This window comes from Streptomyces sp. NPDC006872 (assembly GCF_040635845.1).
GTDB lineage: Bacteria > Actinomycetota > Actinomycetes > Streptomycetales > Streptomycetaceae > Streptomyces.
The window spans coordinates 57,672-101,053 of sequence record NZ_JBEYIL010000018.1; the positions used below are offsets into that span (position 1 = coordinate 57,672).

At 69.6% G+C, this 43,382-nt stretch carries 29 protein-coding genes (1 of these 29 only partly in view); 15 read left to right on the plus strand and 14 right to left on the minus strand.

Annotation, left to right across the window (positions count from 1 at the left end):
- Both pglW and pglX read left to right on the plus strand, forming a co-directional pair.
- On the plus strand, positions 1-1,195 hold the 3' portion of the coding sequence (gene pglW / locus ABZ725_RS39755; RefSeq protein ID WP_358807252.1) for a BREX system serine/threonine kinase PglW. The gene continues 3,527 nt to the left of window position 1, outside the view; the window shows 1,195 of its 4,722 coding nt (coding positions 3,528-4,722); its start codon lies off the left edge, out of view; its stop codon occupies positions 1,193-1,195.
- The gene (pglX, locus tag ABZ725_RS39760) at positions 1,192-4,818 is read left to right on the plus strand and encodes a BREX-2 system adenine-specific DNA-methyltransferase PglX (RefSeq protein ID WP_358807253.1); all 3,627 of its coding nucleotides are present in this window, start codon (positions 1,192-1,194) and stop codon (positions 4,816-4,818) included. The genes pglW and pglX overlap by 4 nt, the downstream gene beginning before the upstream one ends.
- On the opposite strand, the gene ABZ725_RS39765 is transcribed toward pglX, so the two are convergent.
- A complete protein-coding gene (locus ABZ725_RS39765) occupies positions 4,745-5,359 on the minus strand; it encodes an ATP-binding protein (RefSeq protein ID WP_358807254.1) in 615 nt (204 codons plus the stop codon). The two genes, pglX and ABZ725_RS39765, sit on opposite strands and share 74 nt — an antisense overlap.
- Positions 5,360-5,520: 161 nt before the next feature.
- Here ABZ725_RS39765 and ABZ725_RS39770 point away from each other — a divergent pair, with 161 nt between their 5' ends.
- The 3 genes from ABZ725_RS39770 (at position 5,521) to ABZ725_RS39780 (ending at position 7,591) form a co-directional block, all read left to right on the plus strand.
- Positions 5,521-6,351, plus strand: coding sequence for a helix-turn-helix transcriptional regulator (locus ABZ725_RS39770; RefSeq protein ID WP_358807255.1), 831 nt, complete (start codon positions 5,521-5,523; stop codon positions 6,349-6,351).
- Positions 6,348-6,551: a DUF397 domain-containing protein gene (locus ABZ725_RS39775; RefSeq protein ID WP_358807256.1), complete on the plus strand. Its 204-nt coding sequence runs from the start codon at positions 6,348-6,350 to the stop codon at positions 6,549-6,551. Before ABZ725_RS39770 ends, ABZ725_RS39775 begins: the two co-directional genes overlap by 4 nt.
- Positions 6,552-6,742: 191 nt before the next feature.
- Positions 6,743-7,591: a hypothetical protein gene (locus tag ABZ725_RS39780; RefSeq protein ID WP_358807257.1), complete on the plus strand. Its 849-nt coding sequence runs from the start codon at positions 6,743-6,745 to the stop codon at positions 7,589-7,591.
- Between the two features lie 35 nt (positions 7,592-7,626).
- On the opposite strand, the gene ABZ725_RS39785 is transcribed toward ABZ725_RS39780, so the two are convergent.
- Together ABZ725_RS39785 and ABZ725_RS39790 are read right to left on the minus strand one after the other, a co-directional pair.
- The gene (locus ABZ725_RS39785) at positions 7,627-8,265 is read right to left on the minus strand and encodes a DUF6879 family protein (RefSeq protein WP_358807258.1); all 639 of its coding nucleotides are present in this window, start codon (positions 8,263-8,265) and stop codon (positions 7,627-7,629) included.
- A complete protein-coding gene (locus ABZ725_RS39790) occupies positions 8,258-8,527 on the minus strand; it encodes a hypothetical protein (RefSeq protein WP_358807259.1) in 270 nt (89 codons plus the stop codon). Before ABZ725_RS39790 ends, ABZ725_RS39785 begins: the two co-directional genes overlap by 8 nt.
- 228 nt (positions 8,528-8,755) lie before the next feature.
- Here ABZ725_RS39790 and ABZ725_RS39795 point away from each other — a divergent pair, with 228 nt between their 5' ends.
- Together ABZ725_RS39795 and ABZ725_RS39800 are read left to right on the plus strand one after the other, a co-directional pair.
- Positions 8,756-9,166, plus strand: coding sequence for a hypothetical protein (locus ABZ725_RS39795; protein ID WP_358807260.1), 411 nt, complete (start codon positions 8,756-8,758; stop codon positions 9,164-9,166).
- Positions 9,163-11,292 carry a tetratricopeptide repeat protein gene (locus ABZ725_RS39800; RefSeq protein WP_358807261.1) on the plus strand — a complete coding sequence of 710 codons (2,130 nt, stop codon included), beginning with the start codon at positions 9,163-9,165 and terminating at the stop codon, positions 11,290-11,292. Before ABZ725_RS39795 ends, ABZ725_RS39800 begins: the two co-directional genes overlap by 4 nt.
- Before the next feature lie 35 nt (positions 11,293-11,327).
- On the opposite strand, the gene ABZ725_RS39805 is transcribed toward ABZ725_RS39800, so the two are convergent.
- Entirely contained in the window at positions 11,328-11,585 is a 258-nt protein-coding gene (locus tag ABZ725_RS39805; protein ID WP_093774786.1) for a Txe/YoeB family addiction module toxin, read from the minus strand.
- A complete protein-coding gene (locus tag ABZ725_RS39810; protein WP_093774788.1) occupies positions 11,582-11,854 on the minus strand; it encodes a type II toxin-antitoxin system Phd/YefM family antitoxin in 273 nt (90 codons plus the stop codon). Before ABZ725_RS39810 ends, ABZ725_RS39805 begins: the two co-directional genes overlap by 4 nt.
- A 346-nt stretch (positions 11,855-12,200) precedes the next feature.
- Here ABZ725_RS39810 and ABZ725_RS39815 point away from each other — a divergent pair, with 346 nt between their 5' ends.
- A complete protein-coding gene (locus ABZ725_RS39815) occupies positions 12,201-16,088 on the plus strand; it encodes a phage resistance protein (RefSeq protein ID WP_358807262.1) in 3,888 nt (1,295 codons plus the stop codon).
- Positions 16,085-19,000: a BREX-2 system phosphatase PglZ gene (pglZ, locus tag ABZ725_RS39820; protein ID WP_358807263.1), complete on the plus strand. Its 2,916-nt coding sequence runs from the start codon at positions 16,085-16,087 to the stop codon at positions 18,998-19,000. Before ABZ725_RS39815 ends, pglZ begins: the two co-directional genes overlap by 4 nt.
- Positions 19,001-19,048: 48 nt before the next feature.
- On the opposite strand, the gene ABZ725_RS39825 is transcribed toward pglZ, so the two are convergent.
- Both ABZ725_RS39825 and ABZ725_RS39830 read right to left on the minus strand, forming a co-directional pair.
- The gene (locus ABZ725_RS39825; protein WP_358807264.1) at positions 19,049-20,095 is read right to left on the minus strand and encodes a CBS domain-containing protein; all 1,047 of its coding nucleotides are present in this window, start codon (positions 20,093-20,095) and stop codon (positions 19,049-19,051) included.
- Positions 20,092-21,909 carry a DUF262 domain-containing protein gene (locus tag ABZ725_RS39830; RefSeq protein WP_358807265.1) on the minus strand — a complete coding sequence of 606 codons (1,818 nt, stop codon included), beginning with the start codon at positions 21,907-21,909 and terminating at the stop codon, positions 20,092-20,094. The genes ABZ725_RS39825 and ABZ725_RS39830 overlap by 4 nt, the downstream gene beginning before the upstream one ends.
- Positions 21,910-22,091: 182 nt before the next feature.
- Between ABZ725_RS39830 and brxD the strand changes: the two genes are divergently transcribed.
- The gene (gene brxD / locus ABZ725_RS39835) at positions 22,092-23,441 is read left to right on the plus strand and encodes a BREX system ATP-binding protein BrxD (protein WP_358807266.1); all 1,350 of its coding nucleotides are present in this window, start codon (positions 22,092-22,094) and stop codon (positions 23,439-23,441) included.
- Positions 23,441-25,639: a DEAD/DEAH box helicase gene (locus tag ABZ725_RS39840; RefSeq protein WP_358807267.1), complete on the plus strand. Its 2,199-nt coding sequence runs from the start codon at positions 23,441-23,443 to the stop codon at positions 25,637-25,639. The genes brxD and ABZ725_RS39840 overlap by 1 nt, the downstream gene beginning before the upstream one ends.
- Positions 25,640-26,404: 765 nt before the next feature.
- On the opposite strand, the gene ABZ725_RS39845 is transcribed toward ABZ725_RS39840, so the two are convergent.
- Complete coding sequence (locus tag ABZ725_RS39845) at positions 26,405-27,103, minus strand: glycoside hydrolase family 75 protein (RefSeq protein WP_358807268.1); 699 nt, start codon at positions 27,101-27,103, stop codon at positions 26,405-26,407.
- A 370-nt stretch (positions 27,104-27,473) separates the two neighbouring features.
- On the opposite strand from ABZ725_RS39845, the gene ABZ725_RS39850 reads away from it, so the two are divergent.
- The 4 genes from ABZ725_RS39850 to ABZ725_RS39865 all read left to right on the plus strand — a co-directional run bounded on the left by ABZ725_RS39850 (position 27,474) and on the right by ABZ725_RS39865 (position 33,043).
- Positions 27,474-28,709 (plus strand): glycoside hydrolase family 88 protein, encoded by a 1,236-nt coding sequence (locus ABZ725_RS39850; protein ID WP_358807269.1) that lies wholly within the window; start codon positions 27,474-27,476, stop codon positions 28,707-28,709.
- Positions 28,710-28,729: 20 nt separating this feature from the next.
- The gene (locus ABZ725_RS39855; RefSeq protein WP_358807270.1) at positions 28,730-30,793 is read left to right on the plus strand and encodes a PQQ-dependent sugar dehydrogenase; all 2,064 of its coding nucleotides are present in this window, start codon (positions 28,730-28,732) and stop codon (positions 30,791-30,793) included.
- A gap of 113 nt (positions 30,794-30,906) precedes the next feature.
- Complete coding sequence (locus ABZ725_RS39860) at positions 30,907-32,109, plus strand: FAD-dependent oxidoreductase (RefSeq protein ID WP_358807271.1); 1,203 nt, start codon at positions 30,907-30,909, stop codon at positions 32,107-32,109.
- A 37-nt stretch (positions 32,110-32,146) separates the two neighbouring features.
- Positions 32,147-33,043, plus strand: a complete 897-nt coding sequence (locus ABZ725_RS39865) for an RNA polymerase sigma-70 factor (protein WP_351919285.1) — start codon at positions 32,147-32,149, stop codon at positions 33,041-33,043.
- A 37-nt stretch (positions 33,044-33,080) separates the two neighbouring features.
- Here ABZ725_RS39865 and ABZ725_RS39870 read toward each other — a convergent pair whose 3' ends face one another.
- The 6 genes from ABZ725_RS39870 to ABZ725_RS39895 form a co-directional block, all read right to left on the minus strand.
- Positions 33,081-35,309 carry a bifunctional serine/threonine-protein kinase/ABC transporter substrate-binding protein gene (locus ABZ725_RS39870; RefSeq protein WP_358807272.1) on the minus strand — a complete coding sequence of 743 codons (2,229 nt, stop codon included), beginning with the start codon at positions 35,307-35,309 and terminating at the stop codon, positions 33,081-33,083.
- Entirely contained in the window at positions 35,309-37,621 is a 2,313-nt protein-coding gene (locus ABZ725_RS39875) for a bifunctional serine/threonine-protein kinase/ABC transporter substrate-binding protein (RefSeq protein WP_358807273.1), read from the minus strand. Before ABZ725_RS39875 ends, ABZ725_RS39870 begins: the two co-directional genes overlap by 1 nt.
- Complete coding sequence (locus tag ABZ725_RS39880; RefSeq protein ID WP_358807274.1) at positions 37,621-38,481, minus strand: hypothetical protein; 861 nt, start codon at positions 38,479-38,481, stop codon at positions 37,621-37,623. Before ABZ725_RS39880 ends, ABZ725_RS39875 begins: the two co-directional genes overlap by 1 nt.
- A gap of 323 nt (positions 38,482-38,804) precedes the next feature.
- On the minus strand, positions 38,805-39,542 hold the full coding sequence (locus tag ABZ725_RS39885) for a helix-turn-helix transcriptional regulator (protein ID WP_358807275.1): 738 nt from the start codon (positions 39,540-39,542) through the stop codon (positions 38,805-38,807).
- A gap of 606 nt (positions 39,543-40,148) precedes the next feature.
- A complete protein-coding gene (locus ABZ725_RS39890; protein WP_358807276.1) occupies positions 40,149-41,528 on the minus strand; it encodes a hypothetical protein in 1,380 nt (459 codons plus the stop codon).
- An 88-nt stretch (positions 41,529-41,616) separates the two neighbouring features.
- The gene (locus ABZ725_RS39895; protein WP_358807277.1) at positions 41,617-42,879 is read right to left on the minus strand and encodes an MFS transporter; all 1,263 of its coding nucleotides are present in this window, start codon (positions 42,877-42,879) and stop codon (positions 41,617-41,619) included.
- Positions 42,880-43,382 lie beyond the last annotated feature (503 nt).

Consider the following 43,382-nt stretch of genomic DNA (forward strand, 5'->3'; position numbering starts at 1 on the left):
GGCCGACCGGCTCGCGAAGCTGGACACCCTGCCGACGGCCGCGACCGTTCTGGCCGAGCTGGGCGCGCTGACGGCGCCGCCGGGCACGGTGGACTGGGACGAGCGGCGCATGGTGGAGCTGGCGGCTGCGGCGTCCGTGAACGCCGCCGCCACGCCGCGCCTGGAGATCTACCCGCGCGACCTGTCGCTCGTCAGGGCGTTGCGCCTCACGCAGGCGGGGCTCGTGCGCTGGATTCAGGGCCAGTCCGAGGGCCAGCAGCCCGGTCTGACGGTCGAGGCCGTCCATGAGCGGGTCCGCTCCCGCTTTCCCGAGCTGGCTATCCCCGACGGGCGTGGCGGCGCGACCCACGAACTGCCCACCGGAGGCCCGCTCACCAAGGCGCTGCGCGACGCCGGCTTCGAACTGTCGCTGAGCATGCACGAACGCGACGGCGTGCTGCGCTACCTGCCGACGCGGGTGGACGACGCGTCGAGCTACCTGACGACGGGTGCGTGGCGGCAGTCGACGCGTACGGGGGCGGTGACGCGGTACGCCGACGATCCGCAGCTTGCGGGAGCGGTACGCGCGGAGGAACGGCTCCTCGCGTCGGCCCGCCGGGATGGGTACCGGGTGCTGACCGTACGGCAGCAGCTGGTGCGGGACGCGGTGCGGGAGCTGGGCGCCGGGCGGCTTGGCACGGATGCGGTGTCGGTGACGGAGCTGTTCTTGGAGGCCCTGCACGCGCAGGTCACGCCGGGCACCAAGCCGACCTGGGAGACCTTGCTCAAGGCGGACGCCGCCGAGCCGGGTTCGAGGGGCGCGGTGCGGTTCGCGGAGTACGCGCGGACGGCGTGGGGCGCGGTGGAGCCCCGGATCGCGGAGCTGCTGGGCAACGGTGGCGGGGGCGGGGCCGGTCCTGTTGGTCCCGTCGGTCCTGTTCTGCTGACGGAGGCCGGGGTGTTCGCACGCTACGACGCGATGGGCGTCCTGGACCGGTTGGCGTCGGCGGCCCGGCGGGGCGGGCGGGGGCTGTGGCTCCTGGTCCCGCAGAGCGACCCCTCGCGCGAGCCCCGGCTCGGGCAGGTGGCCGTGCCGTACCAGGCCGGCCTGGGGGAGTGGATTCAGCTTCCGGACACGTGGGTGGGCAACGCCCATCGTGGGTCCGGCGAGGTTGTGGCAAGTGCTGCCAGTGGTGTCGAGGGAGACGTCAAGTGATCGACCGCAAGGCTCTGTTGAACGACCTGAAGCAGCAGGTCAAGGCGGTCGAGACCGACCTCGGGCGCCAGGTGAAGGCGCTGGGGGATGTCGGCACGCGCCTGAGGGCCGAGTACGACCAGGCGCGCAAGCTGGGGCGTACGGCGGCGACGTGGACCTCGTGGCTGGACGAGCGGGTCACGCAGGTCGCGGTGGCGTGGGTGTTGGGGACTGTGTTTGTGCGGTTCTGTGAGGACAACCGGCTGATTCCGGAGCCGTACTTGACGGGGCCTGATGGTGACCGGCGGGAGCTGGCGGAGTCTCGGTACGACGCGTATGTGGAGTCGGACGAGGATCCGACGTACCGGGGGTGGCTGCGGCGGGCTTTCGAGGAATTGGGTGACGGTCCAGCGGGTCAGTTGTTGTTCGACAGCAACCACAACCCGCTCTACCAAATCCCGCTCTCGCATGATGGTGCGCGGGAGTTGGTTGAGTTCTGGCGGCAGAGGGATGAGGCAGGTGTGCTCGTCCACGACTTCACCGACCCGCTGAGCGAAGACGGCATGGAAGGGTGGGATACGCGCTTCCTGGGAGACCTGTACCAGGACCTGAGCGAGGCGGCGCGAAAGACGTATGCGCTACTCCAGACGCCGGAGTTCGTGGAGGAGTTCATCCTCGACCGGACGATGAGTCCGGCGGTGCGAGAGTTCGGGTACAAGGAACTAAAGATGATCGACCCTACGTGCGGGTCGGGGCACTTTGTGTTGGGAGCGTTTCGGCGGTTGGTGCGGCTGTGGGCTGAGGGCCAGCCGGGCAAGGACGTGCACGAGCGGGTGTCGCTCGCGCTGAAATCGGTGCACGGGGTGGATGTCAACCCGTTCGCGGTGGCTATTGCTCGGTTCCGGTTGCTCGTTGCGGCGATGGCTGCGGGTCGTGTGCGGACACTGGCGGAGGCGGCGAAGTACGACTGGCCGGTTTATCTGGCGGTAGGAGACTCGCTGATCAAGTCTCGCGGCTCCCAGCAGGGCAACCTGTTCGGAGGAGTGGACAACGACTTTGTAGACGAGTTGGCCGATTTCAAGTACGCCACGGAGGACGTGCACGAGTACCCGGACATCTTGCGGCAGGGGCGGTATCACGTCGTGGTAGGGAACCCGCCGTACATCACGGTCAAGGACAAGACGCTCAATGCTCTTTACCGGGAGTTGTATCCGGCGTGTGCGGGCAAGTACGCGCTTTCGGTGCCGTTCGCCCAGCGCTTCTTCGAGCTGGCCAAGCGTGGGGACACTGAGGGGCGCGGCTACGGCATGGTTGGGCAGATCACCGCCAACTCTTTCATGAAGCGGGAGTTCGGTACGAGGCTCATCGAGGGGTACTTCGGGCACGCGGTGGAGTTGACTGAAGTCATCGACACTTCGGGTGCTTACATTCCGGGGCATGGAACGCCGACGGTCATCTTGATTGGCAAACAGCAGGGCGGTGACAAGAGGTCACCGCAAATCCGGACCGTCCGCAGTGTGCAGGGGGAGCCTGCCGCGCCAGAGAACGCCGAGGAGGGTTTGGTTTGGCAGGCGATCGTTGAGCAGATCGACAAGCCCGGTTCAATGAGCCAGTGGGTGTCGGTAGATGACCTGGACCGTGAGAAGTACTTCGGCAAGCAACCGTGGGTTCTTGCCGATGGCGGTCAGGAGATGCTGGAGCAGATCAACACGGCGCGACAAGCAACCCTGAAGCGCGAGCTGCACCGGATCGGGTTCTACGGGATCATGGGGGCGGATGACGCCATGAGTGCTGTTCCCCGCACCTACAAAAGGGTTGGTGCCGAGTCCGAGTATGTCCGGCGCCTTGTCGTGGGCGACGAAGTGCGCGATTTTCAGTTCGCGGATGGGGATGACGCCTTTCACCCCTATGACAGCCGACGGGAGTTGGTTCACCCGGATGCCTTTCCCGGCATGGCCGATTGGCTGTGGCCGTATCGGACCGAATTGGGAAGCCGCGCTACGTTCTCAGGCGGAACGTATTTCACGGATGGCCGGTCTTGGTGGGAGTGGCATCAGCTTCCCAAGGATCAAGGGGCGCATCGGTGGGCCATCCCATTCGCGTTTGTTGCGACGCATAACCACTTCGTGCTGGATCGGGGTGGGAAGGTATTTAAGCAGTCCGCTCCAGTGATCAAGTTGCGGGAGGGCGCGAGTGAGGAGGAGCACCTGCGGTTGCTTGGGCTGCTCAACAGCTCCACGGCTGGGTTTTGGCTGAAGCAAGTCAGCCACGACAAGGGCATCCGTGGAGAAGGTGGTGGCTTCACCAGCGATGACTGGGAGCGCTTCTTCGAGTTCACGGGCACGAAGCTCCAGGAGTTCCCTCTCCCGACCGAGTACCCCACCATCCTCGCTACCGCTCTCGATGCCCTCGCGCAGCTGCTCAATAACGACAGCCCAGCTGCTAACGCTGAGGAGAGCACTCCTGCTGTTGGCGTCCTCCGCGAAGCTAAAGCCTGCTGGGAGTCCACACGGGCCCGCATGATTGCCCTCCAAGAAGAGCTGGACTGGCAGGTCTACTTCCTCTACAAACTCCACTCCGAAGACCTTCGCGTCTCCGAGGACCCCGACGACCCCCAAATCCCCGAACTCTCCCTCGGCGAGCGCGCCTTCGAGATCGTCCTCGCCCGCCGCGTAGCCGCAGGTGAAGCCAGCGACGAGTGGTTCAAGCGGCACAACTCCACCCCCATCACGGAGATCCCCGCCCGCTGGCCCGCCCCCTACCGCGAGATCGTCCAGAAGCGCATCGACACCATTGAGTCGAACCGTGCCATCGGCATGGTCGAGCGCCCCGAGTACAAGCGGCGCTGGGCCACTGAGGGCTGGGACGCGCTCCAGGAGAAGGCCCTGCGCTCCTGGCTGCTCGACCGCATCGAGAACCGTGACCACTGGTTCGACGAGAACGGTCAGCCCACCATCCTCACCCTGGCCCGCCTCACCGATGCGCTCTCCCGTGACGAGGACTTCGTGTCCGTCGCCAAGATCTACGCGCCCCGCAAGGAACTCGCGAAGGTCGTCTACGAGCTGATCACCGATGAGCACGTGCCGTTCCTCTCCGCCCTGCGCTACAAGCCCTCCGGCATGAAGAAGCGTGCCGACTGGGAAGAGGTGTGGGACCTCCAGCGCAAGGAGGATGCCGCGCCCGACGAGCCCGCCAAGCGGAAGATCCGGGACTCCATCCCCGTTCCGCCGAAGTACACCTCGGCCGACTTCCTCCGCCCCTCCTACTGGAGGGCGCGCGGCAAGCTCGACGTGCCCAAGGAGCGGTTCATCTCGTACGGGCAGACCAACGCCGCCACCCCCGAGCTGTACGGGTGGGCCGGCTGGGACCAGCTGGAGCAGGCACAGGCCCTCGCCACGTACTTCACCAACACCGCGCTGTCCACCGAGGAGATCACACCGTTCCTCGCCGGTCTGCTGGAACTCCAGCCGTGGCTGACTCAGTGGCACAACGAGTTCGACATGCTCTACAGCGGCTCCCCGGCGGACTTCTTCGCCGGTTACCGCCAGCAGAAGCAGGGCGAGCACGGGCTCACCGACGACGATCTCCGTAACTGGCAGCCCCCGGCCGCAACCCGAGGTCGTCGCGCCGCTGTGAAGAAGTAGCCGGAAACGACTCGGCGTCGTGCCCGTACGCCGATGCCGAGTCTGCCGGACGAGGGGCCGCCCGGTGCGGGTGCGTGCGGACTTCGGTTGGTACACGCAGCTCCGCCCAGACCGTTTTGCCGGGGGCGGCCAGGCGAGGGGTGACGCCCCAGTCGTCCGCGAGGGCGGCCACGAGCAGCAGGCCCCGACCGGACTCGGATGCGGAGAAGGGGGTCGGGGGAGTGGACGGGGGCTGTCGCTCGGCGCGGGTGTCCGTTACCTCGATGCGGAAGGTGTCATCGCCCAGGGTGAGTTGGACGTGGAAGTCTCGGCCCTGTACGTGGCCATGGCGTACCGCGTTGGCGGTGAGTTCCGCCGTGATGAGGGTGAGCGTTTCGTTGACTGGGGTCGTGTACGGGTGGCCCCAGTCGTTCAGGCGGTGCGAGACGAGTCGGCGGGCGAGGCGGGCACCGCGTGGGGTTGAGGTGAAGCACATGGCGAACTCGCGTTCGGGTGCGAGGCGCTGCGGCATATGCCCGTTCGGGGGAGTTGCTGACTTCATGGGGTCAACGGTCGCGGACTCTGCGTAGCGTTGAACAGGAGTGATGCGCTGACGGGTACGGGCTGTACACGCGGGCGGCGCGCTTGTACGTGGTGTCGGGCGTGACCGGTTCCCGGGCCCCGAGTCGGCTGACTGGGCGGTTGTACGAGAGGAGCTGCGGCGTGGACGACGAGGTTCAACAGCCGGAGTACGAGTTCGGGACGGGCATCCTGTGCGTCTTCGGGCGGCAGTTGAAGCTGTTCCGGGAGCGGGCGGGGATGGACCGCGCGAGGCTCGGGTCGCTGACCGGGTACTCGGCCTCGACGATCGCGTCGTTCGAGCAAGCGAGACGTATTCCGCCGCCGAAGTTCATCGACCAGGCGGATGAAGTGCTGGAAGCAGTTGGTGTGTTGAGCGCGAGCAAGGAGGAGGTGGCTCGGGCTCAGTATCCGGCGTTCTTCCGGGATGCGGCCAAGTTGGAGGCCGAGGCGCTTGTACTGCACGTGTACGCCACCCAGGCGGTGCCAGGCCTCTTGCAAAGCGAGGAGTATGCGCGGGCGGTCTTCGCCATGTGGCGACCGGAGTTGGACGAGGAAGTGGTTGAGCAGAGGTTGACCGCTCGACTGGCACGGCAGGGGATCTTCTCCCGACGCCCAGCGCCGCATCTGAGCTTCGTGATCGAGGAGGCCGTACTTCTGCGTCCGCTCGGCGGAGAGGCTGTCTGGCGAGGCCAGTTGGAGCACCTCATGCTGATCACGGAGAAGCGGAACGTGGAGATCCAGGTGATGCCGCTCTCCCGTCAGGAACATGCTGGATTGGCTGGTCCGTTCACCTTGATGGAGATGAAGGATGGGCGCAGGATCGGCTACGCGGAGGTGCAAGGCGACAGCCGTGTACACACGGAGCGTCAGAGGGTCCGGGAGCTTGAACGTACGTACGGGACTCTGCGCGCTCAGGCCCACACTCCGGCAGAATCACGTGCATTGATCGAGAAGCTGTTGGGAGAGAGATGAGCGGGGACAACGCCAGGCTCGGCCTGGACGGACTGGCCTGGTACAAGAGCACTTACAGCGCTGGCAACGGCGGCGAATGCGTCGAGGTCGCCACCCGCCCCGCCAGGGTCCACGTCCGCGACTCGAAGGACACAACCCGCGCCGCCCTAGCTGTACAACCCACGGCGTGGGCCGCCTTCGTGGAGTTCGCGGCACTCTGACAGAGGTGGCACCGAGGGCAGGGCCTTCCGGTGGGCACATGCGTACCGAGGGCCCTGCGCCGGCCGCCACCGCGATCAACGTCCGCCCAGAGAAACCCAGCCCGCACGCCACCGTCACTCGCATCACAAAGGCCCCAACGGAGCTGACGCAGTGCGGCCCTTGGGGCGTGGAGCCGCTGTAGGTTCCTGTTATGAAACAGGGCAAAGACATAGAGAACCCCGAGTCGCGCTTCTCTGCGGTGCTGCTGGCGGCAGCGAAGCTTCCGGGTGTGCGTATCAACAGGGAGACGTACCTCCGAAGTGCGTTGGCTCGCCACTGCTCCGAGGATGACATCCGAAGAGCGATAGAAGAGACGCCCGCTGCGGCGGGCATCACCGTCGAGGTTCTCGACAAGGTGGCCAACGACTCCATCCGTTACGAAACCGCCAAGGTCAGCGCTCTCTCCGCCGCTGCCGGGATACCCGGCATCTTCGCCCTTCCCGCCACTGTGCCCGCCGACCTGGCCCAGTACTTCGGCCACATGGTGCGTATCGCGCAGAAACTCGCGTACCTCTACAGCTGGCCCGACCTGTTCTCCGACGAGGGCGATGACCCCGATGACGCGACCATGGGGGTCCTCACCCTGTTCTTCGGCGTGATGTTCGGCACCCAGACGGCGAACGCCGCTGTGGGGAAGGTCGCCGGGATGATGGCGGAGCAGGTCGCCAAGAAGCTGCCCCAGAAGGCTCTCACCAAGGGTGTCATCTACCCGATAGTGAAGAAGGTCGCGGCCTACCTCGGTGTCCAGATGACAAAGCAGTCCTTCGCGAAGAGCGTCTCGAAGGCCATCCCTGTCGTCGGGGCCGTTGTCTCCGGCGGGCTCACTCTTGCGACCTACCTTCCGATGGCCAAGAGGCTCAAGAAGCACCTCTCCAGCCTGCCACTGGCGGAACCGTCGCACCGAGTGATGGATGGGGAGGTCGTGGACGCCGAAGTCGTGGAAGACCACGGGCCTTTCGCCACAGGCCACGTCGAACCGCGCGGTGCAGACGCCACTTGACGCATGAGGGCTGGCTCGTCACCTCGCCCTGCTGATCACCGCGAGCCGCGACCGCCTGTCGGAGCACCGGACACCCCGGGTGGGGCCAGGGTGAGGATCTCCCGGTCGAAGAAATCGCGGAATCCCTCACCCCGCTCATACAGCGCATCGAATCCGGCATTGGTTTCCCGGATCAGTGTGCGGTCGGTGTAGCGGTTGGCTCCGGCCGCATTTCCGTCCTCGTCGTAAACGACCTCATACATGACCACATCGCCGAGAATCACTACTTCCGGAACCCGGCGAGTCCGCTCGATGTTCGAAATATCGTGCGCGTCGAGAACCTTGATGTCGTCGCCCAGGTCCACGCGTACACGCAGGACGAACAACTCCCATTGCACATACGGCGTGATCGGGAATTCCACGACGCGAAGGCGGCGGTGCGTGACGCCCAGTCGCGACGCCTGGTGGAGTTCCTGGGCGTAGTCCTCGCGCCTCTCGTCGGCCAGGGACAGCGCCCTCTCCCAGTCGCCGTCGGCAAAGGCCTCCCAGCTCGGGAAGCCGCGCTCCTTGAAGTGCTGGCCGCGCTCGAGCTTGTTGAGGAAGCCGATCCCGCTGGTGTAGAGCCGGCCCAGGTCCGCGTGGTACGTGGGGCGGTCCAGGCGTTCGGAGGTGCCGCTGGGGAAGGAGTCAAACACTGGGGATGTCCGGCTTCGCCGCGATGAGCATGTTCCTGGGGATGACCACGAGGCATTCGTCCGACCCGATCGAGACCCCGTCCGGCAGGTTCCTGCCGAGTGACTGGGTGAGGTCCCGGCCGATGACGGCGATGTCGCCGTTGGCGAGTTCCCAGATGTCCGGACAGTCTGGAGTTCCGGTTGTGATTCCGAGCTCCTGGGGTGTTTTTCCCAGGCGCTGTTTGAAACCTGTGTCCGGATCAGCTTCCCATGGCCTGGCCATTTCCGTCGCCCCCTCGATCGGTCAGGACACCTCACTGTAGCGTGCATCTTGCCCGCCTGATGATGTGTTGGAACCGGCCCACTGGGGTAATGGCGAGGATTGATTCCTCCTTGTCTCATGTCGCTCAGGGCTGGAATGATATTGATCGGAAAGAAAATCATGTCAACGCCTGACAGGCGACATTTTTCATCGGTGCAGTCGGAAAATCGGGTGGATGGAGGGGCGGCTGTGGACTCAGAAGTGACCTTGCTCGCACAGAGCGCGGGGGCCACCTTGGTCACGTTGATGGCGACCGATGCCTGGCAGCATGTGCGGGACGGGATCACACAGCTCTGGCGCCGGACGCAACCCGAGCGCGCCGAGACCGTCGCCGCCGAGTTGGAGGCCGGTCGCGAGGACGTGCTGGCCGCCGCAGCGGCGGACGACCAGGAGACCCTGGACGAACTGCGCCTTCAGTGGCAGGGGTTGGTGCGGCGGCTGCTCGTGGCCCGGCCCGCCGCCGTCGATGAACTGCGCGCGCTGCTGGACCGACTCGATCCCGGTGGCTCGACCGCCCGGCAGATCACCCAGCACGCCACCGCGTCCGGTCAGGCCCGGGTCTACCAAGCGGGACGTGACCAGCACATCGCAGAGCGATGACGGGTGGGACGGACGGCCACGCCGAGGACCAGGGACGTGTCTACCAGTCGCGGGGCGACCAGCACATCAGCGAGCACCACCACCACTACGGCGGTGACGGGCCGGAGCGCGGCGGACCGGACTCGGTGCGACGCCCGGCGGTCGGCCGGCCCCCCGTCGCGCTCCGCGACCGCAGCGAGGTGATGGAACACCTGCGGGCGAGCGTCGAGGCTGAGCGCGGCGGCCAGGTCTACGTGCTGTACGGCATGGGCGGCTCGGGCAAGACGGCGGTCGCCTGCGCCCTCTTCCAGGAGGTCACCGGAGAACAGGGCCGGGTGGGCCTGTGGGTCAACGCCTCCGACCGTGCGAGCCTGCGCGCCGGCATGCTCGCCGTCGCCGCCGACCGAGGGGCGGGCGACGGCGAACTGCTCGCCGCACGCAACGGCCTCAGACCTGCCGCCGATCTCGTCTGGACGTATCTCGACCGTTCCGCCGAACCCTGGTTACTGGTCCTGGACAACACCGACGAGCCGGAGATCCTGCGAGACGGCAACTGGTTGCGCACCAGCCCGCGTGGCACCGTCCTGGTGACCACACGGCGCGCGGCGGCCCGGTGGTGGCCGGGCGCCGAATTGCAGTACATCGGCGTACTGCCCCGAGAGGACGCCGCGCTCGTGCTGCGCGATCTCGCACCGCACAGCGGTACGACGGAGCAGGCGGCGCGCGTCGCGGACCGGCTCGGGCGGCTGCCCCTCGCCCTCACCCTGGCGGGCGGCTTCCTCTCCCACCAGGTCATCGACCCCTGGACGATGGACGCCTACGGGGACCAGCTCGACGGGGACCAACGGGTCCAGCTGATCGACCGGGGAGCCGACGCGCTGTCCGAAGCGGACCCCCGGCATCTGGTCGGCCTGACCTGGCAACTGACCCTCGACGCGTTCGAAGTGCGCGGGCTGCCCGAAGCGGCTGCCCTGCTCAGACTGCTGGCCCGGTTCGCCGCCGAGCCGCTGCCGCTGACTCTGCTCAACCACACCGACATCGGTGCCGTACTGCCTCGTGCCCGCACCGAGACAGCCCTCAGAGCTCTCCTCGACCAGTCGCTGTCCGAGCTGGTCGACGCCGCCGGCGCGCGCTGCGTACAGAGTCACGGCATCCTGCTCGACAGCGTCTCGGCGGCGACCCCCGCGGACCTGGTGCCCGCCCTCGACACCACAGCTGTCCGGCTGCTCGACGCGGCCGTGCCCGACGTACCCGACGCGGGTCCGCACGATCCGCGACTGCGCCTGCTGGTACCTCACGCGCTGGCCCTGCTGCGGCACATCGGCAGGCCGTCCGCCGCCGACGCCCTGGCCGTCGCGACCCGGCTGTCGGTCGCCCTGCACCGGACCGGTGACTACCTCTCCGCCTGGGAGACCGCCCGCACCGCGGCGGACCTCGCGCAGCGACACCTCGGCGCGGACCACCGTACGGTCCTCGCCGCCCGCTCCAGGGCAGGACGGGCACTGTTCCGGCTGGGCAGGTACGCCGAGGCCGAGGCGGCGCTCCGCGGGGTCCGGGACGCCCAGGAGCGCCTGTTCGGCGCCGACGACCCCGACACCACGGACAGCGGCTACGGCCTCCAGCTCGTGCTGGCGAACCTCGGCAGACGCGAGGAATCCGTCGCGCTGCTCCGCGACACCGTCGCCGGGCGGCGCTCGGCGCTGGGCCCCACGCATCCGCTGACCCTGCGGGCCCGCGCCAGCCTGCTGGAGATGCTGCCCGCCGCCGAAGTGGTCACCGAGGACGGCGGCACACTGCTCACGCTGCCGTCGGAATGCGATCGGTTCCTCGGCCCCGACCACACCATGACGCTGGGCGCCCGGCACAACCACGCTTGGGCGCTGTACCTCCTGGGCCGTTTCGACGAGGCCGACGGCGAGATCCGGCTGGTCACCGAAGCGTATGTGCGGCGCTTCGGGCCGGAGTACCCGTTCGTGCTCGCGGCCCGGCAGCTGTTCACCCGGACCCGGGCCGCGCTCGGCCATGTGGAGGAGGCGATCGAGCTGATGACCGATGTCGTCGCCCGACGGGAACGCGGCCTGGGCCCCGATCACCCCTTCACGGTCGCGGGCCGGCGGCTCCTGGACACGTACCGATCGGGCCGATGAGGTGACGGCGCGTGCCGCAACGGGGAGCGGTGGCCTCAGTAGTGGTAGCGGGCCTTGAGGATCTTGACTTCCTTCTCGTCCACCCGGTAGACGAGCCGGTGCTCGTCGTCGATCCGGCGTGACCAGTAGCCGGACAGGTCGCCCTTCAGAGGCTCCGGCTTGCCGATGCCGGTGAAGGGGGTGCGCTGGATCTCGGCGATCAGCCGGGTGATCCTGCGGGCCATGGCACGGTCCGAGCTGAGCCAGAACAGGAAGTCCTCCCATCCGGCCGGGTCGAAGTGGACGCTCCTCACCCGTCACCCGCCAGCTCTTCCAGCTCAGCCATGGTCCTGGTGATCACGGTCTCGCCGGACCGGTCCCGTGCGATGGCTTCCATGAGGCTGCGCGCGTTGGCGGGAGAGCGCAACAGGTAGACGGTCTCCTGCCAGGAGTCGTAGTCCTGGGCGGACATCAGCACCGCGTCGCCGTTCTTGGAGCTGATACGCACGGGGGTGTGGTCGTCGTTGACGCGCTTGATGAGCGGGAAGAGATCCTTGCGGGCCTCGCTGGCGCTTATGGTCATCTGCGGCACTCTCTCCTGGTGGTACCGGAAAATGGTACTGCAATGGTACGACATTCTGGTACGAGTCGCGGAGCGAGATGTCTTCAGTAGTCCCGATCTGATTCCGGTGGCCAGGGGTGCGAGGGCCGCCGGTTGATCGATCAGTATGAAGGCGGGTATACAGCGCAAGGGGGAGTAAGCGCCTGCCCGGCGGCCGGACGCTTCCGGTGCGGGTGGGCAGCGGCCCGCCTTCGCTGTGGTCGGTCGGCTTCGCTGTCCCCGTTGGTCGGCCGAACAGGCAGCGGACATCCCGCACGATCGAGGACGAGCGGTGGCGGAGACCACCAGATGGAGAGCGTGACCGGTAATGGCCCAGCAGCCGCCCCTCCTCCGCGATGTCATCGACATCAAAGAGAACATCTCCACCTCGGACTTCGTGCTGTCCCTCGCCGAGGCGACGACACCCGAAGGCGCCCAGAACGCGCTCAAGGACTACGTCGTCACCGAGCGGCTGCTGGAGAACTTCGACGAGTCGCTGGCCCTGATCAAGTCCTCGCTCGACGGGCACCGCTCCAAGGCGGCCTACCTGCACGGCTCGTTCGGTTCCGGTAAGTCGCACTTCATGGCCGTGCTGTACGCGCTGCTCAGCGGCGAACCGGCCGCCCGTGCCCGTACCGAGTTCGACCCGGTGCTGACCAAGCACGAGTGGCTGACCACGGACGGCAAGAGGTTCCTCCTCGTGCCTTACCACATGCTCGGCGCGAAGGCCCTCGAACAGCGGGTGCTCGGCGGGTACGTCACGCACGTCAAGAAGCTGCACCCGGACGCGCCGACCCCGCAGGTGTACCGGACCGACTCCCTCTTCGCCGACATCCGGGCCAACCGTGCCACCTACGGTGACGAGGCGGTCATCCGTGGCCTGGGCGGCGGCGACGCGGCCGACGGGGAAACGGACGAGTGGGGTGAGGGCTTCGGCTGGACCCCGCAGCTCCTCGACACCGCCCTCGCCGCCGAGGAGAACCACGAGGGGGGCACCCCGCTCAACCTCCGTAACCCCTCCACCCCGGCCGAACTGCGCGCGAAGTTGGTCAACGACGCCAGCACCAACCTCTTCCCCGGCTTCGCCAAGAACGCCGTCGAGAACGAGCACGGCTTCATCTCCCTGGACGCCGGCCTGTCGGTCATCGCCGAGCACGCCAAGTCGCTCGGCTACGACGGCCTGATCCTGTTCCTGGACGAGTTGATCCTCTGGCTCGCGACCCTGATCCACGAGCAGAAGTTCGTGGCCCGCGAGGCCAGCAAGATCACGAACTTCGTGGAGGGCGGCGACGCCCGACGCGCCATCCCCGTCGTGTCGTTCATCGCCCGCCAGCGCGACCTGCGTGAACTCGTCGGCGAAGAGGTGTCAGGCGCGGCGGAAGCCTCCATCCAGGACACCCTGAACCTGGCCTCCGGCCGGTTCGACAAGATCACCCTGGAGGACCGCAACCTCCCGCAGATCGCTCACGCGCGCATCCTCAAGCCGAAGGACGCAGAGGCGGAACGGCTCATCGACGCGGCCTTCGAGCAGACCAAGCGGGTCGGCACACAGGTCTGGGACACCCTCCTCGGCTCGGAGAAGGGCACGACCGGCGCGGACGCGGAGTCGTTCCGGCTGACGTACCCGTTCTCGCCGGCGTTCATGGACACCCTCGTCCACATCTCGTCCGCGCTGCAGCGCTCCCGTACCGGTCTGAAGCTGATGGGCGAACTCCTCGCCGACCACCGGGGCGAGATCCGGCTCGGGCAGCTCATCCCCGTCGGCGACCTCTACCCGGTGATCGCCAAGGGCGGCGACAAGCCGTTCACCGACAGCCTGAAGGTCGTCTTCGAGGCCGCCGACAAGCTCTACAAGACCAAGCTGCGGCCCTACCTCCTCAGCTCGTACGACATCACCGAGGACGACGTCGAGCAGTACGTCAACCGGCCCGAGGCCATCACCGATCCGCAGCGCCTCAACCGCTGCCGCATGTTCGTCGGCGACAACCGGCTCGTGTGCACCCTGCTGCTGTCGGCGCTCGCACCCAGCGTGCCCGCGCTGGCCGAGCTGACCGTCCGGCGGCTCGGCGCGCTCAACCATGGGTCGGTTCTCGCACCCATCCCGGGCGCGGAGGTCGGCATCATCAAGAACAAGGTCGCCGAGTGGGCGGCCAGGTTCCCCGAGATCAAGGAGACCGGCACCGACGCCAACCCCGGCGTGCGGCTGGAGCTGTCCGGCGTCGACGTCGACTCCGTCATCGCCAACGCCCAGGTCAACGACAACCCCGGCAACCGGGTCGCCCTCGCCCGGCGTCTGCTGTCCGAGGAACTGGGCGTCGAGCACGGGCAGTTGAGCGACCAGCTCGGCTTCACCTGGCGCGGTACCTCCCGCACCGCCGAGATCGTGTTCGGCAACGTCGCCGACGAGGACGAACTGCCCGACCACGACCTGATGCCGCAGGAGGACGGCCGCTGGCGGATCGCCATAGACCTCCCCTTCGACGAGGGGGAGTGGGGTCCGGTCGAGGACGTCAACCGCATCCGGCGGCTGCGCGAGCGACAGCAGGGCGAGCGGTCCCGTATCGTCGCCTGGCTGCCCGCCCATCTGTCCGCGCAGCGCTTCGCCGACTTCCGGCGGCTCGTCGTCATCGACAAGGCCCTCGCCGACGAGCACCGCTTCGACACCCAGTACGCCGGCCACCTCAACGCCGACAACCGCAGCCGTGCCAAGGGGCTCCTCGAAACCCAGCGCGAGGCTCTGCTCAAGCAGGTCAAGGGCGCCTTCAAGCAGGCTTACGGGCTTGCCCAGAAGCAGGCCGCCGACGTCGTGCCCGACTTCGACGACCACCTCGTCCCGCTGCCCGATGTGGACGGCCTCACCCTGTCCTTCGGGCAGAGCCTGCACGACGGCATCCGGCACGTCGCGGGCAAGCTGCTCGTCCACCAGTACCCGGCGCACCCCGACCTCGACCCCGACGGCACCGGCACCGCCGTCAAGCCGATCGATACGAAGAAGGTGTTCACCCACGTCCGGTCCGCCGCGGAAGCGCGTGACGGACGGGTGGAGATCCCGGCCGCCGACCGCAAGCTCATGCAGCGGATCGCCGGACCCCTGCGCCTCGGGCAGCAGAAGGAGGCGTACTTCGAGCTGTCCCGCTACTGGGCCGACCACTTCCGCCAGCTCGCCAGCGCCCAGGGCGTCACCGGAGACCTGTCCCTGATCACCCTGACCGACTGGACGGACAAGCCCGACCCGCGCGGCCTGCCCGACTTCCTCGCCCGGCTCGTCGTCGCCGCCTTCGCCGAGATGGACGACCGGGTGTGGGTGCGCGGCGGCACCGTCCTCGACCCCGCGCCCGAACTGTCCGCGATCAAGGACCATGACGCGCTGCGCAGCCAGCCGCTGCCCGCCGAGTCCGACTGGGACACCGCCCGGCAGCGCTTCGAGACGATCTTCGGGCAGAAGGCTCCTGCCCTGCGGCGCGGCCGGATGGTCAACCAGTTCGCCCGCCAGATCATCGAGGCCGCCCGCGCCCACCGGGACCACGCGGCGGACCTCGTGCACCAGTTGGAGGCCCACGTCTCCTTCCTCGGCCTCGATCAGACCGCCGACGCCGGACGGCTCGCCCTCGCCCGCCGCTCCCTGCAACTGCTGGACGCGCTCACGGCGGAGGCCGGCAAGGGCGCGGCCGGGGCCAAGAAGACCGTGGAGGCCCTTGCCTCCTTCGACCTCGGCGAGACCAGCGCCGACCGGTACGGGACCTCCATCAAGCAGGCCCGCAGCGTCGCCGAGGCCGTCGCCTCCGCGCCCTGGAGCACCCTCGAACTCGCCGCCGGACTCGGCCCCGAGGGCGCGGCACTGCTCGACTCGCTGCGCAACGTCGCCCGCGACGACCAGCGCACCGCGGACCTGCGCGACGCCCTGGCCCGCACCCAGCGCGAGGTCGTCGCCCTGGTGAAGCGCAGCCAGGCCGCCGCCCCGCCGCCCGCGCCCGTCGCGCCGCAGCCCACGGCCGACGACCTGTCCCTGAACACACCGACCAGCGACCCGCGCATCCCCTACGCCCCGCAGGAGACCCCCACACCGGCTTCCTCCGGCAGCGGCTCCGCGCGGACGTCCGGTGGCCGCCGTACGACCGTGGCACGCGCCGCCGCCGACCTCCAGGCGGAACTGTCCGAACTGGCCGCACGCCACCCCGACGCGACCATCGAGATCACCTGGAAGGTCGTCGAATGACGGACACCGTCGCCGCCGCCCCAGGCGCCGTCCGGCTGAACACCGCGACCGTCACCCAGTACCTGTCCTCTCAGACCTCCCTCACCGCCGCTCTGACCGCTTCTCCGACCGGAGACGGCGGGGGCAGGCGCCGGGTCGTACTGCTGCGGTCGGCGCTCCAGTGGGACGGGCCCGCCGAACCCGCCTGGGGTGAGGGCCGGACGGCCGGCGTCGCGGTGGCGCCCTCACCGCTCGCCGTCCACGAACTCGTCCTCGACCACCTGACGGGCCGCCGCCCCGGCCCCTCCGTCCTGGTCGTCCTCACCGACCGCGAACAGAACGAACTCGACCCGGCGATCGTCGCCCGTGTCCACAAGCAGCGCATCGACATGGTCGACAGCTGGGACGTCGTGCGGGAGGCGTTCGGCGCCCGGCAGATCGACCCGCGCCTGAAGGACGTCAAGTGGGCCGCCGAAGCCCTGCTCGACGCCACCCCGCCCGGTGGCTGGCCGCCGGTGCCCGGTGGCTGGCTGTCCAGGCAGTACGCCCTCACCGCGCTCGCCCAGCGCCGTCTGCGCCTCGGCCGCTACGACACCGAGGGCAGCCCGCGACGCCCCGGCGAGGACCGGCTCGGCGCACAGACCCTGCTGCACTGGTCGACCCGGCCCGGAGCCCCCGAGCGGCTGCTGGGTCTGCGGGGTCCCGAGCGCGCCGGGCTGACCGCCTTCCTCGACGAGGAGGACCAGGCCGGTCTCGCCGGACGCGCTCTTCTCGCTCTCGTCGACGCCGAGCGCGGCGCGGACGCCGCCGCCTTCGGCCTCGTATGCGAGGCCCTGTGGCGGCACGCCGAGCCGACTCCCGAGACGTATCAGGCCCGGGGCCGTGCCGAACGCTACTTCGGCGACCAGCCCCCGGCCGTCGGCGAACAACTCGACGCCCTGGTGGGCGTCTTCGGCCGGTCAGCCGAGGAGTATGTGAGCACGCTGCTGACGGCCGGACACCGGGGCGGTGGCGCCGACGCCGACCAGGCCCGTGAGGCGCGCCGCACCAGCGGCATCGTGCTCGACAGGGCCGCCGTCCTGGCCCGCCAGTTCGGCGCGGAGGCGGCCGTCGCGGCGAGCCCCGTCCTGCGCGGCGGACTGGAAGCCCGGTTCACCGCCGTCGGCCAGTCCCTCGCGGCGGGCGACACGGCTGCGGTCGCGGAGGCCGTGCGACGGCTCGCGGACCACCGGCTCGCCACCGACCCGGAGGAGTCCGCCCGCATCGAACGCGCCCGCATGGGGCAGCGCCTCGCCCTCTGGCTGGCCACCGAACCGTCCGCCGACGCACCCTCCGTCGGCGACGCCATAAAGCGCCACATCGCCGAGATCGGCTGGGCCGACCTCGCCCTGGAGCACATCGAGGCCGGCGGAGACCCGGACTCTGCTCTCAAGACCGCCTACGACACCCTCGGCGCGCGCGTCAGGGACCGGCGGCGGCACATCGACGCGTCCTTCGCGCGCGCGCTGGCCGGCTGGACACAGGACGGCACCCCGCCCCGCAGCATGCTCACCGTCGAGACCTTCCTCGACCGGGTGGTCGGACCCGTCGTCCGGCGCGGGGAGGAGCGGCGGGTGCTGCTGCTCGTGCTCGACGGCATGAGCGCGGCCATAGCGAACGAGCTCGGCGAGGAACTGCGCCGCTCCTGGGCGGAGTTCGACCCGCTGGCCGAGGACACTCCGCGTCGGCGGGCGATGGCCGCAGCCCTCCCCACCGTGACGGCCGTGTCCCGGACGTCGCTGTTCGCGGGCACCCTGATGAAGGGCACCCAGGCCGACGAGAAGAGGCTCTTCCCCGCGCTGAAGCTGTGGAGCGGGGCACCGGCAGCCGTCTTCCACAAGGACGACCTTCGCACCGAGACCGCGGGCGACACCTTCGGTCCCGCCCTCACGGCAGCGCTCACCGACGGCAGGACCCATGTCGCCGTCGTCCTCAACGCCATCGACGACCGCCTCGCCAAGGAACAGAAACTCGGCGACGGTACCTGGCGTATCGACGACGTACCCGGCCTGCGCGACCTGCTCCGGGTGGCGGCGGCCCAGGGCATGGCGGTCATCGTCACCAGCGACCACGGCCACGTCGTCGACCGGCACGGAACGAAGGCCGACGCGGCCACGGAGCCCGCGTCCGCGCGCCACCGCCTGCCCGGCGGCCCGCTCGGCGAACGGGAGATCGCGCTCTCCGGGCCGCGCGTGGTCTGGCCCGAGCCCGGCGCGTCCATCGTCGCGCTCTGGGACGCGGACTCCCGCTACACCGCCCTCAAGGCCGGCTACCACGGCGGAGCCTCCATTGCCGAGTTCACCATTCCGGTGCTCGCCTTCCTGCCGTTCGGGGCGGAACCGCCCAAGGGGTGGCGGGAGTTGGGAGACCAACGGCCACCCTGGTGGGCTCCGGAGGAAGTGGGCAGGCCGGTGTCGGGCGAGCGTTCGGCTCAGTCGGCCGGCGCGGCTCCCAGGAAGGGGACGGCGAAACCCCGCAAGAAGCACCCCGAACCCGAGTCGCTGCCCGACGCGCTGTTCGACGTGGCGCTGACCGCCGGAGGAGACGACACCCTGCTCACACCGACCCTCGTCTCCCGGACCGAAGTGCTCGTGAAGGCGCTGCTCGACTCCGAGACGTATCAGGTGCAACTCGACGGTCTGGCCCGCAAGCCGCAGCAGGAGCAGGTCCACAAGGCCCTCACCGCCCTGCTCGACGCGGGCGGCACCCTGCCCGTGACCGCGCTGGCCCAACGCGCGGGCATGCCCACCACCCGTGGCGACGGCTTCGCGGCGGTCCTGCGGCAGCTCCTCAACTACGACGGTGTACAGGTGCTGGAGACCCTGCCGGACGGGCGGACGCTACGGCTCCACGAGGGGCTGCTGCGTGAGCAGTTCGCCCTCCGCACGGGCTGACAGGATTCGGGGTGCCTCTGGTGTTCACCTGGAGGCGCCCCGGACGCCTCAGGCCACGAACGCCCGCAGCAGCTTCGCGAAAGTCGTCAGTTCGTCGAGCAGCTCCTGCGGAAGCGGTTTCTCGTCGAAGTGTGCGATCCGGTTGCGGATGTCCTTCACCTGCTTCAGACGGCCGATGAACTGCTCCCTGGGCATGTTGGGCCACTTGAGGGCTTCCCAGTTGGCGTCGGCGGCTTCGGCCAGTGATGTCTTCGTCTGGTCGCCATCGAGGAGCTTCAGATAGTCGCCGAACATGAGGTCGGAGACCTGGCCGGTGCGGTGCTCGGCCTTCTTGTTCGTCTGAACGGCTTTGATGGTCTCCTCGTCCAGCGCTGCGCCCAGGCAGCGGCGCAGCAGAGACTCGATCTCCCCGACGATGAAGAAGGGTCGTGCCGCGCCCTCGAAGCGGTCCGTGACGTCTGAGGCGCTGACGATGCCAGAGAGGCAGCCGTCGTCGCCCCGGACCAGGAGGTAGCCGTGTTCGCGGATGACCGGCAGGGCGGAGAAGAACTCCTGGCGGGTGTCGGCCACCGGAAGGGAGTCCTTCTCCATCGCGTTGTCCAGAGTCGGCTGCTTGCCCGCCTCGTACATCTTGGCGACGGACCCCCAGGTGACCACCCCGTGGATCTGCGCCATGCCGGTGGTCACCGGGACCTGCGCGAGGCCTTTCGTGCGCATCAGGAACGTGGTCTGCGCCAGAGGCGTACCAGGACCGACGGACACCAGACCTCGCCGCGCCGACGGGATGTCCCCGAGCAGCAGACGCTGCGGCAGGGCGGTCGAGGGCAGGGCCTCGTCGGTCTCGTCGTCCTCCACGTCTGCGGGGGCGGCCTGCGCGGGGACGGACGCGAGCGGCACCACCTCGACGTTGCTGCGCTGGCCGCAGACGGCGAAGTCGGGCAGCGTCGTCAGCCCGGCGTCCGTGAGTGCCTGCGAGATGCGGTGCACCGTCCGGTGGTCGCGGACCCTGACCTGGAACAGGTCCAGAATGTCCTGCACGGGCACGGTCCTGCCCTTGAACGCGGCGAGGTCCTGACCGCTCGGTGTGGTCGTCATCGGGCGTCGCCCTCCGTGAGGTCACGGAGCATCGTCCTCTTGCCCATGGCGGAGTGCACCAAGTCCTGCAACTGCTTGGAACGGTCGTTGTAGAACCGTTCGTAGTCGTTGTCGCGGAGTGCTTCCGGATCGATGAGGTGGGTGGCGAGCACATCGTCGAACCACTCGGGGCGCATGTCGGACGCGGCGACCATCGTGGACAGGTAGGACGCCGGCGCCCCGGTCATGTCCATCGCCGCGCGGTAGGACAGGGGGGTCTTGTTCACGATGGAGTTCGTGGGCAGGCCCTGGCTGTTGCTCCGTCGGAGCCATGCCTTGTGAAAGATCTGCCGGAGGTCCACGCCGTACTCGTCCAGCCTGCCGGGCTTGAGCGGGCTGTCCGTGTAGTGCCAGTCCACCGCCCCCTGCTTGACCAGCAGGGCGTAGATGCCCTTGTAGGCGGCGCTGTTGCGCGTGGTGAGGCTGTCGAGGCGATCGGCGAAGAAGAACGCGTCCGTGACGGTGTCGGGCGCTCGGTCGTCCTGCGCGATCCAGGGGACGAGCTGCTCGACGTCACGGGTGAAGCGGGTCTCGGTGGAGCCGCCGTACATCTCGCCGAGGACTCCGCACCAGTACCACTGCTCGGTCTTCTCCTCCGCTCCCAGGCCGTCCAGCGCCGTGTCGAGGATGGCACGGACGGCCGCGAGTGGGACGAGCTGCGTCTTGTACGGCAGGTCGCTCGGGCGGACGATGCACTGCCGTTCCAGGAAGTCGCCCACCCAGGCGAAGGCGTCCGCGAGTTTCGGCGCCAGCCGGACGAAGTCGGCCAGCGGGAGGTCCAGCAGATCCCGGCGCTTGCACGACACCGTCGTCCCCGTGCCCGACTGCTTCCGCTCCCAGGTGCGTACCAGGGCGATGGCCTGCAGGAAGTCGATGCTGCTCAGCCCGTTCTCGATGCCGCCGTCCAGACGGCCGAAGACCGGGTACTTGGCCGCCAGCGCCTGCTTGATCTCCCGCCACACTTCGGGGAGTTGGTAGTAGTCCCCGGTCAGGTCCACGTACTCGCGGTCCCCGGCGTAGGTCGCGGTGAGCAGTTCGAAGACGTTCAGAGGTACGCCGCCCGTGTTGACCCGCTCGAACACCGCGCACACGGCGTCCATGGAGGTGGTGGCGGCCAGCCGGATCATCGGGACCTGGAAGGCGCGGACCTGCTGGAGAACCAACTCGTCGAACTGACCCCACAAGTTCCAGTTCCGGCCCTCGTCCGCCTTGACGTACGACATCATCCACTGGTTCACGCGCTGGGCGTCGAAGACGAGATGCAGAGGGAAGACACCGGCCGCACACTCGTTCTCCGTCGTGCTGAGATCCAGCACCACCGTGCGGTTGAAGTCGGTGCGGAGCACTTTGTCCGCCGGGACGGACAGGATGGCCTCGTCGCGATCCGCGGGCGGGCCGACTGCCTTCGCGATGTCGACGTAGTACCACCGCTCGATGGGCTTGTTACGGGCGTCCGCGGTCTCCACCGGGGCGTCCAGCCACAGGGCCTGGAAGAGGGAGGTGAGCCGCTGCTGACCGTCGAGCAGGAGGAGGTCCGCGGCCGGATCCCCGTCCGGGCGTGCTCCGGTGAGCGTCCGGGAGCGGAAGCGGGTGGCGCCGCCGGTCTGCAGCGTCATCACCACGCCGAGCGGATAGTCCAGCGTCACCGTCGCGATGATGGCGCGGATCCTGTCGTCGTCCCACTTCCAGTTCCGCTGGAAGTCGGGCAACTGTAAGGAGCCCGACGCCACATCCGCGAGTACGTCCTTGAGCTTCACATTGTCGAGTGCCGCCACGTTCGTCCCACTCCCACCCTGCCGTATGTACGGAGAGTGATTCCAGCAGCGTCTCCGGGTGACCGTCAACCGATTCAACGAAGTAGGCGCCCCGCTACGGTGCCGCGTGCAGCGCCGACCGATAGACGGCCGCCTTCCGGTCCCCGTACGGGCGTGCCGGTGGAAATGGAAGACTGGTTGCCGTGAGCACCACCGGATCCCAGCGCCCCGCCCAGGTGAGCGCCGCCCGCCGCCGCACCGTCATCGACGCCCTGCGACGCGGTGCCGTGCCCGACAGCGGTCTCGACCTGCTGGCCACCGGACTCGACCGGTTCGAAGCGGCCCTGGACGCGGAACTGGACGCCGTGGCGTCCGGCGGGTCCGTGTTCAAGGCCGTGCGGGGCGAGTACGGGTCCGGCAAGACGTTCTTCACCCGCTGGCTGGGGGAGCGGGCCAAGCGACGCAACTTCGCCGTGGCCGAGATCCAGGTCTCGGAGAACGAGACACCGCTGCACAGGCTCGAGACGGTCTACCGGCGGCTCAGCGAGCGCCTCACCACCTCCAGCTTCCCCGCGAGCGCCCTCCGGCCGGTCGTCGATGCCTGGTTCTACGCCCTGGAGGAGGACGCACTCGCTGCCGGTGCGACCGAGGACGATCTTCCGGGCGAGGTGGAGAAGCTGCTCGTCGCACGGCTTGCCGAGGTCTCCCGGCATGCCCCGTCCTTCGCCACCGCCTTGCGCGGCTACCGGGCCGCCCTCGCGGACAGCGACGAGGCGACTGCGGCGGCCGTCCTGGCGTGGCTCGGCGGCCAGCCGCATGTGGCGGCCTCCGCCCGCCGATCTGCCGGGGTGCGCGGCGACCTCGACCACTTCGGTGCGCTCGGGTTCCTGCAAGGGCTCCTCACCGTGCTGCGCGACTCAGGACACACCGGGCTGTTCGTCGTCCTCGACGAGGTGGAGACGCTGCAGCGGGTCCGGTCGGACGCCCGCGACAAGGCACTCAACGCGCTGCGGCAGCTCATCGACGAGGTTCACTCGGGCCGCTTCCCCGGCCTCTATCTGGTCATCACGGGCACCCCGGCCTTCTACGACGGTCAGCAGGGCGTGCAACGTCTGGCACCGCTCGCTCAGCGGCTGGCCACCGATTTCACGACCGACCCGCGCTTCGACAACCCTCGCGCTGTACAGATCAGGCTTCCCGGCTTCAACCAGGAGTCCCTGGTCGGACTCGGCCTCACCATCCGCGACCTGTACGCCGATGCGGCAGAAGCGCCCGACCGTGTGCGTAAGGTCGTCGACGATGTGTATGTCGCGGACCTCGCGGTAGCCGTCGGCGGGGCGCTGGGCGGGAAGGTCGGAGTGGCTCCCCGGCTTTTCCTGAAGAAACTCGTCGGGGACGTACTCGACCGCGTGGACCAGTTCGACGACTTCGACCCCCGGCAGCACTACCGGCTCACCGTCGCCGACAGCGAACTCACCGACGTCGAGCGAAATCTGGCCGCCACGGTCTCCGGGGACTCCGCGTCGGCCGATGACATCGACCTGGAGCTGTGATGGCGGATGCGGGGAGCCCGACCGGGACCAGACCCGGTGACGAGGGCATCGACGTACTCGACCGACTCGATCCCGTCGTCCTGCATCACATCGTCAACACACTTGGCTGGCCCGACTTGCGCCCCCTGCAACGGGCGGCGATCACGCCGCTCATGGAGGGACAGGACGCCGTACTGCTGGCTCCGACGGCGGGGGGCAAGACCGAGGCGGCCTGCTTCCCCCTGCTGTCTGCGATGACCGAGCAGAAGTGGACCGGTACATCCGTGCTGTACCTGTGCCCGCTCAAGGCACTCCTCAACAACCTGGTCGGCCGCGTCGACACGTACGCCCAGTGGCTCGGGCGACGGGCCGCGCTCTGGCACGGCGACACCAAGGAATCGCAACGGCAGCGCATCCGGGCCGAGGCGCCGGACATCCTGCTGACCACGCCCGAGTCGCTCGAAGCGATGCTGATCGGCGTCAAGACCGACCACGCCCGCCTTTTGGGGAGCGTGCGGGCCGTCGTCGTGGACGAAGTGCACGCGTTCGCGGGGGACGACCGGGGATGGCACCTGCTCGCCGTGCTCGAACGGTTGGAGCGGGTCACCGGACGGCCTATTCAGCGTGTCGGGCTCTCGGCGACCGTCGGCAACCCGGCCGAGCTGCTGCACTGGTTGCAAGGCGCGGGCGTCGGCAGCCGCCCCGGTCAGGTCGTCGCCCCTGGCGTGCACCTGCCGGCCACCGACGGCAGCGGACGCGGCGACAAAGCGAACGCCGAGCCGTCCAGCAGGCCTGCGGGCGAAGTGGAACTCGACTACGTCGGCTCCCTCGACAACGCGGCCAAACTCATCGCAGCCCTGCACAGGGGAGAGAAGCGGCTCGTCTTCTGCGACTCGCGTCGACAGGTCGAGGAGCTGGGCGCGGCGCTTCGTGCGCGCGAGGTGACCGTCTTCCTGTCCCACGCCTCGCTCTCCGTCGATGAACGCGCCCGTTCCGAGCAGGCTTTCGCCGAGGCCCGCGACTGCGTCATCGTCTCCACATCAACCCTTGAGCTCGGCATTGACGTCGGTGACCTGGACCGCGTCATCCAGATCGACTCACCGGCCTCCGTCGCCTCGTTCCTGCAGCGCATCGGCCGCACAGGCCGGCGGTCCGGCACCGTGCGGAACTGTCTGTTCCTGACCACCCGCAAGGACACCCTGCTGCAGGCGGCGGGCCTGCTGCTGCTGTGGTCGCGCGGCTGGGTGGAACCGGTCGTCCCCCCGCCGGGGCCGCGCCACCTGGTAGCCCAGCAACTGCTTGCCGTCACCCTGCAACAGCACAAGCTCGGCGACCAGTTGTGGGACCGGCAGTGGAACGGCCTCGCCCCCTTCGACAAGTCGGCCGCCCCCATCCTGCGCTTCCTCACCGAGGAGGGCTACCTCGACAGTGACGGTGGGATGCTGTTCATCGGTCCCGAGGCAGAACGCCGCTTCGGGAAACGGCACTTCATCGAACTCACCGCCTCCTTCACCGCACCTCCGCAGTTCACCGTCCTGTCCGGGCGCACGGAGATCGGCCGCACCGACCCGAGTGTGCTCACCGAGGAACGCCCCGGTCCCAGGCGGTTGCTGCTCGGTGGGCGCAGTTGGCAGGTCACTTACATTGACTGGCTGCGCAAACGCGTCTTCGTCGAGCCGGCCGATGGCGGGGGAATCGCCAAGTGGATGAACGGCGGCGTCGTCGGACTGTCGTACGCTCTGACGCGCGCCATGCGCGAGGTGTTGCTCGGCAGGAATCCGCCCGTCTCCCTCACCCGGCGGGCGGAGACATGCCTGGCCGAACAGCGCGAGACCGACGCACCTGACACCGTCCACCCGGGCGGCACGTTGATCACACGCGTCGGCTCCGACGTCCGTTGGTGGACCTGGGCCGGCTACCGCGCCAACGCCACCCTGGCAGCCACCCTCCAGTCGGTCACCGACCCCCTGCAACGCCCCACCGACAGCTGGCTGCGCCTGCGCGAGAACCTCACCCCGGCCGACTGGCGTGCAGCCCGTGACAACGTCGGAGAGAACCTCGTCCTGCCTGACGTGGACCGCCGGGCCGTACGCGGCCTGAAGTTCTCCGCCGCCCTCCCGGAACGCCTCGCCGTGGCCACGGTGGCGGCCCGCTTGGCCGACTTCGAGAGCGCCAGCTCGGTGCTTGGCGAGCCGACGCGCTTTCAGTACGACGGCTGAAGCGAACAAGCCGTCAAGGCCGCTTCAAACGGTACGCCAGGGATTACGTTCGCCCCAATTGCTCCGTCATCACTTGATGCGCTCGCCGCCCAGTAGAGGCGGGAAGCCCGCGCGGGTCACCACGGCGCAGGCAGTGCGGCGGCAGGAGCAGGACGTGCAGGCACTGATCTTCCGGCGCAAGGCTGGGGCATCTCGGCGGCCGGAGAGAGAGTGCCAGAAGAGGGTTACATCAAGCTCGCCACCCTGGAGGCGGTCTGGCGGTGTCCACCGTGGTGGCCTTGAGGCAGCGTGCGGCGAGTCGAGGTCGGATCGCGTTGAGATGCCACATCGCGCAGGTGACGCATCGTCCAGCCATCGATGTGATCGTGGCCTACGCGGCCACCGTCAGGGTCGTCTGCAGGATGCGAAGGCGGCTGCATGGAGAGGGACTCGGACGTCTTCGGGTGCATCGAGTAGCTCGCCTGACCCCAATAGTGACGAAGCCCCGTCCGGACCGCTCCGGGACGGGATCTCGTCTTGCGTAGCCATCAAGGTAGCCAAAAGGGTGCCCTCCCAACACCTTTGCGCAGGTCACAGCGTTGCGGTGACATTCCCCGGCGTACAGTCCGACTCGTCTGCCGCCCCCCGTGGCTTTGCCGCCGAGGGCCCCGCACCCCTCGCCCCCCGCCCGGAGCAACGGGTACCCGACGAGCCGTCGGTCTGCGTAACGGTAAGGGCCCGCCCGCTCGCCGGGCAGGGGCAGGCCCTGCTAAAGGCCTGGAGGCGCTAGTTGTCGCGCAAGAACGTCTGGGCGAGCTCGTCGCCCAAGGTCACCGCCGCGCTGTGGCTTTCGATGGGGGACGCCTTGGAGTTCTTGAAGAGGATGTAGGTGACGCCGGAGTCGGTGCCGCCGGTCTCCGGGTCCGGGTCTATGCCGAGGGCCTTGGCCGTTGCGTATGAGGCCTCGCCGATGATCTTCGTGGGGCCGGTGTCGCCGACGACCGCGTACTCCACCTTGTTCTGGTAGATCACCGCGACGACCCCGCCGCCCTTGATGCCCGCGGAGCCGTAGTTCCAGAGGGAGCTGGAGCTGGGCACGACGACGTAGGGCAACGAGTCGGCGCGCAGCGGCTTGCCGTCCGACTGGTGGAAGGCCGTGTCGTCCTGGTACCAGGGGTCGGTGTCCTCGCTGCACTTGGAGGTGCGTTGGCCGTCGCAGTCGATGTCCATGTCGGCCTTCCAGAAGACGGCGCCGTTCTTGCCGCACACCGGGATGGACGCCGAGGTCTCGTCGTCGGTCTTGTACTTGCCGTTCGATATCTGTGAGCAGGACGTCACCTTGGCGAGCAGGGCGGCCGCGCTGACCGATCCCTCCCGTACCGGGGCGGAGGCGGAAGTGGAGGCGGAGGCGTTCGCCGGGAGGACCGCGGCGGCCAGGAGGGCGGCACCGGTGGCCGCGCCGAGGGTCAGTGTCGAAGAGCGCACGGTGGGGGACCCTTCCGTCAGGTCTGTTCTGTTAGGAAAGTTTCCTTACGCTGGTGTCGTACAACGTGGACCCGGTGCTCCGGTGTCGTCAACCCCCCTGCCGCAAACGGAGATTGGCCGGAAAGGGTCCGACCTTATCGGTTCGGACCATTGACCCTGTTCGGTCCGGCCGGGACTCTGTTCACGCCTTGAAACTCAGTGCATGAACCTGGTGCATGTACGTGAACAGTCGGCGGTCCGGCGGGAACTATTTCGGCATTCCTGCCACTCCTGACGCCTCACGCGACCCCCCACTCCCCAGGAAGGTGAGCCCACCCATGAGCAACGTTCGGCAGACATCGGAGGACTTGGTCCTGAAGGTGGGAGAATCGTGAGGCGTCTCGGTGCCGTGCTGACGGCCGGAGCGCTCGCCGCCGCCGGTCTGCTGACGGTCTCCGCAGCCGCCCCGCCACCCGTCCCGCCCGTCCCACAGCACACGGCCGTCGCCCGTTCAAACGCCGCCACCGACTGGTCCGTGGCCATGATCGACTCGACCACGGCCCGCTTCACACCGAGCACCATCGGCGGCTGGTCGTACCCCGTGGGCCTGTATCTCTACGGCCAGTACCTCACCTACCGGCGCACCCACGAGCCCCGGTACCTCTCCTACATCCAGGCCTACGTCGACCGCTTCGTGCGCACCGACGGAACCATCGACCAGAACTTCAACAGCCTCGACAGCATGCAGGCCGGTCGGCTGCTGGTGATCCTGCACCACGAGACCGGCCAGGACCGCTACCGCATCGCGGCCAAGAAGATCCGCGACCGGCTGAACAGCTACCCGCGCACCTCCGACGGCGGTTTCTGGCACGCCGACACCAGCAGCCGCGCCCACCAGCTCTGGTCGGACGGCGTCTACATGGTGAACCCCTTCCTCGTCGAGTACGGCAAGGAGTTCGGCGACTCGGCCTACGCCCATGACGAGGCGGCGAAGCAACTCGCCGTCTACGGCCGTCATCTCCAGGTGTCGAACGGCCTGCTGCGGCACGCCTACGACGAGTCGAAGACCGTGAGCTGGGCCGATCCGGAGACCGGGCTCGCCCCCGAACACTGGTGCCGGGCGGTGGGCTGGTACTCGATGGCGATCGTCAACGTGCTCGACGCGCTCCCTGCCCGGCACCCCGGCCGGCACCGGCTCGTCGGCATCCTGCGGCAGTTGGCCGCCGGTCTCGAGCGGTACCAGGATCCGGCGACCGGACGCTGGTTCCAGGTGATCGACCAGGGCGGCCGGAGCGACAACTGGACCGAGACCTCCTGCTCCAGCATGTTCACCTACGCCCTCTCGCGCGGCGCCCAGCAGGGGTACATCGACGCGCACTACCGGTCCGTCGCGCGGCGCGGCTACGAGGGCGTCCTGGCAAGGATCTCGCTCGGCCCCGACGGCCGCACCGACCTCACCGACATCTCCATCGGCACCAATGTCGGCGACTACGACTTCTACATCGCGCGGCCCCGGCAGACCAACGACTTCCACGGCCTCGGCGCCTTCCTGATCATGAACGAGCAGCTCAGGACAGATGGATGGACGGATGGACGGATGGACGGACCAGTGCCGCGGCAACAGTGAAGGGACACGAGGGACACCCCATGAACCACACCAGATCGAAACGCGCGCGGACCCCCGGACGCCCCGGACGGACGCTGCTGTACGGCCTCTCGCTGGCCCTCGCCCTGCCCCTGATCGGCCTGAGTGCGACGGTCGCACGCGCGGCCACCGACTACCAGGCCGAGAACGCCGTCATCTCCCAGGGCGCCGTGGCCACCAACCACGCCGGGTACACGGGCACCGGCTTCGTCGACTACACCAACGTCAAGGGCTCGTACGTGGAGTTCACCGTGAGCGCGGCCGCAGCCGGCACCTCCTCGCTCACGTTCCGCTACGCCAACGGAACGGCCGTCGACCGGCCCATGGACATCTCCGTGAGCGGCACGGTCGTGGCCTCCGGCGTCTCCTTCCCGGCCACCGCCGACTGGGACACCTGGGTGACCAAGAGCGTCGACGTCCGGCTGGCCGCCGGTTCGAACAAGATCCGGGCCACCGCCACCACCGACAACGGCGGCCCCAACCTCGACCGGATCAGCGTCGGCGCGGCCCCCGACACCCAGGCCCCGAGCCGCCCCGGTCGGCCGGCCTGCTCCGCGATCACCGAGAACGGCCTCACGCTCACCTGGGGCGCCTCGACCGACAACGTGGGCGTCGCGGCGTACGACATCTACGAGCACGGCAACAAACTCACCGAGACGGACGGGAGTTCCACCTCCCGGGTCCTCACAGGGCTGAGCCCCGACACCACTTACGACCTCACGGTCATCGGCCGGGACGCCGCCGGCAACGCCTCGCCGGCCAGCCCGGCCGTGGACTGCACCACCGCGAAGAGCACCGACACCACTCCGCCCACCAGGCCCGGCACCCTCAAGGTCGGCGAAGTGACCGCGAACAGCGCCGAGTTGAGCTGGGGCGCCGCCACGGACGACCGGGGCGTGGTCGCGTACGACATCCGCAGCGGCACCGCCGTCTACAAGACCGTCACCGGGACGGCGGCCTCACTGACCGGGCTCGCCTGCGCCAGCCCGTACGCGCTGAACGTCGTGGCGCGGGACGCGGCGGGCAATGTGTCCGAGGCGAGCAACACCGTCGACCTCACGACGAAGGCCTGCGCGACGGACGGCGGTGTGCCCTCGTCGATCGCCACCGTCTCCAGCGGCTGGACCATTCCCTGGGGCGCCTACTGGATGCCCGACGGGCTCAGCGCCCTGGTTACCGAACGGGACGACTTCCGGGTCTGGAAGGTGACCAAGGACGGCACGAAGACCCAGGTCGGGACGGTGCCCAACGCCGTCACCACCGACGGCGAGGGCGGTCTGATGGGTGTCGCCGTCGACCCCGACTGGGCCGCCAACCACTACGTCTACTTCATGCACACGGCGTCCGAGGGCAACCGGGTCGTCCGCATGACGTACAACGGCAGTTCCCTGACCGGCTACACGGTCCTTCTCCAGGGCATCAAGAAGAACCGCTACCACAACGGCGGACGGCTGGCCTTCGGCCCCGACGGCTATCTGTACGTCTCCACCGGGGAGGCCCAGACGCCGGACCTCGCGCAGGACAAGAACTCGCTCAACGGCAAGATCCTGCGGATGACGACCGACGGCAGGGCGGCCCCCGGCAACCCGTTCGGCAACTACGTCTACAGCTACGGCCACCGCAATCCGCAGGGCCTCGCGTTCGACCGCAACGGACGGCTGTGGGAGGCGGAGTTCGGCAACAGCTCGAAGGACGAGCTGAACCTGATCAAACCGGGCGGCAACTACGGCTGGCCGACCTGCGAGGGCGCCTGCGACGTCTCCGGCATGACCAACCCGAAGAAGACCTGGAACGTCTCCGAGGCCTCACCGAGCGCGATCGCCATCGTCCGCAACGTCGTTTACATGGCGTCACTGCGCGGCGAGCGGCTGTGGCGGATCCCGATCAACGGCGACACGGAGAACGTCGGCACGGCGACGGCGTACTACGTGGGTACCTACGGCCGGCTGCGGACGGTCGTCAAGGTTCCCGGGGCCGACCAGCTCTGGCTGTCGACCACCAATGCCGACAACAACGGAGGCGAGGCGGACGGCGCGGACAAGATCTTCCGCGTGAGCATTGACTGAGTGGTCATCGAGCCCATCGCGCTGATGTGCGCTACGTCTCATCCGCAGGCTTGTTACGCGGGGCGGGCGGCCGGTGTCTCCATGTCGAGTCCACCACAGCACGAGGAGACATCATGAACGCGAACGTCGAGGTAGTCGTCGTCGGCGGCGGGTACGGGGGCGTGACGGCGGCCAACAAGCTGGCCCGGCGCGACGGCGTGTCGGTGACCGTGGTCAATCCGCGTGCCGAGTTCGTCTCGCGGATCCGGCTGCACCAGCTGGTGACCGGCTCCGACGACGCGGTCGAGGGCTTCGGCGAGGTGCTGGGCGCGAACGTCCGGCTGGTGGTCGACACCGCGACCCGGATCGACGCCGCCGCGCGCCAGGTGTCGCTGGCGGGCGGCGGCACGCTGTCCTACGACTACCTCGTCTACGCGGTGGGCAGCGGCGCCGCCGACCCCGGCGTCCCCGGAGCGGCGCAGTTCGCGCACTGGGTGTCGGACTTCGAGGGAGCGCAACGCCTGCGGACGGCGCTGGAGGCGACGTCCGCGTCGGATCCGGTGACCGTGGTCGGCTCCGGCCCGACCGGCCTGGAGACCGCCGCCGAGCTGGCGGAGACGGGCCGCAAGGTCACCCTGGTCTGCGGCCGCGTGCTGGGGCCCTCCCTGCACGCCCGGGTCCGCCGCCCGGTCGCCCGCCGCCTCGCCAAGCTGGGCGTCCACGTCGTCGAAGGCCCCGGCGCGCGCGTGACGGAGGTGACGCAGGACGCCGTCCGGCTCGACGACGGCCGCGCGCTGCCCAGCGCGGTGACCGTCTGGACCGCCGGATTCCGCGTCCCCGACCTGGCCGCCCGCAGCGGACTGCGCACCGACGACGACGGCCGCCTGCTCACCGACACCACCCTCACCAGCTACGACGACGAACGCATCATCGCCGCCGGAGACGCCGGAGTCATGCCCGACCACCCCTTCCGGATGAGCTGCCAGGCCGCCACCCAGCTCGGCCCGGCCGCCGCCGACACCGTCCTGCGCCGGATCGCGGGCAAGAAGGCCGCCCCCGTGCGGATGTTCTTCGCCGGACAGTGCCTCAGCCTCGGCCGCAACGAAGGCGTCACCCAGTTCTCCTACCCCGACGACAAGGTCAACGCGCTCAGCATCAGCGGACGCACCGGCGCCGGCGTCAAGGAGATCGCCTGCCGCTTCACCCTCAACAAACTGCTCTCCGGGGCGCGCAAGGCCAGTTCCCGCGCAACCCGCGCGTCCCACGGCGACAGCACCGACCGTGTGGAAACGTCTCAGCCGGAAGAGGCCCCCGCCGGCCCCCGGCGTGCCGCCTAGCCGCCACCCCTTCTCCGGAGAGAACGAAACGCACGACATGAGCGACCACGTCACCGACCCCGCGACCGAGGCCTTCGTCGCCCACCGCAACCTGCTGTTCACCGTCGCCTACGAAATGCTCGGATCCGTGGCGGACGCCGAGGACGTCCTCCAGGAGACCTGGCTGCGCTGGGTCGAGGTCGACCTGGCGCAGGTACGGGACCAGCGCGCCTACCTGGTGCGGATCACGACCCGGCAGGCACTCAACCGGCTGCGCACCCTCCAACGGCGCAAGGAGGCCTACGTCGGCCCCTGGCTGCCCGAGCCGCTGCTCACCGCGCCGGACGTCGCCGAGGACGTCGAACTGGCCGAGAACCTGTCGCTGGCGCTCATGCTCGTCCTCGAAAGCCTTTCACCGATCGAACGCGCCGTCTTCGTCCTGCACGAGGTCTTCGACTTCGGCTACGACGACATCGCGGCCGCCATCGACAAGAGCCCCTCCGCGGCACGCCAGATCGCCTACCGCGCCCGTCAGCACGTCGACGCCCGCCGACCGCGCACACCGGTCTCCCCCGAGGAGACCCGGGCAGCGCTCGATTCGTTCCAGTCCGCCCTTGCGACCGGAGACCTGCAGGGGCTGCTCGACGTACTCGCCCCGGACGTCGTCTTCGTCAGCGACGGCGGCGGCCTCAAGCTGGCGGCCCTGCGGCCCGTCGTCGGCGCCGACAAGGTGCTCCGCTACATGGCCGGCAGCGTCGCCAAGGCCGGCGGCGCCTTCACCAGCGAGCCCACGACGATCAACGGCAACCCCGGACTCGTCCTGCGCGTCGACGGCGTGATCGACGGCGTGCTGGCCTTCACCGTGGACGACGGCCGCGTCACCGGCCTCTACTACGTCCGCAACCCCGAGAAACTCACCCACGTCGAGTCCGAGACGCCCCTCACCTCCCGCTGACCGCCGAGGCCCCGTGCCCGTAGCAGGGTCCTGCGCCTCACGACACCGCCGCATCCTTGTACTGGCCCAGGTAGCGGAACCTGCCGTCGACGACCTGGAACACGAACATCGCGTCGTGGTTGAAGCCGTACCCGGTCTCGAACTTGAGGGTGCGGCTGACGCCCGTGTACGTGACCTCGCGCAGCCTGCGGGCGATCGCGCCCCGCTCCCGCACCGCCGTGCCGTCCTTGGTGCAGGCCGCCGTCAGGAACATCACGGCGTCGTAGGCCTCCGCCGCGTACCAGCCGGGGGCGGTGCCGAACCGGGTGCGGTAGTCCGCGGCGAAGGCGCGGGTGGAGGGGGCGGCCGTCGGGTCGATGAAGGACGTGGCGAAGACCCAGCCGGTCGCGGCGGCGCCGGCGGCGGAGAGGAACCGGGGGTCGAAGGCTCGTTCCGTCGCCATCCGGGTTCCGGTGAAACCGGCCGACTTCAGGGCCGACGCCAGTCCGGCGGCCCGGGTCGCGTCGCCGGTGAACACGACCGCGTCCGAGCCGGCGGCCAGCACCTCGGCGGCCAGCGACGCGTAGTCGATCCTTCCGGCGGCGACGCTCTTCAGCGTGGCGTCCCGGCCGGCCTGCTGGAGCGCCCGCCGGGTCTGGTCGCACAGGGCCCAGGCGGAGTCGCCCTGCGCCTGGTCGTCCACGAGGAACGCCTTGCGCGAATCGACGTGGCCGCTGAGGTAGCGGACGCAGGGCGCGGCGAGGAGCTCGCTCGTGACGCGCAGCAACGCATGCGAGGGGAACTGCGTCTTGCCGGTCGTCGTGGGCGCTGTGTCGATGCCGACCGAGACGGACAGGACGGGCATCGTCGCCTTGGCGTAGGTGGATGCGGCGGAGAGCACGCACGCGTCGGTCGTCGGCCCCAGCACCGCGAGGACGGCCGTGTCCTTCGCCAGTTGCGCGGCCAGGGCGGCGGAACGTTTCGCGTCGCCGCCGTCGTCGTACGTGCGCAGCTTCAGGCGGAAGGGGTGGTCGCTCTTGGCGTTCATCTGCTCGACGGCCAGCCGGGCCCCGTTGAGCTGGGCGTTGCCGTAGTCCTTCCGGCTCCCGGTCAGATCGCCCTGGAAGGCGACGACCAGTTCGGGACGTGGGCCTGCCGCGGACGACGACGGTGTCGTCCCCGGCTTCCGACGGGTGCTCCACCACCAGGCGCCGCCGCCACCGGCCGCCAGGACGCCGGCCGTCGAGCCGAGGAGGAGGCTGCGGCGGCCGACTCCGGGTGCGGCGGGCGGCGGAGTCGTCGTGACGGCCGTCAGCGTCATGGCGTCCGGTGACACGGTGTCCGCTGACATGTCGGCTGTCGGCGTGGGCACCTGGGTCGGCTCGATCGCGCCGATGGCCAGCACGGCGGCGGACCGTTCGCCGATCAGCCGGGTGACCCGCTCGGGCAGCCAACCCGACTGCTCGGGGTCGTCCTCCGTTCCTCCCTCCCTGAGGGCCGCGCGGATTTGCGCGAGCGTGGGGCGCTGCGCCGGGTCCTTGTGGAGGCAGGATCGGACGAGGGGGGCCAGGGCTTCCGGGATCGCGGTCGGGTCCGGGTCGTCGTAGACCGTGCGCAGCAGCATGCCGGCCGCCGCGCCGGCGCCGAACGGTCGTACCCCCGTCGCGGTGAACGCCAGCACACAGCCCAGCGAGAACACGTCGCTGGGCGGGCCGATCTCGCCGCCGCGCGCCCGTGCCTGCTCGGGCGAGAGGAAGCCGGGCGAGCCGACGATCACACCGCTGGAGGTGAGCGCGGTGGCGTCCGGGGCGCGGGCGATGCCGAAGTCGATGAGCCGGGGACCGTCCGGGGCCAGCAGGACGTTGCCCGGTTTCACATCGCGGTGGACCAGGCCGATCCCGTGCATCGCGTCGAGCGCGTCGGCGAGGCGCAGACCCAGCGTCCGGACGGCAGGGAGCGACAGCGGTCCGAAGGCGTCCACCGTCTCGGAGAGCGAGGGGCCCGGGACGTACGCGGTCGCCAGCCACGGGGTCTCCGCGTCCGCGTCGGCGTCCAGCAGGGGGACCACCCAGGGGCTGTCCACCCGGCGGGCGACCTCGATCTCACGGCGGAAGCGGGCCCGGAAGCCCGCCTCCTCGGCGTACGAGCCCCGGACCGCCTTGACCGCGGCGATCGCCCCGCCCGGCGCGCGGGCCAGAAAGACGACCCCCATGCCGCCGGCGCCGAGTCGGCGCAGCAGGCGGTAGCGGCCGAGGCGGGACGGGTCGCCGGTCCGCAGCGGCTCCATCAGCCGGTGAGCGGCGCGGGGCCGCCGTACACGAAGTCGCCCTGCTCCACTCGCCAGAGGTAGCCGCCGGTGCCGTCGATGACGATCTGACCGGTGTCCTGGAAGGCGAACGGCTTGGTGATGCCCTCGTACTTCACCGCCCGCACGGCCGCCAGCAGCGCTTCCCTGGTGCGACCCTTCGCGGGCAGCCCGGACAGCGACTTCAGCAGCATGCCGGTGACGTCGTATGCCTCCGCCGCGTACCGTGGCGGCGCCTCCTTCCAGCGCTCGCGGTACGCGGCCGCGAACGCCTTCGCCTCGGGCTTGACGGTCGCGTCGATGACCGGGGCCACCATCACCCAGCCCTCGGCGGCGTCCTGGGCCTCGGTCAGGAACCGTCCGTCGAGCAGCGCGGGGCCGGACACGCGGGCGCCCTCGAAGCCGCGCTCCCGCAGCGTCCCGGCGATCAGCGCGCCCCGGTCGTACAGGCCGGCGAAGAACACGGAGTCGGCGCCGGCGGAGAGCAGGCCGTCCACCGCGCTGCCGAAGTCGGGCCGCATCGCGCTGACCACTTCCGGCACGGACGGCTGCCCTGCGCGGGCGAGCGTATTGCTGAGTGAACTGCCCATCTCCGAACCGTAGTTACCGGACGGTCGGTCGAGGACGATGCCGATCTTGCGCGAACGCGCGGTACCCGTCAGGTAGTTGCTCACGAAGACGGGGAGCACCGAGTCGGGCAGGCGTGCCTGCAGGAACGAACGGAAGCCCTGGAGGGCGAGGTTGATCCCGCCGGGGGACACGCCGACGACCGGCAGGAGTCCGGCGTCGTACTTCGCGAGGGCCGTCTGCGCCGTGGCATCGGTCGTCGTGCCGACCACGGCGAGAACCGCCGGGTCGTCCGTGAGTTCCGTCGCGAGCCGCTCCGCCGTCGCCGGGTCGCCCGCGTCGTCGACGGCCTTGACCTGCACGGTGAACGGGGCGTCGGCGCGCGCGTTGAACTCGGCGACGGCCAGGCGCAGTCCGCGCTCCTGGGCCTTGCCCGCATCCCGCTGCGGACCGCTGAGGTCGCCGTGCAGCGCGATGGTGTGCACGGGGCGCCGCGAGGACGCGGAGGCGGCGGGGGCGTCGTCTCCGGAGTCATCGTCCCGGGCGACCGCCCACCAGGCCGCGCCGCCGCTCGCCGTGAGCGCCACGGCTCCGCCGGCGAGCAGCAGGAAACGCCGTCGGCCGGTCGAGGGGGCGGCGTCCTCCGGTTCGGATTCGGGTTCGGATTCGGGTGCGGCTGCCTGTGCCGACGCCTGAACGGGTGGAGTGTCCTGCACTTCGGACTCGGCGGGTGCGGTGTCGTTCGGCGGTGGCGAGGTGCCGGCCGATATGTGCGTCTGCTCGATGTCCGGCAGCGCGAGCGCGGCGGCCGAGCGTTCCGCGATCAGCCGGGTGACCGGTTCGGGCAGCCACCCGGATGCCTCCTTCGCCGCGGCTGCCTCCGCCGCCGCGTCCGTTTCGGCGTCCGCTTCCGCTTCCGGGTCTTGCCCCAGCTCCCGCGCCAGTTCCGCTGCGGTCGGCCGTTCGGCCGGGTCCTTCTCCAGGCAGCGTTCCACCACGGCGAGCAGCCCCGGCGGCACTCCGTCGAGGTCCGCCGGGTCGTGCACGGCCCGGTACAGCAGGGCGTCGACCGCTCCGCTGCCGAAGGGCGCCCGTCCGGTGGCGGCGAACGCCAGGACGCAGCCGAGGGCGAAGACGTCGCTCGCGGGGCCGATGTCGTCGCCGCCGGGGCCTCCGGCCTGCTCGGGCGAGAGATAGCCGGGGGTGCCGACCACCATTCCGGTCGCGGTGAGGGCGGTGTCCTCCGGGGCCCGGGCGATGCCGAAGTCGATGAGCCGGGGCCCGTCGTGGGCGAGCAGTACGTTGCCCGGCTTCAGGTCCCGGTGGACCAGCCCGGCGCGGTGCACCTCGCTCAGCGCCTCCGCCAGCCTGGCGCCGAGCAGCCGCAGCCCGTGCTCGGCCAGCGGCCCGTGTGCGGACACGGCCTCGCCCAGCGACGGGCCGGGCACGAACGCCGTTGCCAGCCAAGGCGCTTCGGCGTCCGCGTCGGCGTCCACCAGCGGCACCGCCCAGGGACTGTCGACCAGCCGGGCGACCTCGACCTCGCGGCGGAACCGCTCCTTGAAGCCCTGGTCCTCGGCGTATTCGGCGAGCAGGACCTTCAGCGCCACCAGGGCGCCGCCCGGCGTGCGCGCCAGGTACACCACACCCATGCCGCCGGCGCCGAGCCGTCCGAGGAGACGGTGGTCGGCGATATGGGCGGGATCGGACGAACGCAGCGGCTCCATCAGCTCTTTCCTCCGAGCTCGAACTCCAGGCGACTGAGCATCGTGGTGACGCCTTGTGACATGCGCTGGGTCAACTCGTCGACGGTCCAACCCGCGGCGCCCTTCACCGACACCGCCACGTCGACCGTGCCGAGCCGGACGACGTCCCAGCGATAGGTCTGCTGGCCGTCCGCGCTGAGATAGGAACCTATTTCCAGGACCTGGTCGTCGGCGTAGCCGTTGCCGCCCTGACCGTACGGCGTGCCGACCGACTGGAGTCCGGCGATCTGTTCGTCGGTGCGGACCTGCTGCACGGGGCAGCGCAACGCCTCCTCCAGCGTGGTGGCCAACTGCTCGTCGGCGTCGAGGACCGTGGTGTGCACGGTGACCGCCGCGGTCACCTTGAGCTCTCCCTTGCCCTTGACGGCCGGCAGCGCGCTGTAGACGGACAGCGAGGCCAGGACGCCCTGGGGGAGAGCTTGGCGTTGCCAGCGGCACTGTTCGTCGAGGACGGCGGCGGTGCCGGGGGCGCTCTCGGCCGGCTGCTGGGCGCGGAAGTCCGCTCCCCAGCCCTCCGGCCGTAGCGTCACCGCCTTCACCAGGGCCTCGGCCTGCGCCTTCGTCCGCGGCACCGCCGCGGGGTCCGCCTCGAACGGAGTCAGCGGCGTCGAGCCCCTACCGGACGTCGAGCCACTACCGGACGTCGAACCGCTGCCGGTGGAGGCAGAGGCTGTAGGGGAGCCGGACCCTGACGGAGTGCCGGACGACGACCGGGCGGACGCCGAAGGGCTCGGCTCGGCCGTCTTGTCGTCCCCGGCGCCGCAGCCGCCGAGCAGCACGGCGACCGTGGCCGCCGACGCCACCGCCCTCAGCGGCCGCACCGACCGAACCGGCCGCACGGACCGAGCCGGCCGCATGGACCGGACTGGTTGTGCCGACCCAACCGGCCTAGCCGGCCAAACCGGTCTGGGTCTGCCCGAGTTGTCGTCCATTCCCGCCCCTCCGTCTCGGCGCCCCCGCCTCGCGTGCGGTGATCGTACAGAGGTACGGGAAAACGGGGCGAACGGTTCCATGAACACGGGCGGTTACCGAAGCCGGCAACCGCCGGTGCAGCCCCCTGCCGCGCCGGGGGCTGCACCGGCGGAGGCCTACGACTCCGCCGCGCCGGTGTGCTCCGCTGAGCCGGTCCACTCGTCCGGGACGTTCAACAGGCGTCCTCGGTCAGCAGACTCGGCAGGAACCTGCCATCGGATCGGCCACTGGACCGACCGTCTGAACCGTCGGCGGATCTGCCACCGGGTCCGCCCACAGGTCCGCAGCCGGCGCCGGCTCCCGGTCCGGTGCCCTGTGACGGGACCCGACGCTGGGTCAGCAGCCCCAGTTCCGCGGCCTTCAGGCCTGCCTCGAAGCGGGTGTTGACGCCCAGGGTCTTCAGGATCGCGGCCACATGCCGCCGGTAGGTGCGGACGGAGACGTTCATCTGCCGGGCCGCCGTGTCGTCCTTCATGCCGCTGCCGAGCATGCGCAGGACCTGCGTCTGCGCTTCGTCCAGCCGTACCGGGCGGGCGCCGCGCCGGGGCTGCATCAGCTCCGCGGCGTGCTCCCACAGGGTCTGCTGGAACTGGTACAGCGCGTCGGTGGCCTCGCGGCGGACGACGACGATCTGCGGTCGGCCGTCCTGGCCGGCCGCGGTCTCCACCAGGGCGACCTCCCTGGCCAGCAGCGCCAGGTTGGGCAGTGAGCCCGACGAGACGCGGATCTGCGTCCCCTCGGCGGTGAGTCGGGTCAGGCGGGAGCGGGTCTCCGGTCCCGGCATGTCGGTCTGGGGCAGCAGCAGCCGCAGCCCATGACTGCGCCCGAGGGTCTGTCCGCACGCGAACCGGGCGAGGTCCGAATCGGGCCGGTTGATCGCCTCGGCGGCGAAACGGCCCGTCAGGTGCACACTCCGGCGCGGAATCGGAAGTTCCGAGAGCGTCTGGCGCAATACCTCGCACGCCAGGGCCGGTGCGCAGATGCTGATCAATTGTGTCGTGGTCTGGCCGGTCAACGCGCGTTGATCGGCATGCGCTTGTTCATGCCAGCGAACCGCCTGCATGACATTCCCCCCGTCGTGGTCGCCCATTGGTCTGGACAGGGCGGCCGTTTGGTTGTCATGTGATCGATTGCGATGTTTGTCGCCGTCAGATCGGGCGTGAGCGTAGCGTGTTCGACCGGCGAATATCAGGTGGTGAGGCTCACACCGTGACAGGTGTGACTCATGGTGGTCGTGCGCTGTGGGGTGTCGCCCGGATTCTGGTTCAATTACTCAGAAGATGCAGTCCCGTTCAAGTCCATCTTAACCGTACCGGAGTCGTGGGACGACGTAGAAATACAGCCCAAGATATGGCCTCTCTTGAGGGAACAGGATAGGTGCGAGGGGCACTTGTTTATGGGTGGATTATTTGCTGTTGCGGGAAGGGAAAGCATTCGGTGCACCGAGCGCCCGCTTTTCGCTCCCGGGTCGGGGAGCGAAAGCGGGCGCGGCGGGTCTCCTCTCCTGGGGTCTGTCCTAGCGGGCCGGGGCGGGCTCCGCCTTCTGGTGCAGCACGGCGCCGACGTGCGCCCCGTTCGACACGTTGACCACGACGTCCCCGACCGTCTCCGGGATGGCCCGGACGCTCGCCCCCGCGAATCCGTTGGCGCCGGTGAACACGCCCCAGACCGGCCGGAAGGGCCGCAGCTCGCCGTCGCCGTCGGGGAGTTGCTCCAGTTCGGCGCGAACTCGGCGCTGGAGGACGAACGGACTGTCGAGCGCGGCGGTGAGCTGCTCGCGCCAGCGCTGCGGGGTGACGTCGTCGGCCCAGCCGAGCACCACGCCCCGGCCGCCCGACAGGGAGGTCGGCTTGAGCACCAGCTCCCGCTGGTGGGCGGCCGCGTACTCCAGCAGGTCGACGCGCTCGCCGCTCTCCAGTGTGACCGTGCCGGGGCGGACCATCCGGGTCCACGGCAGGATGCGGTCCATGCTCGCCAGCTCCGCGGCGCTGAACAGGTCGCGGTTGCGCTCGTCCGAGAGCATCGCCAGGGCGCCCTTGCTGGCGTATGCCGAGGTGTCCATGGCCGTGAAGATCGCGACCTCGCCGCGGTTCGCCGCCGCGAAGACCGCCTCGGCGAGCGCGCGTACCTCGGGGGACTCCATGTCCCGGATCAGGAACGTCCGCACGACGATGTCCACGGGCTTCCCGCCGAGCCAGACCCGGTCGTCGCGGACCTTCAGTTGCCCGAGGTGACAGGGTTCGGCCAGAAGGCCGAATTCACGCCATCGTTCGCAGAGGGCCGTCATGTATCGGACCTCGTCCTCGAAACAGCCCGGCTGCTCGGTCAGTGCGACCACCGGACGGTCGTCCGCGCTGAAACCGCTTTCTGCGAGGACGTTGTTCACCTGCTCGCGCAGTGAGTCCACGAAACCCAGTCCATGACGCTCGGCGAACTCGGCGAGCGCCGGGTGTGCGAGGAGCTCGCGGCAGACGTCGACGTTTTCCGCGCCGCCGATGGTGCTGCCCATATTCAGTTCCAAAAGCTTGAATCCGGAACTGTCGCAAATCATGTCCGCCCGGGACTGACGCGTCATCGAGGCGCCCCTTCCCAGCAGAACTGCGGACACCTGCTCGTCGTTCAGTCCCACCGCGCGGGCGAACGCGGCGAAATCGCCGTCGAAAAGGCGGTCGGGGAGACTGGACAACGCGGTCAGCAGGTTGTCCAGGTCGTCGGTGAGCTGTGCGAGTTCGGCGCCGCCGAGGAACATCGGACGCGCGAGCCACTTGCCCTTGCCGCCCGGCTTGTCGCTGTTGAGAATCTTGTTCTCCGGCAGCGCTCCCAGCAGTTCGCTCGACTTCGGATTGCTTTTCTCCAGCTTGCTCAGGTACTCGGCGGTGAGGGAGACGCGATCCACGGAAACCTCTCTTCTGGTGGTCGGTGGGCGATGTTTCTGTCGGAGGTGTTCCTGCCGGTGATGTCCTGTCGACGATGTCCTGTCGGCGTCAGGCCGCGGTGACCGGCTTGCTCGGGGCGGGGCGCGGGTAGCGGACGACGTCGTCGGGGAGCGAACGCTCCACGCGCATCATCAGCACCCCGCCCAGCAGCGCGGCCGCCGCCAGCAGCAGCCAGGGCAGTCGGCCGTCGACGGTGAGGAGGGAGGTCAGCAGGCTGGGCGTGAGGGCGTAGGCCAGGGTCCAGGACAGCTGGAAGGCGGCCATGTAGCGGCCGCGCATCTCCGGCGGGGCGGCCGCCTGGGACAGTGCGCCCGAGGCCGGACTGTGCACCAGCTCGCCGGCGGTCATGACGAGCACGCACGCGATGACCCCGGCCAGCGCCAGCGAGACGTGCTCCGGGCGGAACGTGCCGAGCGCGGCCTGCCCCAGGAAGGCGACCACGAACATCGCCGCCCCGCCCGCCGCGGCCCGGCTGCGGGTGCTGAACCTGGTCCGCACCAGCGCGCCGACCGGAACGCCGAGCGTGGCGCAGATGACCGTGTTGACGAGGAACGCGGTACCGGTCAGGCCCTCGGGCATGTGCAGCCAGTCGGTGCTGTAGATGGGCAGCAGCACGGTCAGGGAGGTGTAGCCCAGCGCCACCAGGAAGTTGGCGAAGACCAGGGTCACGAAGGGTCGGTCCCGGCCGACGAGCCGGTAGGAGCCGGGGTTCTCCGCCCGGGCCTTGGCGCTCACCACGGGGCTGGGCGGGGTCCGCAGCGCCAGCAGCGCGGCCAGGAAGAAGCTGCCCGCGTTGACGAAGGCCGCGATGACGTAGCCGGTGTCGCCGCCCACCGCGATGAGGATCGACGCGATCAGGGTGCCCGCGCCGAGCCCGGCGTTGCCGAGGCTGCGCTGCAGCGCCTGCATCCGGTCCCGGTCCGTGCCCTCGACGAGTTCGGCGATCCTCGCCTGCAGCACCGCGGGGAAGGCCCGGGTGCCGATCGCGGTCAGCAGCGCCAGCACGGCGAAGGTCGGCAGATGCGCGGCGAGCGGGAAGCAGGCGAAGCTGGCGCCGCGCAGCACGTACAGGAACAGCTGCACTCTTCGGGCGCCGAACCGGTCCACGGCGACGCCGGCCACCGGCACCGCGCCGATGGCGATCAGCCCCGTGATGGTCAGCACCAGCCCGATGACCGGCAACGACAGCCCGGTGACGTGGTGGAAGAAGACCAGGCTGAACGGGACGTACAGACCGGAGCCGGTCGCGTCGATGGCAATGCCGGTGATGAGGGCCCGTTCACCCGGGAAATGGGGGCGAAGGAAAGACATGGGTCTCCAGAGGGGGCGTGTCAGGGGGCGTCCGCCGCACCGGGCGTCCCGTGGGCACAGGCGTGGATCGCGGGCGTGGGACATGGCGTGGGACGTGGGCGTCGGACGTGGACGTGGGCATGGGTGTGGGCGTGGACGTCAGGGGGCGGGTGCGGGCCGGTGGGGGCCGGTGGGGACGAGATTCAGCGCCCCGCACCGGCTCGGCCCGGGGCGGTGCCGGTCGAGCGGCGGGCTGCCGAGTGGCGGTCCGCCGAGCGGCGGTCGGTCGACGGCTGCGTGCCGCGGGGCGTGCACCGGGTGACGTGGGCTGCGGGCCGCGACCCGTGGGCTGTGAGCCGTGCGCCGTGGGGTATGGGCCGCGACGCGTGGGCCCCGGGCCGTGCGCCGTGGGCTGCGGTCCGCGCCCCGTGGGTTGTGGGTCGGGACCCGTTGGGTGTGGGTCGCGACTGGTGGGTTGTGGGTCGGGACCCGTTGGGTGTGGGTCGCGACTGGTGGGTTGTGGG

Excerpts from the sequence above, each read along its gene's own strand:
- ABZ725_RS39765 (WP_358807254.1), bottom strand. The coding sequence starts at position 5,359 with ATGAAGTCAGCAACTCCCCCGAACGGGCATATGCCGCAGCGCCTCGCA.
- ABZ725_RS39775 (WP_358807256.1), top strand. The coding sequence starts at position 6,348 with ATGAGCGGGGACAACGCCAGGCTCGGCCTGGACGGACTGGCCTGGTAC.
- ABZ725_RS39780 (WP_358807257.1), top strand. The coding sequence starts at position 6,743 with ATGAAACAGGGCAAAGACATAGAGAACCCCGAGTCGCGCTTCTCTGCG.
- ABZ725_RS39790 (WP_358807259.1), bottom strand. The coding sequence starts at position 8,527 with ATGGCCAGGCCATGGGAAGCTGATCCGGACACAGGTTTCAAACAGCGC.
- ABZ725_RS39800 (WP_358807261.1), top strand. The coding sequence starts at position 9,163 with ATGACGGGTGGGACGGACGGCCACGCCGAGGACCAGGGACGTGTCTAC.
- ABZ725_RS39810 (WP_093774788.1), bottom strand. The coding sequence starts at position 11,854 with ATGACCATAAGCGCCAGCGAGGCCCGCAAGGATCTCTTCCCGCTCATC.
- ABZ725_RS39815 (WP_358807262.1), top strand. The coding sequence starts at position 12,201 with ATGGCCCAGCAGCCGCCCCTCCTCCGCGATGTCATCGACATCAAAGAG.
- pglZ (WP_358807263.1), top strand. The coding sequence starts at position 16,085 with ATGACGGACACCGTCGCCGCCGCCCCAGGCGCCGTCCGGCTGAACACC.
- ABZ725_RS39825 (WP_358807264.1), bottom strand. The coding sequence starts at position 20,095 with ATGACGACCACACCGAGCGGTCAGGACCTCGCCGCGTTCAAGGGCAGG.
- ABZ725_RS39840 (WP_358807267.1), top strand. The coding sequence starts at position 23,441 with ATGGCGGATGCGGGGAGCCCGACCGGGACCAGACCCGGTGACGAGGGC.
- ABZ725_RS39855 (WP_358807270.1), top strand. The coding sequence starts at position 28,730 with ATGAACCACACCAGATCGAAACGCGCGCGGACCCCCGGACGCCCCGGA.
- ABZ725_RS39860 (WP_358807271.1), top strand. The coding sequence starts at position 30,907 with ATGAACGCGAACGTCGAGGTAGTCGTCGTCGGCGGCGGGTACGGGGGC.
- ABZ725_RS39865 (WP_351919285.1), top strand. The coding sequence starts at position 32,147 with ATGAGCGACCACGTCACCGACCCCGCGACCGAGGCCTTCGTCGCCCAC.
- ABZ725_RS39870 (WP_358807272.1), bottom strand. The coding sequence starts at position 35,309 with ATGGAGCCGCTGCGGACCGGCGACCCGTCCCGCCTCGGCCGCTACCGC.
- ABZ725_RS39875 (WP_358807273.1), bottom strand. The coding sequence starts at position 37,621 with ATGGAGCCGCTGCGTTCGTCCGATCCCGCCCATATCGCCGACCACCGT.
- ABZ725_RS39895 (WP_358807277.1), bottom strand. The coding sequence starts at position 42,879 with ATGTCTTTCCTTCGCCCCCATTTCCCGGGTGAACGGGCCCTCATCACC.